At 72.4% G+C, this 56,548-nt stretch carries 49 protein-coding genes and 2 pseudogenes (1 of these 51 cut by a window edge); 23 read left to right on the forward strand and 28 right to left on the reverse strand.

All coding sequences use genetic code 11. The features are described from left to right. Positions 1-196 carry the 5' portion of an SDR family NAD(P)-dependent oxidoreductase gene (locus ACIP67_RS03355; RefSeq protein ID WP_401686579.1) on the reverse strand. Its footprint begins 671 nt before the window's first position, so only the first 196 of its 867 coding nucleotides appear in the window; the start codon lies at positions 194-196; its stop codon lies off the left edge, out of view. A 57-nt stretch (positions 197-253) separates the two neighbouring features. On the opposite strand from ACIP67_RS03355, the gene ACIP67_RS03360 reads away from it, so the two are divergent. The 7 genes from ACIP67_RS03360 (at position 254) to ACIP67_RS03390 (ending at position 5,796) form a co-directional block, all read left to right on the forward strand. After that, positions 254-706 carry a MarR family winged helix-turn-helix transcriptional regulator gene (locus ACIP67_RS03360; protein WP_401686580.1) on the forward strand — a complete coding sequence of 151 codons (453 nt, stop codon included), beginning with the start codon at positions 254-256 and terminating at the stop codon, positions 704-706. A 185-nt stretch (positions 707-891) separates the two neighbouring features. Next, positions 892-1,680 carry an IclR family transcriptional regulator gene (locus ACIP67_RS03365; protein WP_401686798.1) on the forward strand — a complete coding sequence of 263 codons (789 nt, stop codon included), beginning with the start codon at positions 892-894 and terminating at the stop codon, positions 1,678-1,680. An 18-nt stretch (positions 1,681-1,698) separates the two neighbouring features. Continuing rightward, a complete protein-coding gene (locus ACIP67_RS03370) occupies positions 1,699-1,902 on the forward strand; it encodes a cytochrome P450 (protein WP_401686583.1) in 204 nt (67 codons plus the stop codon). 269 nt (positions 1,903-2,171) lie between these two features. Then, positions 2,172-2,768: a TetR/AcrR family transcriptional regulator gene (locus tag ACIP67_RS03375; protein WP_401686800.1), complete on the forward strand. Its 597-nt coding sequence runs from the start codon at positions 2,172-2,174 to the stop codon at positions 2,766-2,768. A gap of 167 nt (positions 2,769-2,935) precedes the next feature. Beyond that, a complete protein-coding gene (locus ACIP67_RS03380) occupies positions 2,936-3,136 on the forward strand; it encodes a ferredoxin (RefSeq protein WP_401686586.1) in 201 nt (66 codons plus the stop codon). Beyond that, the gene (locus ACIP67_RS03385; protein WP_401686588.1) at positions 3,133-4,326 is read left to right on the forward strand and encodes an NAD(P)/FAD-dependent oxidoreductase; all 1,194 of its coding nucleotides are present in this window, start codon (positions 3,133-3,135) and stop codon (positions 4,324-4,326) included. The genes ACIP67_RS03380 and ACIP67_RS03385 overlap by 4 nt, the downstream gene beginning before the upstream one ends. A 201-nt stretch (positions 4,327-4,527) precedes the next feature. After that, complete coding sequence (locus ACIP67_RS03390; RefSeq protein WP_401686591.1) at positions 4,528-5,796, forward strand: cytochrome P450; 1,269 nt, start codon at positions 4,528-4,530, stop codon at positions 5,794-5,796. A gap of 84 nt (positions 5,797-5,880) precedes the next feature. On the opposite strand, the gene ACIP67_RS03395 is transcribed toward ACIP67_RS03390, so the two are convergent. The 5 genes and pseudogenes from ACIP67_RS03395 to ACIP67_RS03415 form a co-directional block, all read right to left on the reverse strand. Continuing rightward, positions 5,881-7,059: a 4-hydroxybenzoate 3-monooxygenase gene (locus tag ACIP67_RS03395; RefSeq protein ID WP_401686594.1), complete on the reverse strand. Its 1,179-nt coding sequence runs from the start codon at positions 7,057-7,059 to the stop codon at positions 5,881-5,883. Positions 7,060-7,204: 145 nt separating this feature from the next. Further along, a complete protein-coding gene (locus ACIP67_RS03400; protein WP_401686597.1) occupies positions 7,205-7,960 on the reverse strand; it encodes an IclR family transcriptional regulator in 756 nt (251 codons plus the stop codon). A gap of 175 nt (positions 7,961-8,135) precedes the next feature. Further along, a pseudogene (locus tag ACIP67_RS03405) lies at positions 8,136-8,450 on the reverse strand (transcriptional regulator); the annotation flags it as partial. Positions 8,451-8,674: 224 nt separating this feature from the next. Beyond that, positions 8,675-9,232 carry a tellurite resistance TerB family protein gene (locus ACIP67_RS03410; RefSeq protein WP_401686599.1) on the reverse strand — a complete coding sequence of 186 codons (558 nt, stop codon included), beginning with the start codon at positions 9,230-9,232 and terminating at the stop codon, positions 8,675-8,677. Positions 9,233-9,579: 347 nt separating this feature from the next. Further along, positions 9,580-9,768, reverse strand: coding sequence for a hypothetical protein (locus tag ACIP67_RS03415; RefSeq protein ID WP_401686601.1), 189 nt, complete (start codon positions 9,766-9,768; stop codon positions 9,580-9,582). 213 nt (positions 9,769-9,981) lie between these two features. Here ACIP67_RS03415 and ACIP67_RS03420 point away from each other — a divergent pair, with 213 nt between their 5' ends. Together ACIP67_RS03420 and ACIP67_RS03425 are read left to right on the forward strand one after the other, a co-directional pair. Further along, the gene (locus ACIP67_RS03420; RefSeq protein WP_401686605.1) at positions 9,982-11,121 is read left to right on the forward strand and encodes a glutathione-independent formaldehyde dehydrogenase; all 1,140 of its coding nucleotides are present in this window, start codon (positions 9,982-9,984) and stop codon (positions 11,119-11,121) included. A 277-nt stretch (positions 11,122-11,398) separates the two neighbouring features. Then, positions 11,399-12,073, forward strand: coding sequence for a lytic polysaccharide monooxygenase (locus ACIP67_RS03425; RefSeq protein WP_401686802.1), 675 nt, complete (start codon positions 11,399-11,401; stop codon positions 12,071-12,073). A 136-nt stretch (positions 12,074-12,209) separates the two neighbouring features. On the opposite strand, the gene ACIP67_RS03430 is transcribed toward ACIP67_RS03425, so the two are convergent. Together ACIP67_RS03430 and ACIP67_RS03435 are read right to left on the reverse strand one after the other, a co-directional pair. After that, positions 12,210-12,749, reverse strand: coding sequence for a hypothetical protein (locus ACIP67_RS03430; RefSeq protein ID WP_401686607.1), 540 nt, complete (start codon positions 12,747-12,749; stop codon positions 12,210-12,212). Continuing rightward, positions 12,728-13,015, reverse strand: a complete 288-nt coding sequence (locus ACIP67_RS03435) for a hypothetical protein (RefSeq protein ID WP_401686610.1) — start codon at positions 13,013-13,015, stop codon at positions 12,728-12,730. The genes ACIP67_RS03430 and ACIP67_RS03435 overlap by 22 nt, the downstream gene beginning before the upstream one ends. Before the next feature lie 79 nt (positions 13,016-13,094). On the opposite strand from ACIP67_RS03435, the gene ACIP67_RS03440 reads away from it, so the two are divergent. The 4 genes from ACIP67_RS03440 (at position 13,095) to ACIP67_RS03455 (ending at position 20,728) form a co-directional block, all read left to right on the forward strand. Beyond that, entirely contained in the window at positions 13,095-16,058 is a 2,964-nt protein-coding gene (locus ACIP67_RS03440; protein WP_401686613.1) for an AAA family ATPase, read from the forward strand. Positions 16,059-16,170: 112 nt separating this feature from the next. Beyond that, positions 16,171-16,548, forward strand: coding sequence for a hypothetical protein (locus ACIP67_RS03445; RefSeq protein ID WP_401686616.1), 378 nt, complete (start codon positions 16,171-16,173; stop codon positions 16,546-16,548). Next, the gene (locus ACIP67_RS03450) at positions 16,545-19,196 is read left to right on the forward strand and encodes a tyrosinase family protein (RefSeq protein ID WP_401686619.1); all 2,652 of its coding nucleotides are present in this window, start codon (positions 16,545-16,547) and stop codon (positions 19,194-19,196) included. Before ACIP67_RS03445 ends, ACIP67_RS03450 begins: the two co-directional genes overlap by 4 nt. A 308-nt stretch (positions 19,197-19,504) precedes the next feature. Further along, positions 19,505-20,728 (forward strand): glycosyltransferase, encoded by a 1,224-nt coding sequence (locus ACIP67_RS03455; protein ID WP_401686622.1) that lies wholly within the window; start codon positions 19,505-19,507, stop codon positions 20,726-20,728. A 44-nt stretch (positions 20,729-20,772) separates the two neighbouring features. Here the strand turns inward: ACIP67_RS03455 and ACIP67_RS03460 are convergent, their stop codons facing one another. The 3 genes and pseudogenes from ACIP67_RS03460 to ACIP67_RS03470 all read right to left on the reverse strand — a co-directional run bounded on the left by ACIP67_RS03460 (position 20,773) and on the right by ACIP67_RS03470 (position 22,316). Continuing rightward, positions 20,773-21,177, reverse strand: coding sequence for a hypothetical protein (locus tag ACIP67_RS03460; protein WP_401686625.1), 405 nt, complete (start codon positions 21,175-21,177; stop codon positions 20,773-20,775). 290 nt (positions 21,178-21,467) lie between these two features. Next, positions 21,468-22,101, reverse strand: a pseudogene (locus ACIP67_RS03465) (LysE family translocator). Further along, positions 22,095-22,316, reverse strand: a complete 222-nt coding sequence (locus ACIP67_RS03470) for a hypothetical protein (protein ID WP_401686627.1) — start codon at positions 22,314-22,316, stop codon at positions 22,095-22,097. The pseudogene ACIP67_RS03465 and the gene ACIP67_RS03470 overlap by 7 nt, the downstream one beginning before the upstream one ends. Positions 22,317-22,452: 136 nt before the next feature. On the opposite strand from ACIP67_RS03470, the gene ACIP67_RS03475 reads away from it, so the two are divergent. The 5 genes from ACIP67_RS03475 (at position 22,453) to ACIP67_RS03495 (ending at position 27,902) form a co-directional block, all read left to right on the forward strand. Further along, positions 22,453-23,373: a LysR substrate-binding domain-containing protein gene (locus tag ACIP67_RS03475; RefSeq protein WP_401686629.1), complete on the forward strand. Its 921-nt coding sequence runs from the start codon at positions 22,453-22,455 to the stop codon at positions 23,371-23,373. A gap of 774 nt (positions 23,374-24,147) precedes the next feature. After that, positions 24,148-25,017: an ABC transporter permease gene (locus ACIP67_RS03480; RefSeq protein WP_401686632.1), complete on the forward strand. Its 870-nt coding sequence runs from the start codon at positions 24,148-24,150 to the stop codon at positions 25,015-25,017. A 44-nt stretch (positions 25,018-25,061) separates the two neighbouring features. Then, the gene (locus ACIP67_RS03485; RefSeq protein WP_401686635.1) at positions 25,062-26,114 is read left to right on the forward strand and encodes an ABC transporter substrate-binding protein; all 1,053 of its coding nucleotides are present in this window, start codon (positions 25,062-25,064) and stop codon (positions 26,112-26,114) included. Beyond that, positions 26,101-26,919 carry an ABC transporter ATP-binding protein gene (locus tag ACIP67_RS03490; RefSeq protein WP_401686638.1) on the forward strand — a complete coding sequence of 273 codons (819 nt, stop codon included), beginning with the start codon at positions 26,101-26,103 and terminating at the stop codon, positions 26,917-26,919. Before ACIP67_RS03485 ends, ACIP67_RS03490 begins: the two co-directional genes overlap by 14 nt. 92 nt (positions 26,920-27,011) lie before the next feature. Then, complete coding sequence (locus tag ACIP67_RS03495) at positions 27,012-27,902, forward strand: TauD/TfdA dioxygenase family protein (protein ID WP_401686641.1); 891 nt, start codon at positions 27,012-27,014, stop codon at positions 27,900-27,902. 241 nt (positions 27,903-28,143) lie between these two features. On the opposite strand, the gene ACIP67_RS03500 is transcribed toward ACIP67_RS03495, so the two are convergent. From ACIP67_RS03500 to ACIP67_RS03510, 3 genes are all read right to left on the reverse strand, one after another. After that, positions 28,144-30,315, reverse strand: coding sequence for a hypothetical protein (locus ACIP67_RS03500; RefSeq protein WP_401686643.1), 2,172 nt, complete (start codon positions 30,313-30,315; stop codon positions 28,144-28,146). A gap of 91 nt (positions 30,316-30,406) precedes the next feature. Continuing rightward, on the reverse strand, positions 30,407-31,333 hold the full coding sequence (gene kdgD, locus ACIP67_RS03505) for a 5-dehydro-4-deoxyglucarate dehydratase (RefSeq protein WP_401686646.1): 927 nt from the start codon (positions 31,331-31,333) through the stop codon (positions 30,407-30,409). 190 nt (positions 31,334-31,523) lie between these two features. Beyond that, entirely contained in the window at positions 31,524-32,705 is a 1,182-nt protein-coding gene (locus tag ACIP67_RS03510; RefSeq protein ID WP_401686648.1) for a mandelate racemase/muconate lactonizing enzyme family protein, read from the reverse strand. 343 nt (positions 32,706-33,048) lie between these two features. Between ACIP67_RS03510 and ACIP67_RS03515 the strand changes: the two genes are divergently transcribed. The 4 genes from ACIP67_RS03515 (at position 33,049) to ACIP67_RS03530 (ending at position 38,925) form a co-directional block, all read left to right on the forward strand. Beyond that, complete coding sequence (locus tag ACIP67_RS03515; protein ID WP_401686651.1) at positions 33,049-33,924, forward strand: LysR substrate-binding domain-containing protein; 876 nt, start codon at positions 33,049-33,051, stop codon at positions 33,922-33,924. An 840-nt stretch (positions 33,925-34,764) separates the two neighbouring features. Next, the gene (locus ACIP67_RS03520; protein WP_401686653.1) at positions 34,765-36,102 is read left to right on the forward strand and encodes a gluconate:H+ symporter; all 1,338 of its coding nucleotides are present in this window, start codon (positions 34,765-34,767) and stop codon (positions 36,100-36,102) included. Positions 36,103-36,179: 77 nt separating this feature from the next. Beyond that, complete coding sequence (locus ACIP67_RS03525; protein WP_401686656.1) at positions 36,180-37,514, forward strand: enolase C-terminal domain-like protein; 1,335 nt, start codon at positions 36,180-36,182, stop codon at positions 37,512-37,514. Between the two features lie 127 nt (positions 37,515-37,641). Further along, positions 37,642-38,925, forward strand: a complete 1,284-nt coding sequence (locus ACIP67_RS03530) for a hypothetical protein (RefSeq protein ID WP_401686659.1) — start codon at positions 37,642-37,644, stop codon at positions 38,923-38,925. A gap of 321 nt (positions 38,926-39,246) precedes the next feature. Here the strand turns inward: ACIP67_RS03530 and ACIP67_RS03535 are convergent, their stop codons facing one another. The 8 genes from ACIP67_RS03535 to ACIP67_RS03570 all read right to left on the reverse strand — a co-directional run bounded on the left by ACIP67_RS03535 (position 39,247) and on the right by ACIP67_RS03570 (position 48,265). Then, positions 39,247-40,629: an MFS transporter gene (locus ACIP67_RS03535; RefSeq protein ID WP_401686805.1), complete on the reverse strand. Its 1,383-nt coding sequence runs from the start codon at positions 40,627-40,629 to the stop codon at positions 39,247-39,249. A 284-nt stretch (positions 40,630-40,913) separates the two neighbouring features. Beyond that, a complete protein-coding gene (locus tag ACIP67_RS03540) occupies positions 40,914-42,179 on the reverse strand; it encodes an APC family permease (protein WP_401686808.1) in 1,266 nt (421 codons plus the stop codon). A 330-nt stretch (positions 42,180-42,509) separates the two neighbouring features. Next, the gene (locus tag ACIP67_RS03545) at positions 42,510-43,649 is read right to left on the reverse strand and encodes an LLM class flavin-dependent oxidoreductase (RefSeq protein ID WP_401686662.1); all 1,140 of its coding nucleotides are present in this window, start codon (positions 43,647-43,649) and stop codon (positions 42,510-42,512) included. 25 nt (positions 43,650-43,674) lie between these two features. Further along, positions 43,675-44,859 (reverse strand): SfnB family sulfur acquisition oxidoreductase, encoded by a 1,185-nt coding sequence (locus ACIP67_RS03550; RefSeq protein WP_401686665.1) that lies wholly within the window; start codon positions 44,857-44,859, stop codon positions 43,675-43,677. Between the two features lie 5 nt (positions 44,860-44,864). Then, positions 44,865-45,419: an NADPH-dependent FMN reductase gene (ssuE, locus tag ACIP67_RS03555; RefSeq protein ID WP_401686668.1), complete on the reverse strand. Its 555-nt coding sequence runs from the start codon at positions 45,417-45,419 to the stop codon at positions 44,865-44,867. 59 nt (positions 45,420-45,478) lie between these two features. Next, on the reverse strand, positions 45,479-46,699 hold the full coding sequence (locus ACIP67_RS03560; RefSeq protein ID WP_401686670.1) for an acyl-CoA dehydrogenase family protein: 1,221 nt from the start codon (positions 46,697-46,699) through the stop codon (positions 45,479-45,481). A 49-nt stretch (positions 46,700-46,748) separates the two neighbouring features. Continuing rightward, positions 46,749-47,909, reverse strand: a complete 1,161-nt coding sequence (gene sfnG, locus ACIP67_RS03565) for a dimethylsulfone monooxygenase SfnG (RefSeq protein ID WP_401686673.1) — start codon at positions 47,907-47,909, stop codon at positions 46,749-46,751. Between the two features lie 272 nt (positions 47,910-48,181). Further along, positions 48,182-48,265 (reverse strand): putative leader peptide, encoded by an 84-nt coding sequence (locus ACIP67_RS03570; RefSeq protein ID WP_350760414.1) that lies wholly within the window; start codon positions 48,263-48,265, stop codon positions 48,182-48,184. A gap of 137 nt (positions 48,266-48,402) precedes the next feature. On the opposite strand from ACIP67_RS03570, the gene ACIP67_RS03575 reads away from it, so the two are divergent. Then, entirely contained in the window at positions 48,403-49,314 is a 912-nt protein-coding gene (locus tag ACIP67_RS03575) for a LysR family transcriptional regulator (protein WP_401686676.1), read from the forward strand. A gap of 300 nt (positions 49,315-49,614) precedes the next feature. Here the strand turns inward: ACIP67_RS03575 and ACIP67_RS03580 are convergent, their stop codons facing one another. The 6 genes from ACIP67_RS03580 to ACIP67_RS03605 all read right to left on the reverse strand — a co-directional run bounded on the left by ACIP67_RS03580 (position 49,615) and on the right by ACIP67_RS03605 (position 56,526). Beyond that, a complete protein-coding gene (locus tag ACIP67_RS03580) occupies positions 49,615-50,706 on the reverse strand; it encodes a response regulator (RefSeq protein ID WP_401686679.1) in 1,092 nt (363 codons plus the stop codon). Continuing rightward, positions 50,699-50,917: a hypothetical protein gene (locus ACIP67_RS03585; RefSeq protein WP_401686682.1), complete on the reverse strand. Its 219-nt coding sequence runs from the start codon at positions 50,915-50,917 to the stop codon at positions 50,699-50,701. Before ACIP67_RS03585 ends, ACIP67_RS03580 begins: the two co-directional genes overlap by 8 nt. A gap of 295 nt (positions 50,918-51,212) precedes the next feature. Next, positions 51,213-52,379, reverse strand: coding sequence for an XdhC family protein (locus ACIP67_RS03590; RefSeq protein WP_401686685.1), 1,167 nt, complete (start codon positions 52,377-52,379; stop codon positions 51,213-51,215). Between the two features lie 162 nt (positions 52,380-52,541). Further along, positions 52,542-53,018 carry a (2Fe-2S)-binding protein gene (locus tag ACIP67_RS03595; protein WP_401686687.1) on the reverse strand — a complete coding sequence of 159 codons (477 nt, stop codon included), beginning with the start codon at positions 53,016-53,018 and terminating at the stop codon, positions 52,542-52,544. Between the two features lie 15 nt (positions 53,019-53,033). Beyond that, on the reverse strand, positions 53,034-55,337 hold the full coding sequence (locus tag ACIP67_RS03600; protein ID WP_401686690.1) for a molybdopterin cofactor-binding domain-containing protein: 2,304 nt from the start codon (positions 55,335-55,337) through the stop codon (positions 53,034-53,036). A 124-nt stretch (positions 55,338-55,461) separates the two neighbouring features. Further along, positions 55,462-56,526, reverse strand: coding sequence for an oxygenase MpaB family protein (locus ACIP67_RS03605; protein ID WP_401686693.1), 1,065 nt, complete (start codon positions 56,524-56,526; stop codon positions 55,462-55,464). Positions 56,527-56,548: the final 22 nt, after the last annotated feature.

Raw genomic sequence — 56,548 nt, forward strand, 5'->3', positions numbered from 1 at the left:
AGAGCAGTCCGAGGTCGGCGTGGAAGACGTCGACGGGAGCGTCGGTCACCGCGGCGAGGTCGTCGACGAGGGCCTCGGCTCTGTCGCGGGAGCGGGCCACCGCGGCGATGCGGTAGCCCTGGCGGGCCAGCTCGAAGGCGGCGGCACGGCCCAGTCCGGAGGTGGCTCCGGTGATCACGGCAACAGGGCGGTCCATCACACGCTCCCATTCATGAGGTACCTCACGATCATGGTGTGGGAGGATACCCGAACCATGAGCGAGCACGACAAGACAGCCGTCGACGGCGCCCCGGAGCAGGTGGGACTGTCCTTCCTCACCCTCGCCCACGGCGTGCGCGAGCAGGTCGACCAGCGCATGGTGTCGGCCGCGGGACTGTCCCTGTCCCGCACCAAGGTCCTTCAGGTCCTGGCCGGCCGCGGCGCACTGCACCAGGCCGAACTCGCCGACGCCCTCGGCCAGGCACCGCGTTCCGTCACCCAGATCGTGGAAGGCCTGGAACGCCTCGGCCTGGTCGCCCGGACCGGCGACCCTCAGGACCGCCGCCGCAAGACCGTCACCCTGACGGAGGCCGGCCGGACGACACTGGCGGCGGCAGAGCGAGCGGGAACGAGTGTCCTCCGTCAACTCTTCGGATCGCTCGAACCGCAGCAGTTGACCAGCCTGGAAACGCTGCTCGCCCGCCTCGACACAGTCCTCGCGCGCTGACGCCGCCTTCAGCGGTACCCGACCGTCCGGAGCGGCCCACCGCCGGCTGCCGAGGACGGCCGCGCGCCAGGGCACGACGGCCCTTGACCCGGAGGAAGGAAACCACCGGGGACGGTGTCCCGGGCCTGTTCCCGGGGGTGACGTGATGTCATCCTGGGGCCGGGCAGGGGGCGCCCGCCCGCTCGATCACCCGAACGGCACCCGATGAAGACACCCACCACGAGTCGGTCCTCTCCCGTGCCGCTCGCATCCTGGAGGCGTTCAGCCAGGACGAGCCGGCGCTGACCGTCTCCGAGATCGCGCGCCGTACCGGGCTGCATGTGGCCACGGCCTCCCGGCTGGTCGCCGAACTGGTCGTCCACGGCTTCCTGAGCCGGGACGACGACCGCCGGGTGCGCATCGGGGTCCGGCTCTGGGAACTCGTCATGAGGGCCTCGCCGACGCTGTCGCTGCGCGATGCGGCCATGCCGTTCATGGAGGGCGTGCACGACGTGGTGGGCCACCATGTGCAACTGGGGGTACGCCAAGGGGACGACGTGCTGTTCCTCGAACGTCTCTCCGCCCCGAACGCGGTGATCAACTACTCCCGTATCGCCGGGCGACTGCCCCTGTACGCATCGTCCAGCGGCCTGGTGCTCCTGGCGCACGGCCCCGCCGACGTCAGGGAACGCGTGCTGGCCGGCCCGCTGACCGCCTACACCGCGGCCACTGCGGCCACACCCGCACGACTGCGCACCCTCCTGGCCGGGGCGCGTCAGCAGGGGTACGCCTTCTGCCCCGGTCACGTCCACGAGGAGGCCCTCGGTGTGGCCGCCCCGGTGCGCGGCGCGGACGGCACCGTGGTGGCGGCCCTGTCGGTCATCGTCCCCAACGACGCGGGCGCCCAGGCGGTCGTGCCCGTCGTACGGATGGCCGCCCGAGGCGTGTCCCGCGCGTTGGGGGCGCCCACCGCGCGCGAGGTACCCGCTGTGTGACGGCAGTGCGGCGGCGGCGTGACATCCGGCCACGTCGGCTTCGGTATGGGCATCCACCAGTGCGTCGGACAGCACGTCGCCCGTCTGGAGGCCGAGGCCCTGCTGACCGCCCTCGCCCGCCGCGTACAGCGCCTGGAGCTCGCCGGCGACCCGCGGCGGCACCTCAACAACACCCTTCGTTCCTGGGCCTCCCTGCCCGTGCGCATCCGGCCGGCGGACTGACAGCGGGTGTTTTCGGCCTACCTCCCCGCGTGTTTAAGTCAGTCGGTTGATTGAGAACGAGGGGCTGGGCTTGAGTGGGCGAGCGAGGTGCTCGGCCTGCTGCTGAGCCGCTTCCCCGGGCTGGAGCCGCCTACCGAGTGCAGGGCACCGCGGCGCCAGGAGGGCATGGCGACCACCCCGCGGCGAGAGGAGCTGACGACAGGGTGAACCACACCGCCGACCGGACGGAACGCAGACCCGGACGCGGAGCCGGGACACGAGAGGCGATCATGGCGGCGGCCGAGCGCCTGTACGCCGAGCACGGTCTGTCCACCGTCTCCAACCGGCAGATCGGCGAGGCGGCCGGGCAGGGCAACACCACCGTCGTCAGTTACCACTTCGGCAGCAGGACGGCCCTGGTGCACACCATCATGACCAAGCACGGAACGGCGGTCGACGCCATCCGCCGACGGCACGTGGAAGCCGTCGGCGAGAGCGATGACATCAGGGACTGGGTGCGGTGCCTGGTACGTCCCGTGACCGAGCACCTGGACGCGCTCGGGGTGCCGTCCTGGCAGGCGCGGTTCACCGTGCAGGTGCTGACCGACCCCCTGATGCGGGCTCTGGTCACCGACGAGTCCCTCACCCGGGAGAGCCTGTGGCACACGCTGCGGGAGCTGGGAAGGTGCCTCGGGCCGACCGTCCCCGCCGACGTCCGCCGTGAGCGTGGCGATATGGCCCGCGACCTGATCCTCCACACGTGCGCCGAGCACGAGCGGGCCGCGGCCGCGGGGACGGCCGAACCCGGTGCCTCGTGGCAGCGCACCGCCCACGCCCTGGAGGACGCGCTGGTGGGGCTGCTGACCGCGCCCGTCACTCACCGCTGAGACTCCCCTCGACACGCCGTCGACAGGCCGCGCTACGCCGTCGGTGCGGCCGTCGGTCGCCACAGCCCGGCCGGCCGGCCCCGGTGCATCGCCCATCGGGCCCCGGGGGCGGTCCCCGGCCATGCCACACCCCGATGTCCCCCCACCACCGGAAGACGAGGACAACCGTGAAGATCACCGTCGAGGAAGAGAAGTGCTGCGGCGCCGGCCAGTGTGTGCTGATCGCCCCGGAGGTCTTCGATCAGCGCGATGACGACGGCATCGTCGTCCTGCTCGACGCCACCCCCTCGGAAGACCGGCACGAGCAGGCCCGCGAGGCCGCCGCCGTCTGCCCCGCCGCGTGCATCCTCCTGGAAGACAACGCATGAACGAGGTGAAGAGCGTCCTGGTCGTCGGCGCCTCGGTCGCGGGCCTGGCGACAGCCGAGGCACTGCGCCGCAAGGGCTACACCGGAACCCTGACCCTGCTCGGCGCGGAACGTGAACCCCCCTACGACCGGCCCCCGTTGTCGAAGCAGGTGCTGAGCGGGGCCTGGGAGCCACAACGTGCCCGGCTGCGCTCCACCGAGGCATTGGCGGCCCTGAACGCCGAGTGGATGCTCGGCGATCCCGCGATCGGCTTCGACGCCCGCCGACGCGAGGCCACCACCGCGGCCGGGCGTACCCTCACCGCGGACGCGGTCGTCATCGCGACCGGCATCACCGCCCGGACCCCGCCGGACCAGTGCGGCACACGCGGCACGCACGTGGTCCGCACCCTCGAGGACGCCACCGCGCTGCGCGCCGATCTGCTCTCCGCCCGCCGCGTCGTGGTGATCGGCGACGGCGTGCTGGGCGCGGAGACGGCGGCCACCGCACGGCGGATGGGCCTGGACGTGACCCTGGCCGGCCCACAGCCGGCCCCGATGACCGAGCAGCTCGGTCCGCTGGTCGCCGCGCACCTCGCCGACCTGCACCGACGCAACGGCGTGGTGGTGCGCGGCGGGGTGCTGGTGGACGCCCTGGACACACACCGGGACCGGGTGACCGGGGTACGGCTCAGTGACGGCACGGACCTGGACGCGGACGTCGTGGTCACCGCGGTCGGCTGTGCCCCGGCCACCGGCTGGCTGAGAAACAGCGGCCTGCACCTGGACGACGGTGTCGTCTGCGACGCCTTCTGCCGGGCCGCCGAGGGGGTGTGGGCGGTGGGGGACGTGGCGCGCTGGCACCACGAAGGACTGGGCCGTCTCCTGCGTCTGGAGAACAGGACCAACGCTGCCGAGCAGGCCCTCGCCGTCGCTTCGGACATCCTCGGCACCGGCCGGCCCTACACGCCCGTGCCGTACTTCTGGACCGACCAGTTCGACGCCAAGCTCCAGATCCACGGCATCGCCTCCGCCGACGCCCGGGCCGAGATCGTCGAGGGCGATCCGCACGACGGGCGCTTCCTGGTCCGCTACACGGGCCTCCGGGGCCCCGAAGGCGTTCTGGGGTGGAACTTGCCCAAGCAGACGCGCCTCCAGCGCGCGCTTCTCACCGACCACTTCACACGCCCTCAGCAGCCCGCCACCCCGTGAAACCGGCTGGACGGGATCCCAGCGGCCCGGCGCGCGCCGTCCGCGACCCGCCATCGGGCACGACCCGCTGCCACCACCACGAGCAGCCGCATCCCGCCCGGCCGCCGCATGCTGCCCGGCAGCCCGGCAGCCCACCGCGCCGTCCGGTCCGCCGGGCGCGGTGAACACAGTCCGCCGCTTCCCCACACCGGGAGTTGAACGATGACTTCTCCAAGCGACATCGACGAGACTCGAAGTGACACCGAGGAGACTCGAAGCGACATCGACGAGACCGTTCCGCAGTTCCCCCCGCCACGCTCCGCCGCGTGCCCCTTCGATCCTTCGCCGGAGCTGCGAGCCCTCGCCGACCACGGGCCGGTCACGCGGGTGCGTTCCTGGGGCGGGTCGACACCGTGGGCCGTGACCGGTCACGCCGAGCAGAAGGAACTGCTGACCGACCCACGCCTCAGCGTCGACTTCGCCGCCCCCAACTTCCCCAGCCCCATCGATCCCCGGCACAGCCGCGGTGGCGCCACCGACCTCAGCTTCGTCGGCATGGACGACCCCGAGCACGCCCGGTTGCGCCGTATGATCAGCGGCACGTTCACCATCAAGCGGGTCGAGGCGATGCGCCCCACGGTGCAACGGATGACCGACGAGATCATCGACCGCATGCTGGCCGGTCCCAGGCCCGTCGACCTCGTCCAGGCACTGGCCCTGCCCCTGCCTTCGCTGGTGATCTCCCAGATGCTCGGGGTGCCCTACGACGACCACGAGTTCTTCCAGGCGAACAGCAAGGTACTGGTCTCCGCCACCGCCAGTGGAGCCGACCGGGGCTCGGCGCACACGGCGCTCACCGACTATCTGGACGCCCTGGTCTCCCAGAAGATCGCCGATCCGGGTGACGACCTGATCTCCAAGCTGGGCGCGCAGGTGCGGGCCGGGAAACTGACGGCTCGCGAAGCCGCCGCCATGGGCGTTCTGCTGCTGCTCGGCGGCCACGAGACCACCGCCAACATGATCAGCCTGGGCACGCTGGCCCTCCTGCGCCACCCTGAGCAGCTGGCGATGATCCGCGACGCCGACGACCCGCAGATCGTCGTGAACGCGGTGGAGGAGCTCCTGCGGTACCTGTCGATCGTGCACCTGGGCCGCCGGCGCACCGCACTGGAGGACATCGACATCGCCGGGCACACCATCCCGGCCGGTGACGGCGTCATCCTGCTGGGCGAGCTGGCCAACCGCGACCCGGCGGTGTTCACCGCTCCGGACCGGCTCGACATCACCCGCAACGCGCGCCGGCACCAGGCGTTCGGCGGCGGCACCCACCACTGCCTGGGCCAGCCACTGGCACGCCTGGAACTACAGGTGATCTACCCGACCCTGTTCCGCCGCATCCCCACACTCCGCGCGGCGATACCGCTGCAAGAGGTGAAGTTCAAGTACGACGCGGTGATCTACGGCCTGCACGAGCTGCCGGTCACCTGGTGACGGCCCACTGCCCCCGGCCGTCCGCACTCCGGCGCCGGGGGCAGTGGCGGCGTCGAGAAGGACTTCGCGGGGGCAGGCGGAGGATCAGCGGCGGCCCGGGAGCGGCCAGCCGGTGTAGGCCTCGGCGAGGTAGGCGCGGCCGGCGTCCGACTCGACGACCGTGCGCAGTTCGCCGATCTGGCGCATCCGGTCGAAGTCGCTCGCCTCGGGCTGGAGGTGCAGCATGTTCGTCATCCACCAGGAGAAGTGCTGTGCCTTCCAGATGCGCTGCCGGGCGGTCTCGGGGAAGGCGTCGAGCAGGGTCTCGTCCCGGTCGAGCAGCAGGGCGCGCAGCGCGTCGGTGAGCAGGACGACGTCGGCGACGGCGAGGTTCATGCCCTTGGCGCCGGTGGGCGGCACGGTGTGCGCCGCGTCGCCGACAAGTACGACCCGGCCCTTGCGCATCTCGTGGGCGACGAAGCTGCGGAAGCGCAGCACGTCCCGCTGGAAGATGCGGCCCTCGTTGAGGGTGGTGCCGGGGACGCGCGACTGCAGGATCTCCCACAGCTGCTCCTCGGTGTACGCCTCGGTGTCGGTCTCCGGGTCGCACTGGAAGTACATGCGCTGCACGCCGGGGCTGCGCTGGCTGATGAGCGCGAACCCGTCCGGCGAGTTGCTGTAGATCAGCTCCTCGGCGCTGGGCGGCGCCTCGCACAGGATGCCGAACCAGGCGAACGGGTACTCCCGGAAGTAACCGCCGTACGTGCCGGTGACGGCCTCGCGGGCGACGCTGCGCGAGCCGTCCGCGCCGACCACGACGTCGGCCTCGATCACGACCGGGTTGCCCTCGGCGTCCTTGGCGACGACGCGCGGGCGGTCCGTCTCGGCGTCCTCCACGCGCTGGGCGGTCACGCCGAAGCGGATGTCCTGGCCGGCGGCGAGGCGCGCGGCGACGAGGTCCTTGAGCACCTCGTGCTGCGGGTACAGCCACACCGCCCGGCCGACGGTGTCGGTGAAGTCGATGCGGTGGCCCTCGCCGCCGAAGCGCAGCTCGATGCCCTCGTGCTTCTGCCCGACCGTGAGGACCCGGTCCGACGCTCCCGTCTCGTGCAGGATCTCGACGGTGCCCTGTTCGAGGATGCCGGCCCGGATGGTGGTCTCGATCTGCTCGCGGGTACGGGAGTCGAGGACCACCGACTCGATGCCGTGTCGGTCGAGCAGGTGGGACAGCAGCAGGCCTGCGGGGCCTGCGCCGATGATGGCGACGCGGGTGCGTTCGGGCATGTCGTCTCCTTCGACGGCTGGCGCGGGGAACGCAGGGAGTCTGACGCGAGTCGGGCCTCGCGGACGACGGTCATTGCCATTGAACGGGAATCCAGTTTTCGCCCGACGTGCCGCCCGACCAGGAAAGAAGACGATCGGCGCACATCTAGGGGCGGTTTGCTCCGATTGCGGCCGAGATGCCCGACGCGGCGGCACGCAGTTCCTCGGCCGCGGGGCCGGTCGGCGCGTCGCGGGGGAGGACGACCGACAGCGCGGCGATCACCTGTCCGCGTCCCTCGCGTACCGGTACGGCGATGCCCGTGGACACGGTCTCGACCGACCCCGGCGCCACGACGACGCCGTCGCGGCGGATGCCGGCGAGGACGCGGTGCAGCCGCGCCGGGTCCGTCAGGGTCTCCGGCGACACCGCTTCGAGTGGCCCGGCGAGGATGCGTTCCCGCAGTTCCTGCGGGCCGTGGGCGAGCAGGACCAGCCCCGACGACGAGGCGTGCAGGGGCAGCCGGCCCGCGATCCGGGTGATGTTCGCGCCCGCGTGCGGATGGGACAGGCGCTCGATGAAGAGCGTTTCGTCGTTCTCCAGCACCGCGAGCTGGGTGTGCTCCCGGACACGGGCCTGCACGCGCTCCATGAACGGCAGCGCCGCCTGCCGCAGGCGGAGCGCCCGGGAGCCGCGGAGCGCCAGCTCCCACAGCCGCATGCCCAGGTGCACCCGCTGCTCGTCGTCCCGTTCCAGCAGCCCGCACTCCACGAGTTCGGCCACCATCCGGTGGGCGGTGGACGACGGCAGCCTCGCGCGCCGGCCGATCTCCGCCGCCGTCTGCACCGTGCGGTCCGTGTCGAACGTCTCGAGGACGCGGACGATCCGCTCTGTGACCGACTCCCCGGACCGTGAGTTCGCCATGGTGCGTCCCTGCTCCTGTTCTGCGCCGAGGCACGGGTGACGCCGGCGGCAGGCACCACGCCGCGCGGCCGTGGCGCGGAAATCTGCCGACCGTACCTGCGCGCCCGCCCCGTTCTCCCAGTATGCGCGGCTCACGAGGACGGACCTGCCGCGTGGCCACGGCTCGGCGGTCAGGTCACCGTGGGCGGGGTTCGAGGAGACTGTCCGGTTCAGCCGGTCGTGATCCGACGTGCGTCGGGGTGGGGGGCTGGGCCGTGGAGGCGAGGAGGCGCAGCTTCTCGTCGCTCTCGCTGCCCTGATCGGCGTAGTAGGGGACCAGGAGCAGACCGTCCACGGGCAGCTTGTCCCGGTGCAGGCGCAGCTCGCCGACGACGGGACGGTCCACGGTGGTGGTGCCGCCGTCGAGGCCGCGGAGGTCCTGGCGCGCCCAGAGGGTCCCGAACCGCTCGCTCGACAGGGCGAGTTCGCCCACCGGTTCCACGCAGCGCGGCCGAGCGCGACGGTACCTACGACGAGTTGGCCGCCCAGCGGTCGAAGGCGCTCGCGATGCTCCCGAGCATTCGGTGAGCACGACGGCCGCGGACACCGCTTCCGCCGGTGCCCGGGAGCGGAACCGGCGGAAGCGGCCGTGGTGGGACGGATCCGGCGGGCAGCGGTTCCCGTCGGCCGGTCCGACCCGCTGCACCCTCCGGTCGTTGAAGGCGGTGCACGGCGTCAGAGGCCGAACTCCTGCGGAGACAGGCCGAGGACCGAGCACACCTCGCGCAGGACCTGCTCCTCGGCCGGCGCGACGTATCCGTCCGCACCCGCGACGACGAAGCCGGTCTGTACGACCGCCCTGGCCTCCGTCGGCTTCTTCGCGGCCTTGGCGATCTCCTGAAGGGCTTCGGTCCTGCCCTGCTGGAAGTTGAACGCCAACTGGTCGACGTGGCGGTTGAAGCGCTGCCGCAGCTGATCGGGCGGGAAGTTCTGCAGAACGTCATTGTGCAGCAGCAGCGACTCCACATGCTGCCGCTCGGCCGGGTCGACATGCCCGTCGGCGGCGGCGACCAGGGCACACACGGCCATGCTGGCGTCGCGGTAGGCGCCGCTCTTCAGCTCCGTCTTGAGAGAACTGAGCTGCGACTTGAGCACGCTCACCAGCTGGGCCTTCGACCCCCCGGCGGACCCTGCCCCGGGCCTTCCGTGTCCGTGGCCCCCGGAGCCCCGGGCCCCCTGCGCCTGCTGCTGCAGACCCTTGGCCTGGTCCTTGATCCGATCCCACATCGCCATCCGTGCCACCTCGGCTTCGCCCCGTGTCGTTCCGGTCGTCCGCGTGTGATCCGCGGTCCTCCTGCCAACTCCCGCGGGCTCTTCGAAGTTCCGTCGTCGCGCAGTGCGCGGAACCGGCGCCGATGGAGGACAGCGGGCGCTCGCGCCCCGCGTGCCGGGGCGCCCAGTGGGACGTCGGGCCCTCGCGCCCGCCGCCGATGGGGCAGGTCAGGCGGGGGCCGCGTCAGTGTTCACCCGGCTGATGCCGTAGCCGAGGCGGGCCGGCCCGCTCGGGCCACCGGCGCACCACGGCTCACGGGCGCACCACGGCTCACGGGCGCACCGCGGCTCACGGCGGGCATCGCAGGTCACGGGCGGGGAGTGTCGTCCGGCCGGCGGTCGGCGAACTCCCACCAGGCGAGCGGCAGCCAGTCGCCGTCGACGAAGCCGTCGACGGAGCCGCCGGTGCCCCGTATGGCCACCTCGGTCCCCACCGGATAACTGGTGCCCGACAGCCCGGACACCGGAACGAGCAACACGCCGAGACGTCGCTTCAAGGTTCTTGATCCTTCCAAAGGGTGCACAACAGGACTTCACGGTCCCTGGATGCAAATCATCTCATCGTGCACCAGTCTGGACAGTGAGGTAATGCACAGAAACCCGGTCGAGCTGGCTGAATCGAGGCCCATCTCCTCGACTGACGCCCAGCTCCCCCGAATCGGTGTTTCCGTGTGTGATCGAGCAAGCACGCTTAGTGGAGGTGCTCGACGATGAGGGCTGTCGTGTACAAGGGGCCGTTCGAGGTGGCGGTCGAGCAAGTGGAAGATCCCCGGATCCAACACCCGAACGATGTGATCGTGCGCGTCACGTCGACCGCCATCTGCGGTTCCGACCTGCACATGTACGAGGGCCGCACCGCTGCCGAGCCGGGAATCGTCTTCGGCCACGAGAATCTGGGGGTCATCGAGCAGGCCGGTGACGGGGTGACGACGCTCAGCCGTGGGGACCGGGTCGTCATGCCGTTCAACGTGGCCTGCGGTTTCTGCAAGAACTGTACGGCGGGTTTCACCGGCTTCTGCCTGACCGTGAACCCCGGCTTCGCCGGCGGTGCCTACGGCTACGTGGCGATGGGACCCTATGTGGGAGGTCAGGCGGAGTACGTGCGTGTGCCCTACGCCGACTTCAACTGTCTGAAGCTCCCCGAGGGCACCGAGAAGGAGACCGACTACATCCTGCTCGCCGACATCTTCCCCACCGGCTACCACGGCAACGAGCTGGCCGACGTGCGCCCCGGCGAGAGCGTCGCCGTCTACGGCGGCGGTCCGGTCGGGCTGATGGCCGCCTACTCGGCGATGCTACGCGGGGCGAGCAAGGTGTTCGTGGTCGACCGGGTGACCGAGCGGTTGCAGAAGGCCGAGGAGATCGGTGCCATACCGGTCGACTTCAGCCAGGGCAATCCGGTGGAGCAGATCCGGGAGCAGACCGCTGGGCAGGGCACGGACAAGGGCATCGACGCCGTCGGCTACCAGGCCCAGGCGCGCGGTGAGGACCGCGAGGAGCCGGCGACCGTGCTGAACTCGCTGGTGGAGACGGTCAGGCCGACGGGTGCCCTGGGTGTGCCCGGTCTGTACGTTCCGCGGGACCCGGGCGGACCGGACGAGCAGGCCAAGCAGGGCATGCTGATGGTCGCCATCGGGCGCCTGTTCGAAAAGGGGCTGCGCATGGGCACCGGTCAGTGCAACGTCAAGCGGTACAACCGTCAGCTGCGTGATCTGATCGCCGAGGGCCGCGCCCAGCCCAGCTTCGTGGTGTCCCACGAGCTGCCCCTCGACCAGGCCCCGACGGCGTACGAGAAGTTCGACAAGCGGATCGAGGGCTACACCAAGGTCGTTCTCCATCCGCATGAGTGAGGCGGCAGCGGAAACCCCCGGGTTCCTCACCCGGGGGTTTCGTGCGGGGTGAGCCGCCCTGCCCGCGCCGCGGTCGGTGCCGGTGGGATGGGAGAGTGGCTCGATCCGGCCTTGTGGTCATGTGGGGTGGAGTGCACCCTGTGCGGTGTGGGAGCGCTCCCAGGCCATCGCACCCCCATCGCACCCCCATCGCACCCCACAGCACCCCCATGGCCGAATCCTCCACGCCCGCAGCTCCCACACCCCCACACCGAAGAGGGAGACTGCGTTGCACCGTATAAGTTGTCATGATCGCGACACACTTCGCACCCGGTTCCGTCCGGCCCTTCTGCTCAGTGTGCTCGCCGCACTGCTGATCAGCCTCGTCCCCGGGAGCGGCACCGCCGTGGCCCACGGCTCGGTCGTCGACCCGGCGTCCCGCAACTACGGCTGCTGGCTGCGCTGGGGAAGCGACTTCCAGAACCCGGCCATGGCGCAGGAAGACCCCATGTGCTGGCAGGCGTGGCAGGACGACCCCAACGCCATGTGGAACTGGAACGGCCTGTACCGCAACGGCTCCGCGGGCGACTTCCAGGCGGTCGTCCCCGACGGCCAGCTGTGCAGCGGCGGCCAGACCGAGGGAGGCCGCTACAACTCCCTGGACGCCGTGGGTCCGTGGCAGACCACCGACCTGTCGAGCGACTTCACCGTCCGGCTGTACGACCAGGCCAGCCATGGCGCGGACTACTTCCTGGTGTACGTCACCCGCCAGGGCTTCGACCCCACCACCCAGCCGCTGCGGTGGAGCGACCTGCAACTGGTCGCCAGTACCGGCAGCTACGCGCCCAGCCAGAACTACCTGATCGACGTGAGCACGTCGGGCCTGAGCGGCCGGCACGTCGTCTACACGATCTGGCAGGCGTCGCACATGGACCAGACGTACTTCCTGTGCAGTGACGTGAACTTCACCTGAACCCCCACCTCCGCCGCCACCGGGCGCGTCGCCGAGATGGCGCGCCCGGTCGCAGCGACTGCCGGCAGCCCGGAGACCATCCGCACCGTGCCGTCGCCCGCGTGCGCGATCCCGCCGACGGCACCGCCGGCGCCCGTCAGTCGTCCCTCGGACCCCCCGCGGCACGCACCGCCCGCACGGCACCCGCGACGAGGGCGGCGATCAGCGACCCACCGATCACGGCTGCCGCCGCCAGCCCTGTGCGCCAGATCCACAGATGCTCGCCCCGGTCGAGGTCGGCCACGGTGAGGGCGTCGCCCGACGAGTAGCGCACCCCTTCCGCCACGGCGGCGTCGTCGCGGCTGTCGAGGGTGACCCGGACGTCCGCGTCGTCCGGGCAGCGCAGCCGGTAGTGCCAGCGTCCGTCGCCACCGTCGTTCCGTACGGACAGCACGTCGCAGTGCGCCGTCCGGCCGACGAACCGCAGGCCGGTGCCCGGTGCCGTCGCGATGAAGCAGAGCAACGTGGCGAACAGCACCGAGAACAGGGCGTACCCGAGGGCCTTCGGGCCCTGGAGGAGGGTCAGGGTGAGCGACAGCCAGAGCAGGCCCGCCACGGTGGCGAGTCCGAAGCAGCACAGCCACAGCAGACCCAGCAGGACGCCGGCGGTCCGGCTCAGGTCGTACAGCCAGTGCACTCGCGGCGGATCACCTCGAGCGCGACGGCCCGACTCCCCCGGGTGTGCGAGAGGTGGACGGCACCCATGGCGCCCTCGCCGATCCAGGCGGGCAGGTGGGGACCGGCCACCTCCCGGGGGTCCTCGGGGCCCAGCGGCTCCGAGTGGCCGCCGTCCAGGTCCCCGTGGTCCGTCGTGTCGATGGGATCGTCCCTCCTCGCGCGGGCCGGCTGTGGCCGGCCCGACTCCGCCCGGTCACCCTGGCCGAGACCGGCGACGGGAGACATCCGTGAACTCACCCAATCGGTTACGTAAGATCGTCACAGTGGCCGTCCCCAACGGCCCTCGCGCCGAGGGGAGACGGGCGTGCACACGACGCCGCTGGTGGGCCGTGGAGCCGAGCTGCAACGTCTGGAGCAGGTGCTCGACCGCGGACTCGACGGAGCCGGCGGGCCGGCCGTCGTCGACATCGCCGGAGCGGCGGGCATCGGCAAGAGCCGGCTGCTGGCGGAGTTCTGCCGACGCGCGGAGCGCCGGGGGATGCGGGTGCTGCGCGGCCGGGCCGCCGAATACGAACAGCACCTTCCCTACCGGCCGTTCAGCGACGCTCTCGCCGATCACGGCCCGGAGCTGAGGGACCCGGCCGCCGGGCAGGGGCGCCGTGGCGACCGGTTCGGGCTGCACCGGTCGGTCGCCCGAGTGCTCGGGCGGGCCGCCGAATCCGGTCTCGTCGTGGCGCTGGACGACCTGCACTGGGCCGACCCGGCGTCGCTGGAACTCCTCGACCACCTCGTACGCCATCCCCCGCGCGCACCGGTCGTGATCGTCGTGGCCCGGCGCGACCGCCAGACCTCCGCCTCCCTCGCCGCCGCCCTGACCCGGGGCATCGACCTGGGCACGGTGGTCCGCCTCGACCTCGGCCCGCTCGACGGGGCGGCCTGCGTCGACGTCCTGGCACCGGCCCTGGCCCCCGGACTGCCGCCCGGCCGGGCCCACGAGCTGTACGCGGCCAGCGACGGCAATCCGCTGTACTTCCTCGCCCTTCTCCAGGCCGGGCAGAGCGAAGACGCCGGGGAGACCGGCCGGCCCCTCAGCTCCGGCAGACCCTCGCCGGCCCGCTCCGCCGGTCTCGGCTCCGTCCTCCTGGACGAACTGACCCCGCTACCCCCTGCCCAGCGCCGGACCGCCGAGGCGGTGGCCGTGCTCGGCGACCGCGGCACCCCCGCTCTGCTGGCCCGGGTGACCGGCCGCGACGAGCCCGGTGTCGACGCGGACCTGGTGGCCCTGGCCGCCCGGGACCTGGTCCGCGCGGGACCCGGCGGACGGTGGACCCTGCGCCATCCGGTACTGCGGACGCTCGTCCACGAGAGCACCGATCCCCCCACCCGTGCCCGTATGCACCGCCTCGCCGCGGAGGCCCTGGCCGAGACCGGCGCCCCCGTCACCGAGCGCGCCCACCACGTCGAGCGGTCGCTCACCGGGTGGGACCCGCAGGCCCTCGCCGTCCTGTCCGAGGCCGCCGAACGCTCCGCCTCCACCGCACCCGCGAGCAGCGCCCACTGGCTGGGCGTCGCCCTCGCGCATCTGCCGGACCAGCCGCACCACCTCGTCCTGCGCCGCGACCTGATGCTGCGACGGGCCCGCGCCCTGGGCGTCTCGGGCGGCCTGGGGGAGAGCCGGGACCTGCTGCACGAGGTCATCGCCATGTCGCCGCCGGGCGAGCCGGACACGGCGGCGGTGCGGGCCTCGGCCGTGACGCTGTGCGCGGTGATGGAGCGTCACCGCGGCCGCTACCCCGAGTCGGTCGCGCTGCTGCGCCGTGAGCTCTCCCGCACCCCCGGCCCGTCGCCCGCCGACGCCGTCGCGTTCGGCCTGGAACTCGGCTCGTCCGCGCCGCTCGCCACCGCGTACCCGCAGGTGCGTGCCGACATGGCCCGCACGCTGGACCTGGCCCGGCACCTGGGCGACGAGGTCGCCGAGGCGGCCGTGCTCGCCATCGCCGCCCTGGGGGAGACGTACGAGGGCGAGATGCCGGCCGCCCGGGAGACCACCGGCCGCGCGGCCGCGCTCGTCGACGCCCTGACCGACCACGACCTCGCGGGTCTGTGCGAGCCGCTGGCCCGCCTCTGCTGGGCGGAGGCGTTCCTCGAGCGCTACGCCGACGCCGAACGGCACGCCGACCGCGGCCTGGCCGTCGCCCGGCGCGGCGGCCGCCTCTACGTCGTCCCGCACCTGCTGCTCTGCAAGGCGCACCTCCACCTGACGACCCTGCGGATCGACTCGGCCGTGGAACTCGCCGACGAGGCCGAGACCATCGCCCGCGGCATCGGAAGCGACGAACTGCTGGCCTTCGTCCTCGCCAACAAGGCACACGCCCTGCTGTACGCCCTGCCGCCCGGCGACCCGACCGCCCTGGCGGTGGCCGAGGAGGCCGTCGCCGCGGCCGGTACCGGCATGAACTGGTGGGCGTCGATCGCCTGGTGCGTGCTCGGCCAGGCCGCGCTGCTCGGCGGGGACGCGGGGCGCGCCCGTACCGCCGTCCTGCGCGCGGGCGGCGACGACCTCCGCCGCCTCCACCCGTCCATGCGGCCGCTCATCCTGGAGGTCCTGGTCACCTCCGCCCTCGTCACCGGCGACTCCGACTCCGCGCGGACCTGGGCGGAGCGGGCCCGTACGGAGGCGGAACAGCTGGGGCTGCCCTCGCAGCGGGCCTCGGCGCTGCGCAGCGCCGCCCAGCTCCTGCTCGCCGACGGCGACACGGCAGCGGCCGCCACGCTGTTCGAGGAGGCCGCGGAGGCGGCGGGGGGCGCCGGAGCGGCCCTGTGGGAGGCGGTCAGCCTGCTGTTCGGCGCGACCCCGGCCGCCTCCGCGGGGCACCCGCAGCGCGCCCTGGCCCTGTGCGACCGTGCCCGCCACCTCGCCGCGGCCGGCGGAGCCCACCAGCTGACCGGGCTGGCGGACATGATCCGACCCATGGTGTCAGGGCCCAGCGCGAGCACCGACCCGCCCGATCCGGTCCCCGGTCCGGTCCCCGATCCGGTCCTCGGTCCGGTCCCCGATCCGGTCCCCGCGTCGCTCACCCCGCGCGAACGGGAGATCGCCGCACTGGTCGCCGCCGGCCTGACCACCCCCGCCATAGCGGCCCGTCTCTTCCTCAGCCCCCGCACGGTCGAGTCCCACCTGAGCCGCATCTACCGCAAGACCGGCGTCACCACGCGTGCCGCGCTCGCCGCGCTCCAGACCCGTTCCACGCTACGCAACGGCACACCCCGCCCCTTCGGACCCGGGGCAGGGGCCGCGCCCGGTGATCGCGGCGCGCCGCCCGCATGAGCCGGTGATCAAGGCGAACGGCTCGTCGGCGCTGAGCGCATCCGGGTGAATCGCGGCCACCCGGCGCTGCGCCACGACCGGAACGGCACTGCTTATCACACATGATGACGGTATGTCCTCGAACCATGGGCCAGGGCGGCCGGAGAGCCGCCACTACGTGAGCCGGGGGGTGGACGTCCGGATCGTGGAGGGGGAAGGCGGCGGCGTAGATCTCCGGCTGGACGGCATGCCCGTCCACGTCACGTACACGGACGGCGAGTACCACAGCCAGCTCGCCGGCATGTTCACCGGGTTCCCCACCGTCGACGACCTCGTGGAGTCACTCCTGCGGACACAGGGCAAGACGTGGGTCCTGCGGGGCGGACACACCGGCGGCGGCCACGGCGGCCACGGTGGCGGCGGCCACGGTGGCGGCGGCCACGGTGGCGGAGGCCATGGTGGTGGCGGGCACGGTGGTGGAGGCCATGGTGGGGGAGGCGGCGTCCGGTGAACATCCGCAAGAACATCTACCGCCTGACCCCGCAGGAGCTCGCCGACTTCCAGGACGCGCTCAACGCGATCAAGGCCGACGGAAGCTACGACGACTTCATCGCGCGCCACCACCACGCCATGATGGACGCGACCCCGATGCCGGGCGAGGAGGCGGACACCAACGTCCGCAACGCCGCCCACCGCGGCCCGGCGTTCCTGCCCTGGCACCGGTACCTCTGCCGGGAACTGGAGCTGCTGCTCCAGACCAAGAGGAAGAACGTCACCCTGCCCTACTGGGACTGGTCGGCCGACGCGGCCGCGCCCCTGGCGGCGCCGCTGTGGAACACCGACCCGGCCGCCGGTCCGGTGTACGTCGGCGGCGACGGCGACGGCCCGAACGGCGAGGTGACCACCGGGCCGTTCCGGCACTGGACCGCCCTGATCGAGGATCTGGAGTCCGGCGGTCTCGTCCCCCGGCCGGGCATCGTCCGGGCGCTCGGCTCCACGATCGGCCCACCCGACCGGAACGTGCCCGTGTTCCCCACGGCCGCCCAGGTGGAGGACATGGTCCTCACCTGGGACACGTACGACGAGGAGCCCTGGGCGCGGCCGAGCCGGCGCAGCTTCCGCAACCGGCTGGAGGGCTGGCGGCAGACCGACCTGGAAGCCGGCTCCCAGCTGCACAACCGCGTCCACATCTGGGTCGGCGGCGACATGGGACCGGGCACCTCCCCCAACGACCCCGTCTTCTTCCTGCACCACTGCAACGTCGACCGCCTGTGGGCCCGCTGGCAGCACGCGCACCCGAGTGCGCCGTACCTCCCGGCGAGCGGCGGCCCCGCCGGGCACAACCTCCACGACACGATGGCCCACCTCGTCACCACCGACGCGACACCCGCCCGCTCCCTCGACCACCGCCGGACCCTCGGCTTCGTCTACGACACCGACCCGCCGCTGGTGGAGTTGGCGACGCCCACCGTGAACTTCCGTAACGTCCCCTCGACAGCGACCCGTTGGCGGGCCGCGGAGTTCCGGGTGCGTGCCGCCGCCCCCGTCCACCTGGAGATCGTGCCCGACAGCGGACCGGCCGCGCCGTACGCGCTCACCACGCTCGGCGGGACGGTCACCCACGCCCCGGTGACCGACAACGCGCCGTTCGACGTGGTGCGGTTCTGGTTCGCCTTCACCGGCGAGGCGGCGGCGGGGCCCGCGGCCCGCGGTCCGGTGAGGATCCGCTGTGTGGAGACCGGGCAGGTCTTCGACGTGCTCCTCACGGCCAACACCGTCGCGCGGCAGACCACGGCGGTGGTGTTCGCGCTGGACAAGTCGCTCAGTATGGCCCGGCCCGTGAGCACCGGTGAGAGCCGGATGCGGCTGCTGCGCGAGGCGGTCGCCCAGGGCGTCGAGCTCGTCCGCGACGGCAGCGGCGCCGGAGTGGTGGCGTTCGACGGGGACGCGCACTCCGAGGTGAAGCCGGCGGCCTTCACCCCGGACGGGAGCCAGCGCGGGGACGTCCTGGCGGCGGTCGCCGCCCTGGAGCCGGGCGGTGACACCTCTGTCGGAGACGGCCTGGTCGCCGCCCAGCAGGACGTCGTACCGGTGGCCCGCGACTTCGCGGACCACGCGCTGGTCGTCGTCACCGACGGTCTGGAGAACCAGCCCGAGTTCCTGGACGAGGTCGCCGGGACCATCGGCCTGCGGACCTTCGCCGTCGGCCTCGGCCGCGCCCAGCCGGTCAGCGCCCCCGCACTGACCAGGCTGACCCAGGTGACCGAAGGAAGCCTGCTGATCGCCGACGTCCTCGGCGCCGACGCGGACGACCGCTTCCGCCTCTCCTCGTACGTCCTGCAGGCCCTGGCCCTGGCCGCGGACGACGACGTGGTGAGCAGTGTGACGGGTGTCGTCGCCCCCGCGGCGGAGGTCCGCATCCCGTTCCGGCTCACGGAGGCGGACATCGAGGCCACGGTGATCCTGCTGAGCGACCCGACCTCGGTGCGCCTGACGCTGGAGACTCCGGCGGGGCAGCTGCTGACGGAGTCGGACCTCGCCGCGCTGGGCACACCCGTCCGGCCCGGCCCGGCCATGGCGTACTGCCGCTTCCGCCTGCCGCTGGACACCGGCCCGGGGGCGCACGCCGGCACCTGGCACGCGCGCCTCACGGCCGACGAGGACGCGGTGCGCGAGGAGGCGGGCCGGCTCAGGACCGAGGCGGAGGGAGACCTGGCACGGCTGGTGGACGTGGACGGGCTGGAGGCCCACGGCCCGCGGTACGGCCTCCTCGTCCATGCCTGGAGCGACCTGCGGTTCAACGCCCGGCTCACCCAGCCGAGTCTGGAACCGGGCGCGGCCCTCAGGATCGACGGCTCCCTCACCGAGTTCGGCCGGCCCGTCGAGGGCCGGGCCGAGGTGGCGGCGGACGTGACGCGTCCCGACGGCGTCCTGGTGCGCGTGCCGCTCGACGAGGAACTGCCGGGGGCCTTCCGCGGCGGGTTCGAGGCGGGCATGGCGGGGGTGTGGCGGATCCGGGTCACGGCCACGGGCCATACGCACGGGCGGATGCCGTTCACCAGGGAACAGCGTTTCACCGCCGCGGTGCTGGCGGGCGGGGACGGCCCGCCGGTCCATGTCGTCGCCTCGGACGAGGACGGCGAGCCGGTGACGGGCTGAAACCGCGGAACCGCTTCGCCCCGCGCACCGCGGGGCGAAGCGGGAGTAGGGGTGAGGTGGTGCACCGCGGTGTCCTCCCGCACGCCGAGCTGGCCAGGCCGAAGGCCGCGGGCGATCTCGCGGCGCGCCGCCGTTCCACGAGGCGGCCGTCCGTTCAACCGCGGACGGCACACATGACGAAGGCAAGGGAGGTTGTCCGTCCCTTGCCATGCTCAAGCTATAGCGCATCGGGGGGCTTGCGGCAAGGCCCGGGGTGTGCCGCAGAATTCCCGGCCGAGGCCGGTACCGGCGGACAGGGGAGTGGCGAAATGCGTGTGCTGTTGTCGACGTACGGGTCGCGTGGGGACGTCGAACCGCTGGTGGGACTCGCGGTGCGGTTGCGGGCGCTCGGCGCGGAGGTGCGGGTGTGCGCGCCGCCGGACGAGACCTTCGCCCGACTGCTGGACCGCGTCGGTGTGGAGGTGGTGCCGGTCGGCCTGCCGATGGGGACGATGGCGCCGCCGTCGACGGAATCGGCGGCCTCCCGGCGGGTGAGCGAGCTGGCCGCGCAGTTCGACACCGTCGCCGCGGCGGCTGAGGGGTACGACGTCCTGCTGGCGACCGGGCTCGCGCACTTCGCCTCGCGGTCGGTGGCCGAGAAGCTCGGCATCCCTTACGTGTACGCGACCTTCTGCCCGTTCCTGCTGCGGTCGCCGCACCAGGCGCCCCCCGCGCTGCTGCCGGGCCAGTCGTTCCCACCGGACGTGACGGACAACCGGGTGCTGTGGGACCTGAACGCCCGGACCTTCAACGCGCTGCACGGCGAGGCGCTCAACGCCCACCGGGCCTCGGTCGGTCTGCCCGCGGTGGACGACGTGTACGACTTCATCTTCACCGACCGGCCGTGGCTGGCGTCCGACCCGACCCTGGGCCCCTGGCAGGAGACCCCGGAGCTCGACGTCGTGCACACCGGGGCGTGGATGCTGCCGGACGAGCGCCCGTTGGCGGACGACCTGCTGGCGTTCCTGGACGCGGGCGCACCCCCGGTCTTCGTCGGCTACGGCAGCATGCGCGGTGTCTCGGCGGACATCGCCCGGGTCTCCATCGAGTCGGTCCGTGCGCAGGGCCGCCGCGTGCTCGTCTCCCGCGGCTGGGCCGAACTGGCGCCGATCGACGACCGGGACGACTGCTTCCTCGTCGGTGAGGTCAACCAGCAGGCACTGTTCGGCCGGGTGGCCGCCGTCGTGCACCACGGCGGCGCGGGCACCACGACGACGGCCGCCCGGGCCGGCGCGCCCCAGGTGGTGGTGCCCCAGGGAGCGGACCAGCCGTACTGGTCCGGCCGGGTGGCCGACCTGGGCATCGGCGCGGCCCACGACGGCTCGGCTCCGACCGCGGAGTCCCTGTCGGCCGCGCTCCGCGCGGCGCTGGATCCCGAGACCCGCGTACGAGCGAGGGCCGTGGCCGACACGATCCGCACCGACGGGGCGACAGCGGCCGCGAAGCTGCTGCTCGACGCCGTCAGCCGAGAAAGGCCGCCGGTGCCCGCATGACGGGCCCCACGGCGGAAAGTGACCGTGCCCCGCTCGGCACGGCGTCAAGCCGCGGTCCGGCCGCCGCCCCGTCCCGCCGCCGTGGTCACGGCGGAGACGACGGAGGTCGCGGCGAGGCTCCCCAGCATGACCAGCCCGGCACCGACCGCGAAAAGCCCGCTGGCGTCGTCCGACCAGTCGTAGAAGGCGGCCGCGGCGAGGCCGGCGCTGGTGCCGAACACGGCCCCCGCGACGTGGCGCCGGGACGCCGCCCAGCACACCGGCGCCAGCAGGGTCAGCACCAGCCCGATCACCTGCCATGCCTCGTACGGGCCGGTCGTCGAACCGTCGGGGTGCACATCACGATGCTGGTCCCAGCCCAGCCAGGCCGCCCATGCCGCCGACGCCACCGCAGCCGGCACGAGGATCGACAGAAGTCGGGAAACGGGTCTCTGCTGTCCTTTGTCCATGACTCCACCTTCGCGGCCGGCGCCGGCACCGCACAGCGCGCACGTACTCAGTCGTAGGGGAGTACATGAGGCAGGGGTCGGGGTGGCCGGCCCGAGGGTGGGACGGCAGGGGCGGGGCTGCTGTCCGGGTCGGCCGTCGTCGGCGGGAGGTCGGCGCGCGCCGCGGCCGCGGGGGCCATCGGTGTCGTCGACGCGGGGTTGTGCGAAGCACTCGTAGGCGGGGCGACGGCCCCGAGGCGTGGCCAGGGCCTCGGGGTGGCCAGACCCCTCGGGGGTGCCGTCCGGATGGATCAGACGGAAGTCGTCGCGACGGCCAGGCCGAAGCCGATCAGGACGACGCCCGTCGTCCGTCCGAGGGCACGGCGGGTGCGCGGGGTGTCGAGGACCCGACGGGCTTTGGCCAGCACCAGTACGTAGCCGCCCATAGCCGCCCAGCCAGACGACGGTGAGCGCGGCGTGGAGGAGCACGAGGAGCGCCATGGCCCACGCGGCCGGCAGCTCGGGCGGGGCCAGGGCCGGAAGCAGACCGGTGTAGAAGACGGCGATCTTCGGGTTGAGGAGGTTGGTGACCAGACCGGTACGCCACGGGTTGCCGGCCGGGGTGTCGCCGTCCGTGTCGGATCCGGCCGGCGCCGCGGTCCGGCGGTGCCGCCAGAGGGCCTGCGCCCCCAGGAACACCAGGTAGCAGGCCCCCAGGAGCTTGACGGCCAGGTAGGCGCCGGGCGAGGCGGCCAGCACGGCCGCCAGGCCGGCCACGGTCAGCACGCCCCAGAGCAGCAGTCCGCCGGCGATCCCGGCCACGGTCCGCAGTCCGTCCCGTGGTCCGGCCGCGACGGCGCGCCGGGTCACCACCGCCATGTCCGGGCCGGGCACCACGGTCAGCAGGCCCAGCACTCCGAGCGCGGCCGTGCCGTGGGTCAGCACGGCCGGTGACCGCCGTCGGCGTGACGGGTGGCGGCCCTCCCCTCGGTGCGCGGCGGCACGACCGCCGACGTCGCGACGAGCGCCGGCGTGTTCCGGTGCCCGGCGGTGCCGACGCCGGTGAGCGCGGCGCGCGGACCGGTCGCCGCGGTCCGTTCGGCGGAGGTGCGGTGGACCGCACGGGGCGGTGAGGGGCGGGAGGAGGCGTTGATGAACACCCGGTCAGGGTGCGGTGACCGCGTCGCTTCGGTCCAGCGAATGTTTCCGACCTATAGTCATCGGAAAATCCGAAGGTGCGCTTGATGCGGCTGCGCGAGACAGGGCCACGGCAACGGCGAGGGACGCGATCCGGCGATGTACGACCTGCACCGACTGCGCCTGCTGCGCGAACTCAAGCACCGCGGCACGCTCGCGGCCGTCGCGACCGCCCTGTCCTACGCCCCTTCCTCCGTCTCCCAGCAGTTGTCGCAACTGGAGTCCGAGGTCGGCGTCCCGTTGCTGGAACCGGTGGGCAGGCGGGTGCGGCTCACCGAACAGGCCGAGATCCTCGTCGCCCACACCGAGGCGGTCCTCGAACGACTGGAGCGCGCGGAGGCCGACATCGCCGCCTCCCTGACCGACCTGACCGGAACCTTGCGCGTCGCCTCGTTCCAGACGGCCGCCCTCACCCTCGTCCCGGCCGCGCTCGGCCTGCTGCGCGAGCGGCACCCGCGCCTGCGCGTCCACGTCACGCAGCGGGAGCCGGAGAGGGCCCTTCCCGCTCTGTCGGCCCGCGACTTCGACCTGGTCCTCGCCGAGGAGTATCCGGGCGACCCCAACGCGCGGCCCGCCGGGCTCGAACAGGAGGACCTGCTCGACGACCCGCTGCGCCTGGCCCTGCCGCGTCCGTCCGACGGCCCCGACACCGTCGGCCCCACGGCCGTGCTGCGCTCGCTCGCGAAGCACCCCTGGGTGATGGAGCCCGACGGTACGGCCGCCCGGCACTGGGCCATGACGCTGTGCCGCAACGCCGGTTTCGAACCCGACGTGCGGTTCGAGAGCACCGACGTCCTGCTCCACCTCCGCCTCGTCGAGCAGGGTCATGCCGCGGCCGTCCTTCCGGACCTCGTCTGGGGCGGACGGCTCCCGAGCGTCCCCGTGCGGCAGTTGCCCCGCGGCCAGCGCAGCCGTCGTGTCTTCACCGTCGTGCGCCGGGGCGGCAGCCGGCACCCCGCCGTCCTCGCCTGCCGGGACGCCCTCCGCCGCGCCGTCGTCCTCGGCGCCGACCGGGTCTAGCCCCGCGTCCAGCCGGCGCGGCCGGACCTACCGGCGCGGCCGGACCTACTGGCCCGGCTTCGGCCCGGCTTCGGCCCGGCTTCGGCCCGGGTCCGGCTCGGGTCCGGCCCGGCTTCGGCCCGGCTTCGGCCCGGCTTCGGCCCGGGTCCGGCCCGGCTTCGGCCCGGGTCCGGCCCGGGTCCGGCCCGGCTCCGGTTCGGCTTCGACCCGGCTCCGGTTCGGGTCCGGCCCGGCTCCGGTGCGGCTTCGGCTCGGCTTCGGTCCGGCAACGGTTGGGATCCGGCCGGGGTCCAGGAAGTGGACGGGTCTTGGTGCGGCGCTGCGGCTGCTGTAGAAATGGGCCCCATGATTCAGAAGCCCTTGGTGCGACGCCTGGTCATCGACCTGTGCCGACGCCCGGCTTCGTGTTGTCGCTGACGTCGCGTCCCTGACGTCTCCCCGCCGGCCGGTGGTGTCACCCGGACCGGTGCGGTTCGGCCACCGTGCCTCTCCGCGTGGCTGATGCCTATGCCTCCGCCCTGGCCCACTGCCGTCCGTCCCGGGCTGTCCGACGCTTCGGCCCCTTCGGCTGATGCGGCCGCCCCGATCGGCACATCGACCGGTCTCGGCCCTTCCCGACCTTCCTTGGGTTGACTCGATCCACCTCGATCCACCTCGATCCACCTTGATCGACCTTGGTTGATCCTCGTCGGTCTCGGTCGTCCGTGCTCGTCCGTTCGTGCTCGTCCGTCCGCGCTCCGCCGTCCGTGCTTCGGCGCCCCTGGAGGCCGCCCCATGTCCTTGGCAACACGTCCGCAAGACGCCGATGCCGTCTCCGGCGAAAAGCCGGTGCGGCAGCGCCGGTTGCCGGCCCGGCTCCCGGCCCGGGTGCGCAACGTCGCCCTGCCGTTCGGCTCGCTCCTGCTGTTCCTGGTGCTGTGGCAGGCACTGGCCGCGAGCGGGGCGTGGAGCGAGACGCTGGTTCCGCCGCCCGCCAAGGTGTGGGACGCGTTCGTCGTGGTGTCCACGACGAACGACGGGGTGCGCGGCTACAACGGTACCTACCTCGTCGAACACCTCGGCATCAGCCTGCGGCGCATCGCGCTCGGGGCCGGGGCCGGCATCACCGCCGGGGTGGTCTTCGGGCTGCTGATGGGCACCGTCGGCTGGCTGCGGTCGCTGTTCGAGCCGTGGATCACCTTCCTGCGCACGCTGCCGCCGCTGGCGTACTTCTCCCTGCTCATCATCTGGCTGGGCATCAACGAGGAGCCGAAGATCACGCTGCTGGCGGTGGCGGCGTTCCCGCCGGTGGCCGTGTCCACCACCACCGCCGTGGCCGCCGTGCCGAAGAGCCTGGTCGAGGCGGCCCGCGCGCTCGGCGCCTCCCGCTGGGACGTCGTCCGGGACGTCGTCGTCCCGTCCGCCCTGCCGGAGACGCTCACCGGTGTCCGGCTGGCCGTCGGCGTGGCCTACTCGTCGCTGGTCGCGGCCGAACTGGTCAACGGCCTGCCCGGGATCGGCGGCATGGTCAAGGACGCCGCGAACTACAACAACACGCCGGTCGTGCTCGTCGGCATCATCGCCATCGGCGTCTCCGGTCTGGTCATCGACGGCCTGCTGCTGCGGCTGGAACGCGCCGTCGTGCCCTGGCGCGGTCGCGCGTGACCGCGCCGCCCACCGTCCCTCACCCGCACAGAAACGGCCCCGCCATGTCCCGTACCCCGCACCGCCCGTCCCGCCGACTGCTGCTCGCCGGGGCCCTCGCCGCCGCCTCCGCGGCCGTCACCGGCTGCTCCTCGGACAGCGAGGCGTCGTCGTCCGGCGGGTCCGGGACGCTGCGCATCGGCTACTTCGCCTTTCCCACCGGCGACCTGATCGTGAAGAACAGGAAGCTCCTGGAGAAGGCCCTGCCGGACCACGACATCAGATGGATCAAGTTCGACTCCGGCGCCGGCGTCAACCAGGCCTTCCTCGGCAAGTCCCTCGACATAGCCGCCCTGGGGTCGAGCCCGTTCGCCCGCGGGGTGTCCGGGGCCTCGCCGATCCCGTACAAGGTGGCGTGGATCCTCGACGTGGCGGGCGAGAACGAGGCGCTCGTGGCGCGCAAGGCCGCCGGTGTGTCGGACGTGGCCGGCCTCAAGGGGAGGACCGTCGCCACGCCGTTCGCCTCCACCTCGCACTACAGCCTGCTGGCAGCGCTGGAGAAGGCCGGGCTGAAGGCCTCCGACGTCAAGCTCGTCGACCTCCAGCCGCAGGCGATCCTCGCCGCCTGGCAGCGGGGGGACATCGACGCCGCGTACGTGTGGCTGCCGACCCTGGACGAACTGCGCACGACCGGGACCCAGCTCACCAGCAGCAAGGAGATCGGCGCCGCCGGCAAGCCGACCCTGGACCTGGCCGTCGTCTCGGACGAACTGATCGCCCGGAACCCGCAGGCGATCGCCGCCTGGCGGAAGGTGCAGGCCGAGGCACTCCGGGTGCTCGCATCGGACCGCGACGGCTCGGTGAAGGCCGTCGCGGCGGAGCTCGGCATCAGCGCGGCCGACGCCGAGGCGCAGCTCGCACAGGGGGTGTTCCTCACCCCGGAGCAGGTGACGTCCGCCGACTGGCTGGGCACCGACGCCGGTCCGGGCGAACTGCTGACCTACGTCACCGACACCGGACGCTTCCTGGCCGACCAGAAGCAGATCGACGCCGCACCGTCCGAGGACGCCGTCCGCAAGGCCTTCTACCTCGAGGGGCTGTCCGATGTCCGCCAGTGAGACCACGACGTCCGGCCGGAACGCCCCCACCGGGCGGGCCGGCTCCGTCCGGCTCGACCAGGTCGTCCACCGGTACGTGCGGGGCGGGGAGGCCGTCACCGCCGTGGGGCCGGTCGATCTGACCGTTCCCGCCGGGGAGTTCCTGGTGCTGGTCGGCGCCTCCGGCTGCGGCAAGAGCACGCTGCTGAGGCTGATCGCCGGGTTCGAGCGTCCCACCCACGGATCGGTGCGGGTGGCCGGAGCCGAGCCGCGGCCCGGTGAGGCGGCCGGTGTGGTGTTCCAGACGCCGCGGCTGTTCCCGTGGCGGACCGTGCGCGGCAACATCGACCTGGCGCTGCGGTACGCGGGCGTCGAGCGCGGCCGTCGGCCCGAGCGGCGTGCGGAACTGCTGGCGCGGGTCGGGCTGGAGGGCACCGAGGAGCGGCGCGTCTGGGAGATCTCCGGCGGCCAGCAGCAACGCGTCGCCATCGCGCGGGCCCTGGCCGCGGAGAATCCGCTGTTCCTGCTGGACGAGCCGTTCGCGGCGCTGGACGCGCTGACCCGGGAGCGGCTCCAGGAGGACGTCCGCCGGGTGACCGCGCAGACCGGGCGGACGACGGTGTTCGTGACGCACTCGGCCGACGAGGCGGTGTTCCTCGGCTCGCGCATCGTCGTGCTGACCAAGGGGCCGGGCACCGTGGCCCTGGACCTGCCGATCCCGCTGCCGCGCGGTGACGTCGACGCCGAGGAACTGCGCGAGTCACCGGAGTTCACCGAGCTGCGGGCGCGGGTCGCCCACGCCGTGAAGGCCGCCGCGGCGGCCTGACCACCCGAACGCCGGGCCCTTCGAACCCACCGGCCCCGGCACGGAAGAACCACGGAAGAGCCAGGAAGAACCAAGGAAGGGACACACGTCACGTGAGCATCCTCAGCGTCCGGCCCGCGGCGGCGCGGCTGCCGATCACCGAACTCGGCCCGCACTTCGGCGCCGAGCTCCACGGCGTCGACCTCGGGCGCCTCGACGACGACCAGGTCCTCGCGCTCCGCGAGGCGCTCGTACGGTACAAGGTGCTCTTCGTCCGCGGACAGGACGGCCTCGACGACGCCGCGCAGATCGAGTTCGGCCGGCGCCTGGGCGAGGTCACGACCGGGCACCCGGTGCACGACTCCGGGGATGTGGCCCCCGAGGTGTACTCCCTCGACAGCACGGACAACGGCTTCGCCGACGTGTGGCACACGGACGTGACGTTCGTGCGGCGGCCGCCCGCGATCTCCGTGCTGCGGGCCGTGGTGCTGCCGCCCAACGGGGGCGACACCAACTGGGCCGACAGCCAGCTCGCCTACGAGTCGCTGTCGCCGGGCCTGCGGGCGTACGTCGACACGCTCACCGCCGTCCACGACGGCACCCGCGAGTTCGGCTACTACCTCGCCCGGCGCCGGCAGGGGAAGGGCAACGTGTGGGAGGGGGAAGTGTTCACCGACCTGACACCCGTCGAGCACCCGGTGGTGCGGGTGCACCCCGAGAGCGGCCGCAAGGGCCTGTTCGTGAACCCGGGCTTCACCTCGCACATCGTCGGCGTCTCCGAGCACGAGAGCCGGGGCGTCCTCGACATCCTCTACGCCCATCTCACCAAGCCCGAGCACATCGTGCGCCACCGCTGGCAGCCGGGTGACGTCGCCCTGTGGGACAACCGCAGCACGGCCCACTACGCCAACCGCGACTACGGCGACCGGCACCGCGTCATGCACCGCATCACCCTCCGCGGCGACCTGCCTGTGGGCCCCGTCGCCCCCCGCCCCGAGGAGTGACGGTCGGGCGCGGGCGCCCTCCGGGGACGGTCCCCCGCCCCTGACGGCGGCGGGGGACCGTCCCGGCTACCGCTGGACGCCCCCGGGACACACGCCCGGCTACGCGAAAGGCCTCCGGCCGTCCCGCTTGCGGCGGGACGGCCGGAGGCCACGAGTCGACGGCGAGGAGAGCGAAGGGGCTGGAATCAAGGAGTGATGAGAAGGAAGCCCCTTCATGGCCTCGCCACGGCTACGTTAACAGTCAGGCGGGGATCAGGTCGCGCAGATTTTCGGGTGTGACGATCCGCGACTCCGGGTGCAGGCCGTCGGGCCGTTCCAGGCCGATGTAGGTGACGGGACCCGCCGGGATCGTCTCGCCGTCCCACAGGGTCACGGTCGTCGCGCTGTCGGTCATCAGGCCGGTGAGATGGCGGACCGTGAGCTGCTCGCGCTCGACGATGCCGCGCAGCAGCGTCGCGACCGTCACCCGGTTGCCCTCGACCTGGTTGGACGTCGGGGTCCCCTTCAGGTACAGGTGCAGCCACTTGGCGCGCCATCTGCCGTCGGAGCCGCGCAGGAACGCCAGCGGCAACGCGACCCGGCCCGGACCGCGCAGCTCCGACTTCATGCGCACCGTGCGCGGCTCGAACGGGCGCCCCTTCTGCTCCGTCCCGCGCAGCATGAACCCGAAGAACGACTCCTCGACCTCCTCGAAGCCCTCCCCGGAGAAGATGTTGACCTGCGGGACGACGCAGGTGCCCCGCACGGCGCCCAGCCGCAGGTCGATGAACTCCGAGGCTCCGTCGGGCGCGTCCGTGATGTCGCCGGAGTGCTTCCCCTCGACGTCGAGGAGGTTGGTGTACGACACCCAGGAGACGGTCGCGTAGTCGGCGTTCAGCAGCAGCGCCGACAGGTCGTAGTCGGTGGTGCGCTCGCTCTGCTTCCAGTACACGAAGAAGCGCAGCAGTTCCCCGTCGACCGGGGACAGCGAGCCGCGCGGCAGCACTCCGAGCCCGGAGGCGGTCGCCTTGCCGCTGAGCGGCAGGGCCACGTCCAGGACGTCCGGATCGATCAGCAGGTGGTCCGCGGCGGGCAGCCGGCGGCGCAGCTCCGCGTCCAGGGCGACGATCAGCCGCTCGCGCTGGGACGCGAGCACCGGCGGGCGGCTGTCGTCGGTCACCCACGCGCGGCCGAGTCGGTTGACGAACACCCGGCGCGCGCCGGTCTCCTGCGCACGGTTGTGCAGGTGCTGGCGCACGGACAGCACGACCCGGCCGGACACGTCGGGGACGACCTGTTCGGCGGCGGCCACGACGGCGTCCCGCTCCTCCTGCGTGAGGGCGGCGCGCAGCAGCCGGTCCAGGGAGCGGAACAGCTTGCCGGGGGCGGCCTTCAGCAGCTCGGCCGCGCCGGTGACGTCGCTCGTGGAGAGCAGTTCCTCCACCCGGCTGTCCAAGGAGCGCGCCGCCTTCTCGCCGCGGGCGACGGCGAACACGTCGGCGGCGTGCGGCCACTGCGGGTACTCGTGCGGGTGCAGCCGCTCGCCGAGGCGCTTCCACATCTCGCGGTGCGCGTGCACGTCGGCGAGCTTGGCCGGCGCCGCGGTGACGACCGCGTCCAGGCCCGCGAGCAGCGCCCGGCGCACGGGGCGGGGCAGCGTCCGCAGCCGCGTCGGCTCCCGCAGGGTCACGTCACCGCCCGCGAGCGCGCAGGCCAGCCGGAGCACATCGGTGACCGTGTCCAGCAGCAGGCCCGCACCGGCCGCCAGCCGGGCCCGGTTGACCACCGCCCGGTTCTCCCGCACCGGGATCGCCGCAGGCTGCGGCCCGTCCGCGCAGTGACCCGCGAGGTCCTGAAGATCCCGCAGGCCGTCCTCGCCCAGGGGCGTGCGGCTGCCCGCCAACGCCAGGTACAGCCCGGTGAGTTCGTCGTCCGAAGTGCCGCCCGGGTGCAGGACCGTCAGACGGTCGCCCGCCGCGGCGATCAGCTCGTCGTGGTGGGCGAGCATCTCGGCGTACGTGTGCTGGTAGGTGCCGTACGACGGGAGGGTGAGCAGGTTGACCACACCGGCGCTCAGCTGCTCGAGGGTGCTCGCGCGCGTCCTGTCGTCGGCGAGTGCCCCGGCGATGCACCCCATCCAGAAGTCGAGGGTGTCCGGCACGTCGGCCGGGAAGTCGATGAAGTACACGTTGTGCCGGACGTGGTCGCCGACCATCTCACGGACGGTGCCCAGCGTCCGTACGGCGGTGTCGACGACCGTTCCCTCGGACAGCCCCGACAGACGCTCGAGCAGCTCCGCCGAGAGTTTGAAGCCCACGGACATCAACGCGGCGTCGAACTGCCGCGCCGCGGTACCGCCTTCCCCGACGGGTCCCGTGGGGAGAGGGATGCGGTGGGTGTGCCGGATGACCAGAGCGTCGAGTCGGTGGACCATTCCGGCATGCTCCCAAGGCCGAGCAGGCGGCCGCACCCGGTTTTCACGAGTGCGGTGCCTTCTTCCCGGGGCGGCCGGAGTACGGGGCGGGTCAGGCCGCGGTGGCGGGCAGCTCGGCGATCAGCGCCGACAGCTCGTCGAGTTCCTGCGGGGTCAGGTCGGTGAGCGGAGGCCGGACCGGGCCCGCGCTGTGGCCGGTGGCGGTCATGCCGGCCTTGACGATGCTGACCGCGTAGCCGGCCTGGCGGTTGCGGATCTCGGTGTAGGGGAGCACGAAGTCCGACAGCATCCGGGTGACGTCCGCCTGCCGGCGCTCGCGTACGGCGGTGTAGAAGGTGAGGGCGAACTCGGGCAGGAAGTTGAAGATGGCCGAGGAGTAGGTCGTCACACCGAGCTGGAGGTAGGGCAGGGCGAACGTCTCGGCCGTGGGCAGCCCGCCGATGTAGGTCAGGCGCTCGCCGAGGCGGGCGTGGATACGGGTCATGGTGTCGATGTCGCCGACGCCGTCCTTGTATCCGATCAGGTTGGGGCAGGTGTCGGCGAGGCGGGCGACGGTGTCGGCGGAGTAGACGGCGTTGGCACGGCTGTAGATGACGACGCCGAGGGAGGTGGAGCGGCAGACCGCTTCGACGTGCCGTGCCAGGCCCTCCTGGCCGGCTTCGGTGAGGTAGGGCGGGAAGAGCAGGATGCCGTCGGCGCCGGCGCGTTCGGCGGCGGCGGCGAACTCGATCGCGGTGGCGGTGCCGTAGCCGACCGGGGCCAGGATCGGGGTGCCTTCGGGAGCGCTGTCCGCGGCGGCGGCGACGACGCGTTCGACCTCGGTGGGCGTGAGGGAGAAGAACTCGCCCGTCCCGCCGGCGGCGAAGAGGCCGCCGACGTCGTACTTGGCCAGGCGGACGATGTTCTCGCGGTAGGCGTCCTCGTCGAAGGAGAGGTCGTCGCGGAAGTGGGTCACGGGGAAGGAGAGCAGGCCGGAGCCGATACGGCGGCCGAGTTCGGCCGGGGTGAAGGACGTCATGGGAGTGCTCCTGAAGGTCGGGGTGGTGCGGGTGCGGCCGTGTGGCGGTGCTGTGGCTGTCGGGAGGAGGGGGTCGGGAGGAGGTGGTGTCGGCGCGGGCGGCGCGGCTGTCCGTTGTCGACGCTGCCCGCGCCGGATCCGGGGCGCCGGCCGCGGCGGGTACTGCGCCGGCCGGCGGGAAGGGGGTGTGTCAGGGACGGGTGCCGGCCTCGTGCTCGGCGACGGTCCAGGCGCGGGCCTGGTCGCTGAGGGTGAAGCCGAGGCCGGGCCGGGAGGAGACGTGCATGCGGCCGTCGCGGATCTCCAGGCGCTCGTTGAACAGGGGCTCCAGCCAGTCGAAGTGCTCCACCCAGGGCTCGATCGGGTAGGCGGCGGCCAGGTGGAGGTGGATCTCCATGGCGAAGTGAGGAGCGAGCTGGAGCTGGTGGTGCTCGGCGAGGGCGGCGAGCTTGAGGAACTGGGTGATGCCGCCGATGCGCGGGGCGTCGGGCTGGATGACGTCCGCGGCACCGTGGCGGATCAGCTCGACGTGCTCGGCGACGCTGGCCAGCATCTCGCCCGTGGCGACCGGCGTGTCGAGCGAGGCGGCGAGCGCGGCATGGCCCTGGGCGTCGTAGGCGTCGAGGGGCTCCTCGATCCAGACCAGGCCGAACTCCTCCAGGGCGCGGCCCATGCGCTGGGCGGTGGGCCGGTCCCACTGCTGGTTGGCGTCGACCATGAGCGGCACGTCGTCGCCGATGTGCTCGCGCACGGCGGTGAGGCGGGCCAGGTCGTACTTGCCGTCGGGGTGTCCGACCTTGAGCTTGATGCCGCCGATGCCGCTGGCCAGGGAGGCGGTGGCGTTGTCGAGGACCTGCTCGGTCGGGGTGTGCAGGAAGCCGCCGGAGGTGTTGTAGCAGCGCACCGAGTCGCGGTGCGCGCCCAGCAGCTTGGCCAGCGGCAGTCCGGCCCGCTTGGCCTTGAGGTCCCACAGGGCGACGTCGAAGGCGGCGACTGCCTGGGTGGCCAGGCCGCTGCGGCCGACGGAGGCACCCGCCCACACCAGCTTGGTCCAGATCTTCCCGATGTCGCTGGGGTCCTCGCCGATCAGGTTCTCGGCGATCTCCTTGGCGTGGGCGAACTGGCCGGGACCGCCGGCCCGCTTGGAGTAGCTGAAGCCGACGCCCTCGTGCCCCTGCTCGGTCGCGAGTTCCACGAAGAGGACGGCCACCTCGGTCATCGGCTTCTGCCGGCCGGTGAAGACCTTCGCGTCACTGATCGGGGTGGCCAGCGGGAGTGTCACTGAGGACAGGCGCAGCCAGGCGATCCGGTCGAGCGTGGCCTCGCCGTCGGCGTGTGCGGCCTGCGGCGTCGTGTTCATCGTGGTCACCACTTCGAGTCCCTGGGGTTGAGGCGATCGGTGCGGGGCCCGACCGCGGCCGGGCTCGGCACCGCCTCTCCCGAGGGAGCGTGGGCGGGCTGGGTGCGGCTGCTGTCGAGTCCGGACAGGCGGCGCCTCACGCGGGTGCGGGGGGAGGCGGTCCGGTAGGAGGCACCTCGACGATCTCGATGAGGCTGAGCCACGGGGGGTGTGCTCCACGTGCGGTACGACCTCATCCACGCGGGTGCGGCCGAGGCGCGGGCGGGGGTCGCCGTCTGTCGAGATCAGACGCTACGGTCGCCAATGATTCACGTCCAACATAGATTTTGGATGTCGCGATACCTGGAGAGCATCAATGTTCACCCTTGCCCAGCTGACGAGCTTCGTGGCCGTCGCCGAAGAACTGCACTTCACCCGTGCCGCGGAGCGACTGAACATGACGCAGCCGCCGCTGAGCCGGCAGATCCAGCTCCTGGAGAGCGAGCTGCGCGTGCATCTGCTGGACCGCACCAACCGCACGGTGCGGCTCACCCCCGCCGGCCGGGCCTTCCTGGTCGAGGCCCGCCGCATCCTGCGCCAGTCCGAGCACGCCACCCTCGCCGTGCGCCGGGTCTCCAGCGGTGAGGCGGGCGCGATCGCCGTCGGGTTCACGGCCGCCAGCGCCTACTCCGCCCTCGGCGGTCTTCTGCAGACCGCGCGGGCGGCGTTGCCGGGGGTGGAGATCCTGTTGCAGGAACTCGTCACCCGGGACCAGCTCAAGGCGCTCGGCGAGGGTTCGCTCGACCTCGGGCTGATCCGGCCCTCGGCCACCGGGGCGGACCTGACCTCGCGCACGGCCGTGCGGGAGGGGCTGCTGGCGGCCCTGCCCGCGCAGCATCCGCTGGCCGCGGGGTCCGGGCCGCTGCGGGTCGGGGACCTCGCGGGAGAGGACTTCCTGATGTACTCGCCCATCGAGGCCCGCTACTTCCACGAGCTGCTGGTCAGCATCTTCCGGGCCGCGGACGTCCGGCCCGTCTTCACCCAGTACCTCAGCCAGGTCCACAGCATCCTGGCCCTGGTCAACGGCGGCTGGGGGATCGCCCTCGTCCCCGAGGCCGCGGCGCAGATGCGCTACGGCGGGATCGCCTTCCGGCCCGTGGACCTGCCGGACCCGCGGCCGGTCGAACTGCACTTCGTATGGCGCAAAAACAACGACAATCCGGCTCTGGATGCGCTGCTGTCCCACCTGTGACACCCGCCCGGCACGTTCATGTCACATGACTGTCATATAAGGAAGGTATCGCAAGCAACAAAATTCGACATAGACGTGCATCAGAACCCTCTCTACGGTCAACTCAGCCACCGGTTCGGTGGCTCGGACCGCACGCGGCACCGCTGCCGTATCCCCCGGGTCTAGGAGATTGACCATGACGGTTCTCGGCCGGCAGGACGAGCCGGCGACCGCCGGCCCCGAGCCGCCCCCGGCGCGGCCCGGTTCGGGCAACGGTTTCGGCCAGGTGCTTCGACGCCACGGCGGACCGCACCGGGCGATCGACCCTCCGGTGTCCCCGGCGCGCCACCGAGCGCGGCGTCCGGGGACCGCTTCGGTCACGCCGGTCTCCCGCTCGGCGGCCGACGGCCGGCCCTCGACCCGCTAGCCGTCACCGCGGACCGCGCGGACTCCGCAACCGTTCCGACCGCGCAGACCTGCAACCCGCGCAGACGCGCGATCGTGCCATCCGTGCCGACCGCGCAGACGCACGACCGTGCCACCCGTGCCGACCGCGCGGTGGCGCGGAGGGCGGCCGAGGAGCCGGCTCCTATCCCGAGCCGGTAGGGCCGCGCGGGAGAACGGCCGGCGTCCCGCCCCACTCGGAGCGGCCCGAGCCGCCGTCCGCCCCGCCCGTACCCCTCCGGCGCCGGCCGCCCTGTGGCCCGCCCCGCCGCCGCGCCGCCTGCCACGGCGCGACGCCACCGCCGTGCCGCGTGCGGTCGACCACACCCTGCCCCGCCCCACCCCGCATCCCAGCCGTGCCGCGTTCCGCGCCGTCCCGGCACCGGCTGCTCAACCACAGTTCAAAGGGGAGCTGACATGCCACTTCTCGTAGTCGGAACCAGCGTTCTGGTTCTGCTACTCCTCATGACCCGGCTGAAGCTGAACGGCTTCGCGGCGCTCCTGCTGGTGGCGGTCGGTGTCGCCGTGGTGCAGGGGATACCGGTGACGGACATCCCGGACGTCCTCTCGGACGGCATCGGGGGCCAGATCGGTGACACGATGCTCACCATCGGGCTCGGCGCCATGGTCGGCCGCGTCATGGGGGACTCCGGCGCCGCCCAGCGCATAGCCGGCAAACTCCTCGACGCCTTCGGCCCGCGCTGGGTCCAGGTCGCCATGGTCGTCACCTCCATGCTCATCGGCGTGACCATGTTCTACGAGGTCGCCTTCATCATCATCGTGCCCATCGCGTTCACCCTGGTCCGGGTCACCGGGGCGAACCTGCTGTGGGTCGGGCTCCCGATGTCGATCGCCCTGTCGACCATGCACAGCTTCCTTCCCCCGCACCCCGGCCCCACCGCCGTCGCCGCGACCTTCCACGCCTCCGTCGGACTGACGTTGTTCTACGGTCTGTTCATCGCGGTCCCGGCCGGCGCGCTCATCGCGCTGCTCTGGCCGCGCCTGCCGTTCATCAAGGCCATGTCCCCGGCCATCCCCAAGGGCCTGGTCAGCGAGCGCGAGTTCACCGACGAGGAGATGCCCGGCCTCGGCTGGTCCCTGTTCGTCGCGCTCTTCCCCGTCGTCCTGATCGCCGGCGCCGCGGTGACCGACATGGCCGCCTCCGGCGAGAGCCCGTTGCTGCACACGGTCGAGTTCATCGGCTCGGCGCCGATCGCGCTCCTGCTGACGCTGCTCCTGGCGATCTGGGCGTTCGGGCCGAGGATCGGCCGGAGCCTGTCGGACGTCAGCTCCTCCTGCGGCTCGGCGGCCCAGGCGATGGCGATGATCCTGCTGGTGATCGGCGCCGGCGGCGCCTTCAAGAACGTCCTCGTCGAGGGAGGCATCTCCGACTACATCAAGGACATCACCGAGACCTGGACCATCTCGCCCATCATCCTCGCCTGGCTCATCGCGGTCATTCTGCGGGTGGCCCTCGGCTCGGCGACGGTCGCCGTCGTCACGGCCTCCGGCGTGGTGCTGCCCCTCCTCGCCGGCAGCGGGGTGAGCCCCGAGATGATGGTGCTCGCCGTCTCCTGCGGCTCCATCGCCTTCTCCCACGTCAACGACCCCGGCTTCTGGCTGTTCAAGGAGTACTTCAACCTCTCGGTCATCCAGGCGATCAAGGTGCGCACGACGTACACGACGGTGCTGTCGGTCCTCGGCCTGGGCGGTGTCCTGGCGGCCGAGTACACCATCGGCGTCCTCGGTCTGTGACTCTGTGACTCTGTGACCCCTGGCCTTTTCCTCCCGTCCCGCCCCCACTCCCCGTACCAAAGGAACACGAGACCAGCATGAGCACGAGCCAGCCGACCGTCACCGCCTTCTCCGTCTATCCCGTGGCGGGCCGCGACTGCATGGAACTGAACCTCTCCGGTGCCCACGGCCCCTACTTCACCCGCAACATCGTCGTCCTGACGGACTCCGAGGGGCGCACGGGCCTGGGTGAGGTGCCCGGCGGAGAGAAGATCACGCAGACCCTGCGCGACGCCGAGTCCCTCGTGGTCGGTGCGAAAGTCGGCGACTACAAGCGGGTCCTGCGGGAGATCGGGGACCGTTTCGCCGACCGCGACTCCGGCGGACGCGGCGCGCAGACCTTCGACCTGCGCACCACCGTCCACGCCGTCACCGCCGTCGAGTCCGCGCTGCTGGACCTCCTGGGCCAGCACCTGGACGTGCCGGTCGCCGCGCTCCTCGGGGACGGCCGGCAGCGCGACTCGGTCCGCGTGCTGGGCTACCTCTTCTACGTCGGCGACCCGGGCCGCACGGACCTGGAGTACGTCCGCGAACACGACGCGGACGTCGACTGGTACCGGATCCGGCACGAGGAGGCTCTGACCCCCGAGGCGATCGTCCGCCAGGCCGAGGCCACCTACGACCTGTACGGCTTCCGCGACTTCAAGCTGAAGGGCGGCGTCCTGGACGGCGCCGAGGAGGTCAAGGCCGTCCTGGCGCTGAAGGAACGCTTCCCCGAGGCCCGGATCACCCTCGACCCCAACGGCGCCTGGTCGCTGCGCGAGGCCATCGAGCTCTGCGAGCCGCTGGTCGGGACGCTCGCCTACGCCGAGGACCCCTGCGGGGCCGAGGGCGGCTACTCCGGGCGGGAGGTCCTCGCCGAGTTCCGCCGCGCGACCGGTCTGCCCACCGCGACCAACATGATCGCGACCGACTGGCGGCAGCTGACCCACGCGCTGGCCCTGCAGTCGGTCTCCATCCCGCTGGCCGACCCGCACTTCTGGACCATGCAGGGCTCCGTGCGCGTGGCTCAGCTGTGCAACGCGATGGGCCTGACCTGGGGCTGCCACTCCAACAACCACTTCGACATCTCCCTGGCCATGGTCACGCACTGCGGGGCCGCGGCGCCCGGTGCGTACAACGCCCTGGACACGCACTGGATATGGCAGGAGGGCCTGGAGCGGCTCACCGTCGCCCCGCCCCGCATCGTCGACGGCGAGATCGCCGTGCCCGACGCCCCGGGGCTCGGCGTCCAGCTCGACATGGACCGCCTCCTCGCCGCGCACGAGCTGTACCGCGCCAAGGCCCTGGGCGCCCGGGACGACGCCACCGGCATGCAGTACCTGGTCCCCGGCTGGGAGTTCGACGCCAAGCGGCCCTGCCTGGTGCGCTAGAACCCGTCGTTCGGACCGGTCGCAGGGCGCCGACGGTGTGCCGTCGGCCGGGGGCGGCTGTCCGGGACATGCCCCGGACAGCCCGGACAGGCCCGGGACAGCCGGTCCGCCCCTACCGTCGCTCAGCATGGACACCACACGCAGAGCGTTGTTGAGAGCCATCGCGGCCGTTCCCTTCGCCGTCACGGCCGGCGGACTGTCCGTCCCGTCCGTGGCGCGGGCGGCGGAGCCGGAGTACCGGCTGAGGATGTACGACCGTGACGGCACGCCGACCGGCACCACATGGGCGGCCGCCATCCAGGGGCTGATCACCGGACAGCGGCTCGGCGTGGCCGGCCTCGTCGGGGACGTGCTCGGCAGGGCCGAGCGGCGCGCTTCGCCCCCCGGTGACTGGCGGGACGGCGCCGGGTCCGCGCCCCAACCCGACGGACTGGATTTCGCCTTCGGGTGGGACACGTCAGCCGCGTACCGGCAGGACGCCGGCGGCGATCGGTGGTACCCGCAAGGCATCACCACGAGCTACGACGCCCATGGCGGCTCGGTACCGGGAAGCGGCGGGAGGAAGGTCGCCCTCGTCTCCTGGTACGACAAGCAGGCCGGCGGCAACCAGGGCGCCAGGGTGTCCGTCGTCGACATCACCCGCACCGGCTCGTCGAGCCGCCCGCGGTACGACCACGTCCTGCTCGTCGTACCGACCAAGGAGTCGGGAGAGCCCTACGACTTCCGGGTCACCGAACTGCACGCGGGCGGCATCGCCTGGGCGGGAAGGTGGCTGTACGTGGCGGACAAGGACCACGGCCTGTACGTCTTCGACACCGCCGGCGTGCTCAAGGTGTCGCGGGGGTCGACGGCGGCGGCCCGCAGGCGTGCCCGGGCCTGGTGCGGCTACCACGGCGGTGACGGCACGTACTACGCGCACGGCTACCGGTACGTCATGCCCCTGCACCACGTGTACCGGCCGGCCGGTGGATCGGCGGCGCTGCGCTACTCGCAGGTGTCGCTGGACCGTACCCAGGGAGCCACGCAGTCGCTCGTGGTCAGCGAGTACTTCGAGACGAGCGCCGACGGAGTGGCCGTGCGCTGGGACCTCGACGGCGCCGGATACATCACCGCCGAGCGGTCCACGTCCGTCTGGCCGCTGCGCATCCCCAGGGTGCAGGGCGCGGTCTGCGTCGGCGACCGCACCTACTACTCGGCCAACGCCTCCCTCCCGCCCGACGGCGCGAACGCCGGTGCCGAGCAGGGGGAACTGTGGTTGCAGTACCCGCGAGGCGAGAAGATGACCGCCCCGCGCGGCAAGCTGAGCCTGGGTCCGGAAGACCTCAGCTACCAGCCACGCACCAGGGGCGGTTCCCTCTGGGGCCTCGCCGAGCACCCGGGCAGGAGGCGCGTCTACCGCATCCGCGTCTGAACCGGTGGCCAGAACGTCCGACGGCCGCCTACGACGGGCACCCCCCGAAGCCCCCCACGCGCCGAGCACACCGCGCCGCCGCGGTGCGGTGTGCTCGCCGTGACGCCGTGACGCCGTGACGCCGTGACGCCGTGACGCCGTGACGCCGTGACGCCGTGATGACGTGATGACGTAATGGCGTGACGCCGTGATGACGTAATGGCGTGACGGCGTAAGAGTGCGACGGTGCGTCAGACGGGGGAGGCGGGGGCCTGTCGGTCAGGCGGCGGGTGCACGGAGGCCGGGGCAGGAGCCTGCGGTGGGTCGTCGGCCCGCAGGGCCTCAGGTATCGCGGGGCTTCGCCGGTACGCACAGCCATGCGAGGCCCGCGGCGGCCAGGTAGGCCAGTGCGCCGATGGCCATGCTGGTGCGCAGCCCGGTGCTGTAGTCGGTGGCCGTGGCGAGCAGGCTGCCGCCGAGGGCCACGCCGGTGGCGCTGCCGATCTGGCGGGTGGTGTTGAACAGGGCGGAGGCGGCTCCTGAGGAGGCGGGGGGTGCGGCGCCCATCACGGTGGTGGTCGAGCCGGTGAGGGCGAAGGAGGTACCGAATCCCGCGGCCATCATGGGGGCCACCAGCAGCGGGTAGGCGGGTTCGGCTCCTGCCGCGGCCCAGCCGGCCAGCCCCAGGGAAGCCAGGAGCATGCCGGAGATCACCAGCGGACGGTCGCCGGTGCGCCGGGTCAGCCGCCCGGACAGGACGGAGGCGAACATGGTCATCGCCACCGCCGGGAACAGGGCCAGCCCGGTGCCGAGGGCGCTGAAGCCGCGCTGGTGCTGGAATTCCAGGCTGGCGGTGAAGACCATGCCGTAGAAGCCGAAGTTGAACAGCAGGCCGATGACGGCTCCGCCGCCCAGCGCACGAGAGCGCAGCAGGCTCAGCGGAAGGACCGGAGACCGCGCCATCCGCTCGCGCACCGCGAACGCCGCGGCGGCCAGCGCGGCCAGGCCCGCCCCGATGAGAACGGCCGGATCGGACCAGCCTCGCCGTCCGGCCTCGTTGAGTGCCGAGGTGAGCAGTGCCACCGCCGCCACGACCGCGCACTGCGCCGGCCAGTCCAGGGACCGGCCGGCGCGGCGGGGCGAGCGCGCCACATACCGCAGCGTCAGCACCAGGCAGGCCGCACCGGCGGGCAGATTGATGAGGAACACCCAGCGCCAGCCCACCGTGGAGACGAGCAGACCGCCCAGCAGCGGCCCGGCGGAGGCCGCGATGCCGGCCATCGAACCCCACATCCCGAAGGCCCGGGAGCGTGCGGCCGGCGCCGGATAGGCCTGCTGGAGCAGGGCCAGGGAACCCGGCACGATCAGCGCCGCGCCGAGCCCCTCCACCAGCCGGGCCGCCACCAGGAAGGCGGCGCTCGGCGCGAGCGCGCACGCGGCCGAGGACACGGTGAACACCACCACGCCCGAGCAGAAGACACGACGGTTGCCGAGCCGGTCGCCCAGAGCGCCACCGGTCAGCAGGAACCCGGCGAAGACCAGGGTGTACCCGTCCGTGATCCACTGGATGCCGGTGAGCGAGGCCGACAGTTCCCTGCCGATCACCGGCACGGCGACATTGATGACCGTCACGTCCAGGATCACCATGAAGTATCCGGCGCATACCGCCAGCAGCGGTGCCGCGGACCGTAGCTGGGACTCCGGGGCCGGCCCGGGGGAGCGCATGGACCCACCGCCACCGGCCGACTCCGCGAACGCCACGGCTCCCACTCCATCCCGTCCACGGAGGAACTGCATCAGAATGTAACGATAAGTTCCCTGTGCTCCACATCGCGGGAACGGGGCTGCGCGCACCGTCTCCGGCGAGGGAGCGAACGCGGTGGGCGTCGGCGACTGCCCGGCCTGGCCCGCGCGGGGGAGGGCGGGCGCCGCGCGCGTGGCCGCGGCGGCGGAAGAGACGGCGACGTACAGTTCCGCCTTCGGCTCAGCCTCGCGCGTGGAACGGCCCGTCAGGCGCGGCCGGCGGCCTTGCGCAGGCCGTAGGCGGCGGCGCCGGCCGCGATCACCGCGGCTCCCCACAGCACCGACGCCGGTGGCAGTGCGAAGGCCAGGACCAGGCAGCCCGCCGTGCCGACGACCGGCACGATCCGCGCGGGCCGGCCCTCGGCGGGTGTGAGAGTCCAGGCGGAGGCGTTCGCGATGGCGTAGTAGGCCAGCACGCCGAAGGAGGAGAAGCCGATCGCACCGCGCACGTCCGTGGTGGCGGCCAGGACGGCGACCACCGCGCCGACCGCCGGCTCGGCGCGGCGCGGCACCTTGAACCGGGGGTGGACCGCGGCCAGCGCGTGCGGCAGGTGCCGGTCGCGGGCCATGGCCAGGGCGGTGCGCGACACCCCGAGGACCAGCGTCAGCAGCGCCCCGATCGCCGCGACGGCCGCCCCGGCGCGCACCACCGGCGCCAGTCCCGGGACACCGGCCGCGCGCACGGCCTCGGCGAGCGGGTCCGCGGTGCGGGCCAGCCCGTCCGTGCCGAGCACCGCGAGCACGGCGACGGCGACGGCCGCGTAGACGGCCAGTGTGATGCCGAGCGCGAGAGGGATGGCGCGGGGGATGGTCCGCTCCGGGTCACGGATCTCCTCGCCGAGGGTGGCGATGCGCGCGTACCCGGCGAACGCGAAGAACAGCAGCCCGGCCGCCTGGAGCACGCCGCCGAAGGTGGCGGGCTCCCCGGCGTCCAGCCGCGTGGCCTGTGCCTGACCTCCGGCCAGGCAGACGGTGACCACGGCGGCGAGCACCACCAGGACGACCGCGACGATCCCGCGCGTCACCCACACGGACTTCTGCACACCGAGGTAGTTCACCCCGGTCACCGCCACCGCTGCGGCGACCGCCACGGGGTGGGCCTGGCCCGGCCACACGTACGCGCCCACGGTCAGGGCCATCGCCGCGCAGGAGGCGGTCTTGCCGACCACGAAGGACCAGCCGGCCAGGTAGCCCCAGAAGTCGCCCAGTCGTTCGCGGCCGTAGACGTAGGTGCCTCCTGACTGGGGGTAGCGCGCGGCCAGGCGGGCCGAGGAGGTGGCGTTGCAGTACGCCACCACGGCGGCCGGCGCCAGGCCGATCAGCAGTCCGGAGCCCGCTGCGCGGGCTGCCGGGGCGAGCGCGGCGAAGACACCCGCGCCGATCATCGAACCGAGCCCGATCACCACGGCGTCGGACACGCCCAGGTGCCGCTTCAGCTCTCCCGCTCCGGCAGACGCCGCCGACCCGCCCATCGTTCGCTCCTCGAACTCAGCCACGGACATCACAGACTCCGTTGTCGGCGCACGATAGAGGAACAGGGTGTCGAGCAGGGGAACCGCCCGCTTCCGGCGCCGATCCGCGGCCCCGCGACGATCTGGCGTGGTCGATCGAGGGGATCAGCGCAGCGGTGCCGACGGCGCCCACCGGGGTGCGCCGCGGCCGGTCACGGACCGCGCCGGGGCCGGTCACGGACCGTGCCGGGGCCGGTCACGGACCGCGCCGGGGCCGGTCACGGACCGTGCCGGGGCCGACCGTGCGAGTGCACCGCCCCGGGGCCGGCCGTGCGAGTGGACCGTCCCCTCTCAGCCCGCGAACGGCACCTGCACCGACGACGCCCTCTCCCCGGCCGGGTGCGTCCACAGCCCCTGTCCGGCGAGCCGCGGCAGCACCCCCTCCCCGAACCAGTACGCCTCCTCCAGATGCGGGTACCCGGACAGCACGAACTCCTCGATGCCCAGCGCCGCGTACTCCTTGATCCGCTCGGCCACCTCCTCGTGGCTGCCCACCAGGGCGGTGCCCGCGCCTCCGCGCACCAGGCCGATCCCGGCCCACAGGTTGGGGTGGATCTCCAGCCCGTCCCGGCTCCCGCCGTGCAGCGTGAGCATCCGCCGCTGCCCCTCGGACTCGCTGCGCGCCAGCCCGGCCTGCACGGTCCGGACGGTCTCCGGGTCGAACCCGTCGAGCAGCCGGTGCGCCTCCGCCCATGCCTGCTCGGAGGTGTCCCGGGTGATGACGTGCAGCCGGATGCCGAACCGCAGCGTGCGTCCCTCCCGCGCGGCGAGCCCCCGGACCCAGGCGATCTTCTCGGCGACCTGGGCCGGCGGCTCGCCCCAGGTGAGGTAGACGTCCGAGTACCGGGCGGCGACCTCGCCGGCGAGCGGTGAGGAGCCCCCGAAGTACACCTCGGGGACGGGATCGGGGACCCGGACGAGCTTCGCGTCCTCGACCCGGAGGTGCTCGCCCTTCAGGCCGACGGTCCCGCCCTTCCAGAGATCGCGGACGATCTGCAGGAACTCGCCGGTACGGCGGTAGCGGTCGTCCTTGTCGAGGAAGTCGCCGTAGGCCCGCTGCTCGTGGCTCTCGCCGCCGGTGACGACGTTCAGCAGCAGGCGGCCGCCGGAGTGCCGCTGGAAGGTGGAGGCCATCTGCGCGGCGAGCGTCGGGGAGACGAAGCCGGGACGGAAGGCCACCAGGAACTTCAGCCGCTCGGTGTGCCGGCTGACCATGGCCGTGGTCAGCCACGCGTCCTCGCACCAGGCGCCGGTGGGGGTGAGCGCGCCCACGAAGCCCAGATCCTCCGCGGCGCGGGCGATCTGGCTGAGGTAGGCGACCGTGGGCGGCCGGTCACGCCCCGAGGCGGTGGCGGGGGTGCCGTGACCGCCGCCGACGACATGGCGGCTGTCTCCGTTCGTGGGCAGGAACCAGTGGAAGGTCAGGGACACGAGGGGTCTCCGTTCGGTGGTGTTGCTAGAGGAGGCCGTGGCGGGGCGGTCTGGTCCCGTCGAGGGCGTACCGGCCGATGTGCTGGATCTTCCAGCGGCTCGGGTCGTGCAACGTGTGGGTGCGGGCGTCGCGCCAGTGGCGGTGCAGGTTCAGGGAGGTGAGCGCGGACCGGGTGCCGGAGACCTCGAACAGCGCGCCGGCCACCTCCACCGCCGTGCGGCCGGCCTCCACCTTGGCCGCGGCGACCGCGACGGACGCCTCGGCGGCCGAGTCGTCGGTGAGGTCGGCCCGCGCCGCGTCCACCGCCCGCGCCGCCTCCCGCAGGAGTGCCTCGGACGCCCGCACCCGCAGGGCGAGCTCACCGAACTGCTGGATCAGCAGCGGATCCTCGGCGGCCGTCTCGACCCCGCTCTCGAACCAGGGCCGGCTCTTGGTGCGGACGAACTCCGCGGCCTCGGCCAGCGCTCCCGCGGCGATGCCGGCGTCGACGGCCGCGTGCAGCAGCTGGGCGACCGCGCCGTGGAGCTGGGGACCCCGGAAGGTGAGGTGGTGGGGCAGGACCCGGTCGGCGGGCACGGACACGCCGTCCAGGCGGACGGTGCCGCTGGCGGTCGTCCGCTGACCGAGGCCGTCCCAGTCGTCGATCACCGTCAGGCCGGGGGCGTCCCGCGGCACGTACGCCACGTGCAGTTCGTCGTCCTCGGCGCGGGCCAGCACCGGGATCCAGTCGGCGAACAGGGCACCGGTGGAGTAGTGCTTGACGCCGGTGAGGAGGTAGGAGCCGTCCGGCGCCGGCTCCAGGCGGGTGCGGATGTCCTGGACGTGCCGGGTGCCCGCCTCCGACTGGGCGTTGCCGAAGCGGCGGCCGGCCAGCAGCTCGGCGAAGAAGAACTTCTGCTGCTCCGGCGTGCCCTGGCGGCGGATCACGTTGACGTAGGCGAAGTGGCTCTGCGGGATCTGGGCGAGACTGCCGTCGGCGGAGCCCAGCAGCCGGAAGATCTCCGCGAGGGTCTCGGCCCGGACGTCCGCGCCGCCGTGTCCGGCGGGCACGGTCACGGCGAGCAGCCCGGAGGCGGAGAGCCGGTCGAGCTCCTCGCGGGGCAGCCTGCGTTCGCTGTCGCGGGCCGAGGCTCCCGCGCGGAACGCGTCGGCCAGGACCGCCGCGACGGCGACGGCCTCGGCGTCGTCGGCGATGACGTGCGCGGTCATGGCCGTCAGCTCGCCGCGGCCAGGACCGGGGCGCCGCCCAGCACGGTCGAGAACCGGTCGACGACCTGGACGAGCGCCTCGCCGGCGGACGGGGCGACCGTGATCGAGCCGTCCTCGTGAGCGGTGATGTCCTTGTCGAGGGTGAACCAGCCCTGCACGATGTGGGCCGCACCCATGGAGTTCAGGACGGGCCGCAGCGCGTAGTCGATGGCCAGGACATGGGCGACGGAACCACCGGTGGCGAGCGGCAGCACGGTCTTCCCGGTGAGCGCGTACTGCGGGAGCAGATCGAGGAGCGCCTTGAGGACACCGGAGTACGACGCCTTGTAGACGGGGGTGCCGACGACGACACCGTCGGCGCGGGCGAACAGGTCGGTGGCCTCGACGATCGCGGGGTGGCGGAAGTCCGCGCCGAGCAGGGCCTCGGCCGGGATGGTGCGCACGTCCAGAGGGATCACCTGGTGGCCGTGGGCGATGAGCCGCTGGTCGAGGTGGCGCAGCAGGCGGCCGGTGCGGGAGGAGGCGGAGGGGCTGCCGGAGACGGACAGGACGGTGGCCATGGGTCCTCTTTCGGGGAGTCCGGGGCGCCCGTGCGGAACGGGCGCCCCGGGGGGTGCGGTCAGGAGTACCAGGTGGGTTCGGGCAGTTCGCCCTCGAGGACCCAGCGGCCGACCTCGCGGCGCTTGTAGGCGACGGGGTCGTGCAGGGTGTGCGTGCGCACGTTGCGCCAGAAGCGGTCCAGGCCTTCGCCGGTGGCGGTGGAGCGGGCGCCGGTGACCTCGAAGATGCGGCTCGAGACCTCCAGGGCGACATCGGTGGCGCGGGCCTTGACCGCCGCCACCCGCACCTCGAAGTCGCCGCGGGCCTGCGCGGTCACCGCGTCGGGGTCGTCGTGCAGCTTCTGCCCCTCCGCGGCGACCGCGTCGGCGAGGGCCTCCACGGCCCAGAGCTTGGCGGTGAGGTCGCCGTAGACGTCGATGACGTACGGCTCGTCGACCGCCCGTTCGTGGCCGCCGTGCAGCCAGGAACGGGACTTGGTGCGGGTGTAGCCGGCCGCCGTCTCCAGCGCTCCGGCCGCGATGCCCAGGTAGAAGTTGACGAAGACGAGCTGGATGGTCGGGACGTTGAGGGTGTTGTAGACGCGCGGCTGGAACACCTTGCCGACGTAGCCGGCCGCGGAGGACCACGGGGTGCGCACGCCGTCGAGGGTGACGCCGCCGCTCTCGGTCAGCCGCTGGCCGATGTTGTCCCAGTCGTCGTGGAAGGTCAGGCCCTCGCTGTCGGAGGGGACGATCGCGAAGATGTGCTGGTCGGTGCCGTCCAGTACGCCTTCGAGGACGGTGACGTCGGAGACCTTGCTGCCGGTGGAGAAGGTTTTGCGTCCGGTGAAGACGAGGTCGTCGCCGTCCTCGGTGACCACGACGTCCTTGTCGCGAGGGTTGACGGCGCCGCCGAAGAACCAGCGGCCCCGGGCGGCCTCGGCCTCGACGTGCTCCCACTGCTCACGGGTGCCGACGAGCCGGGCGGCCCAGTTCCACAGGTAGTGGTAGCCGAGGAGCTGGCCGATGGAGCCGTCGGCCTTGGCGATCTCGCGGACGACGCGGTAGGCGGTGGGCCACGACTGGCCCCCGCCGCCGTGCTCGACCGGGCCGAGCAGGGTGACCAGGCCGGCGTCCTTCAGCAGCCGGACCTCGGCGTACGGGGTGGCGCCGGCGCGGTCGCGTTCGGCGGCGTCGGTGGCGAGGACGGCGGCGACCTCGGCGGCGCGGCCGATCCATTCCTCGGGGGTCTGCGGGGCGGGCTGGGTCTGCCAGTCGGAGGAGTGCGTGGCGGTGCTCATGCTCGTCGACCTCTTTCGCGGTGCGGTGCGGTGCGGAAGGTGGGGGCGGTCAGGCGCGGACCGGGACGGCGTCGGACTCGGCGTCGACGTCGGTCTCGGTGGTCTCGGTCTCGGTCTCGGTCTCAATCTGTTGGGCCTCCAGCTCGCGGACGAGGGGCAGCACGCGCCGGCCGAAGTACTCGACCTCCTCGTGGTAGTGGAGGAAGCCGAGGAGGAAGAGGTCGACGCCGAGCTTCTTGTAGGCGACGATCCGCTCGGCGATCTGCTCCGGTGTGCCGATGAGGCCGGTGCGGAAGCCGTCGTTGTACTGGACGAGGTCCTCGAAGGTGGAGTCCTGCCACATGCCCTTGCCGTCGGCGGTGGACTGTCCCGCCTGCTTCACGGCGGCGCCGAAGCCCTCGACGGCCTCGCTGTCCGCCTTCGCGACGATCTCCCGGAGGGTCTCGCGCGCCTCGCCCTCGGTGTCCCGGGCGATGAGGAAGCCGTTGAGGCCGAACTTCGGCGGCGTACGGCCGGCTTCGGCCGCGGACCGGCGTACGTCGGCGATCTGCTCGGTCACGCCGTCGAAGTCCTTGCCGTTGGAGAAGTACCAGTCGGAGACCCGGCCGGCCATCTGCCGTGCGGCGGTGGAGTTGCCACCCTGGAAGATCTCCGGGTGCGGGCGTTCGGGGGTGTTGAGGGGCTTGGGCTTGAGGGAGAAGTCGCGCAGCCGGTAGAAGTCGCCGGCGAGTTCGGCGTGGTCCTCGGTCCAGATCGAGCGCAGCGCGCGGATGAACTCCTCGGAACGGCGGTAGCGCTCGTCGTGCTCCAGCCAGGGCTCGCCGAGGGCGGTGAACTCGCCCTTGAACCAGCCGGAGACCACGTTGACGGCGAAGCGGCCGCCCGAGAGGTGGTCCGCGGTGGCGCCGAGCTTGGCGAGGACGCCGGGGTGCCACAGCCCCGGATGGACGGCGGCGATGACCTTCAGCCGCTGGGTGGCGAGGAGCAGGGCGAGGCTGAAGCTGGTCGACTCGTGCTGGTACTCGGCGCCGTAGCTGGCCATGTAGCGGACCTGGCTGAGGGCGTAGTCGAAGCCGTTGTTCTCGGCGAGGACGGCGAGTTCCCGGTTGTAGTCGTATCCCCAGTCGGTGCGCTGCTCGATCGTGCTGGTGACGAGTCCCCCGCTCACGTTGGGGACCCAGTAGGCGAATTTCACGGGCGCTGCGGGCATGCGGAACTCCTGGCGCGAAAAGGTGTCGGGCACGCCGAATTCAGGGTGCGGAAACACGCTGTGAATCCATGCGCTGGATTCATGCGGTGCATCCCGTGCGGTGCATCCGTACGATGCGTCGGGCGGTGCATCCGTACGGTGCGTCGGGCGGTGAATTCAGGCGGTGAGGGGAGCCTGCACGGCACACGACCGCACGACCACCGACGCGCCTGCGCGTGCGGGGTGCGGGTACGGGTGCGGTGCGGGAGAGGGGCGGCGGATCGGGGAGGCGATCAGGCCGCGGCGCAACAGGAGGCGCTGGAGACGCGCGCGAGGTCGACATGGCGTCGCCGCGTGAGGTCCAGTCGCATCTTCATGCCGTCGATCGTGGCAGCCGCCGGCCGCAACGGTCAAGGCAAACCCGACCGGTCTCGTATCGCGGACCATTGAATTTCACGAAGGCGTGACAGGGAAACCCTTGAACAGGTGGTGAATGCGGCCGCATTCTTCCGGCGTGCGGACAGAACAGCTGGAATACATAGCGGCGGTCACCCGGCTCGGTTCGCTGCGCCGGGCCGCCGAGGAACTGCGCCTGTCGCAGCCCGCGTTGAGCGAGACCGTGCGGAACCTGGAGCGCGAGCTGGGCGTGGACCTGCTGGAGCGCAAGCGTTCCGGCGCCACGATGAGCACGTCGGGGCGTGAGCTGCTGCCCCACATCATCGGGGTGCTGGACGCGGTGGACCGGCTGCGCGCGGCGGCGGGCGAGCAGCACCGCATCAGCCGTATGGTGCGCGTCGGCACCGTGAACGCGGCGACCGTGCCGCTGCTCATCCCGGCGGTGCGGGAGTTCCGCGCCGCGCATCCCGTCACCCAGGTCGAGGTGGTGGCGGCCCAGCAGACCGACATCCACCGGACGCTGCTGGAGGGGGGCTTCGACCTGGGCCTGGTGAACCACCTGGCGGGCGACGACATGCCCGCCGAGTTCGAGTCCACCGAACTGCTGCGGGGGCGGCCGGTGGTGTGCGTGCGGCCCGACAGCCCACTGGCGGCCGGGCCGTCGGTGTCGGTGGACGACCTGCTCGGCGTGCCCCTGATCGGGATGCGCTCCGGATATGTGATGCACCGTTATGTGCACCGGCTCCTCGACGGCCGCGCACCCTCGTTCGCGTACTCCACCGACGGGGCGGAGATGGGCAAACTCATGGTGGCCGAGGGGCTGGGGGCGACGGTCCTGCCCGACTTCAGCGTGGCCGGCGACCCGCTGGAGCGGCGGGGTGCCCTCACCTACCGGCCGATCAGCGGGGAGACGACCCGGGTACTGCTGATGCTGCGCCGACGCCGGGCGGACTCCGTGCCGCAGGCCGCGCAGGACCTGCACGAGGTGTTCGTGCGGACGGCACGGGAACTGGGCACGGGCGGACGCTGAGGGCACCGGCCCCACCACGGTCCGCCCGTACCGGTCCGCCGGCGGTGGGCACAGGCCGCCGTCCGTGCCACGGGCCGAGAGGACCGGACCACGCGCCGTCCCGGCCCACCGCAACGCTCTGTCAGCCCTCGCCCGAGCCTTCTGTACCTGCGTCCGCCGTGATCGGCACGCTGCGTCCTCTGACGACAGGGCCCAGCGGTCGTACCGCTCCGGCAGCACCGCCGAGCCGATGTCCCGGAGCCGGTAGGCGTCGTGCGCCGGCCACGGCGCCCTCCACCTCGATCGTCGCGCTGGAGGACGTCAACGGACGGGCGTTCTGGGCGTCATGTGTCGCTCGACGTGGATCTGGGTGAAGACCGCGACCTTGGCCCGCAGGGCCCAAGGGTCGAAGGGCTTGGTGATGTAGTCCACGCCACCGACGAGGTACCCCTGACTGGCGTGGACCGGATCCGCGCCCATGGCGGTGAGGAAGATGATGGGAACGTCACGGTTGCGGTGGCGGCGTTTGATCTGGGCGGCCGTCTCGTAGCCGTCCATGTCGGGCATCTGTACGTCCATGATGATGACGGCGAAGTCGTCGTTGTCCAGGAGGGCTTTCAGCGCCTCCCGTCCGGACGAGACCGTGACGAGGTCCTGATCCAGCGTGCCGAGGACAGCGGTGATGGCCAACAGGTTGTCGGGCTGGTCGTCCACGACGAGGATCTTGGGCAGGCCGGCGTCCGGCACGGTCGGGAGCACCGTGGGACGTTCGAGAGCGTCGAGCTGACGCTCCAGCAGCTCGCAGCGCTCTTCGGCGGCGGCCCTCTCCTCCCGCGCGTTCTTCAGTTCCTCACCGAGCCTGGTGACCTGCTGCTGCAGCACGTCACGTTCCTCGAGCAGTTGGGTGACATCGGGGTGAGCGGCCGCCAGTTCGTCCGCACGGCCCCGCTCGGCCTTCCAGTCCGCCTCCAACTGCGAGAGCCGCACCTCCAGGTCGTGGATGCGGTTCGTCCGCTCCAGCAGAGCGTCGCCCAGGACGTCCCCCTGAACGCTGGAACGCCGGGACCGGCGGTCGGCGTCGGCCAGCTGTTCCTCGAGGACCTCCATCGCATGGTGCTGCGAGGAGCCGGCATCGATCGCGGCCCGGTACAGCTCCCGGACGAGCTCGACGGCCTCGGGCGTCACGGCCGTTCCCCGGTGCTCACCGAGATCGGCCATCAGCTCCCGCACGATCTTCCACGGAGGCAGCCGGGTGCCGTTGAGGTACCGGGACAGCGTGCCGGGGTCCCACTGCCGGCGCGTCGCGTACCGGCGCACCGAGACTCCCAGCCCCTCGAACAACTCCCTGAGAGCCTGGGCCAGAGCACGCGTCGCTTCGGGAAGGTCACTGCCGAGCGGCCTCAGCTCACCCACGCCCCTCTCCTTCCGACTCGCGGGACGTGCCACCGCGGGCCCCGTCGCTCACGATCAACCGGTTGAAGAACGAGGCGGCCAGTCCGGCCGCGGCGAGACCGGCGAGCACACTGCGGGAAGGCCCCTCACCCCCCGTCCAGGACAGTGCTGCCGCGACACCCCCGCTGAGCACCGCGAGCAGGAGGACGAGTGCTCCTCTGGTCGTCAACAACGGCTGTTCCATACGGTGTCCGTCCACTCGGCCCCTGGCCGAGTGGCAAGGGGAGCCCATCACCCGCGCGGCGGATTGCCCTCGGGGTGACACACAGAATGGAGTGCCGGGAACCTGTTGCGTACCGCAATCCGCGATGCAACACCCGTACTGAGGTTTCGTACTACGGCGGCATGACCGGGCGACGCGACGTTTCCCGAGGTCACCCGAGTCCTCTCGGACGCGGCGTTGCCAGTGTGTTGCGCGCAACGTGGGCTCCGGCGGGGACCGCCCGGAGGGCTCGCCGGCCAGGTGTTCAGGTCGCCGTCGGGGGCCGGTACCGGTGACCGGGGGCCGGAACCGGGCCCGGCCGGGGCGGCCGGTGGATCGGACCCGTCGTCCGGGACAGGGGCAGGCCCGTGGCGTCGTTCGCGCGGGCGATGATCTCCGCCGTGATGGACACGGCGGTCTCCTGGGGCGTGCGGGCGCCCAGGTCCAGGCCGATGGGGGAGTGCAGCCTGGCCAGTCGTCCCCCGGACAGTCCCGCCTCCCGGAGCAGGCGCAGGCGCTCGTCGTGCGTGCGTCGTGAGGCCATGGCGCCGATGTAGCCGACGGGCAGGTCGAGCGCCAGACGCAGCAGAGGAATGTCGAACTTGGCGTCGTGCGTGAGGACACAGACGGCCGTGCGTCCGTCCACCGCCGTCTGCCGCAAGTAGCGGTGGGTCCAGGCGATCACGATCTCGTCCGCATGGGGGAAGCGGGCCGGGGTGGCGAAGACGGGGCGGGCGTCGCAGACAGTGACCCGGTAGCCGAGGAAGCGGCTGGTCTCGCTGAGGGCGGCGGCGAAGTCGACGGCGCCGAAGATCAGCATGCGGGGGCGGGGTGCGTGGACGTGGACGAACGCGGTGAGCGGCTCGGGGCAGCTCTTTCCGTCCCCTCCGACCGTGGCGCGTCCGCCGCGCCCCGTACGCAGCAGGGCCCGGGCCTCTGCCGCCACCGCCGGCCCCGCCGGCCCCGCAGCCATGGCTGCGGAGGAGACGTGGTCGTCACCGAGAACGCTCAGTGTCGAGCCGAGGAGATGATCGGGTCCTTCCACGAGCTGTGCCACGGTGGCCGGCCGGCCCTCCGTCACCGCGGTCAGGGCGGCTGCCAGGTGGGCGTGGACAGCGGGGTCGACGTACTGGACGAAGACGTCGAGCTCACCGCCGCAGGTCAGGCCGACAGCGAAGGCGTCATCGTCGGAGTGGCCGAACCGGGCCCGCCGCGGGAGGCCGGCCTCTCGCAGGACATGTCGGCACAGTTCGTACACGGCACCCTCGACACAGCCGCCGGAGATGCTGCCGACCGCGTTGCCGTCGCGGTCCACCGCGACCGACGTACCGACCGGCAGGGGTGCGCTTCCGGTGACGTCGACGACCGTGGCCAGGGCGAAGGGGCGTGCGGCCTGGCACCAGCGGCGCAGCGTGTCCGCGATGTTCAGCATGGGGCTTCCTCCAGGAGACGCCGTCCGAGGGACGGGCCGGCCACCGCGACGGGGACGGCGCGCCGTCCGTACGGCGCTCCACCGCCCGCAACGCCCTGCCCGCCGCCGGCCGCGCCCTCCACCACGGCCCGGCCGGCGGGGACTCGGCCGCGGCGGCGGCCTTCACTCGTGCTGGGCGCCGGCTCTGATCGCTTCGCGGATAAGGGGGTAGGTGCCGCAGCGGCAGATGTTGCGGATGCCGTCCAGATCGGCGTCGGTGATCTCGCGTCCTTCTTCCGCCACGCGGCGCACGAGTGCGACGGCGGCCATGATCTGGCCGGGCTGGCAGTAGCCGCACTGGGCGACGTCCTGGTCGATCCAGGCCTGCTGCATCGGGTGCAGATCGGCCCCCACGGTGGCGGGGAGCCCCTCGATCGTGGTGATCTCGTCGGTCGGCCGGAGCGCTTCGACGGGCACCGTGCAGGGAGTGACGGCTCTGCCGTTGAGGTGGCTGGTGCACGCCTTGCAGACGCTGATGCCGCAGCCGTATTTGGGCCCGGTGACGCCGAGGATGTCACGCAGTACCCACAGGAGGCGCACGTCGCCGGCGACGTCCACGGTCACCTGTTCGCCGTTGAGGCGGAAAGTGTGCTCGGGCATGGGTGCTCCAGGTTCTCAGCGGACGTGGTCCAGGCCGTCGGTGGGGGATGCGGGGACGGGCGGGACGGTGGGCTTGGGCTCGAAGGAGAGCGTGCCGTGGTTGATCGGGAAGCTGGTGGGCATGGTTCCCGTGGCGCGGCCGTACGCGCAGGCGACGGCGGCCATCGAGGCGGCGACGCCCAGTTCCCCGGCCCCGCCGGGCTCCCCCGTGGTGGTCGGCATGATGCCGATGTCCAGTTCGGGCGGTGTGTTCCACTGCCGGGTGTAGAAGTAGTTGTCCCAGCTGGCTTCCAGGAAGTACCCGTCGCGCAGGTGCAGGCTGGAGGTCAGGGTCAGGGCGATGCCGTCCATGACGCACCCCATCATCTGCGCCTCCAGACCGCGTGGGTTGACGGCCAGGCCCACGTCCACGGCGAGGACCGCCTTGGTGACGCGGGGGCCGGTCACGCCGTCGCGGACCGGGCGGCCGACGGTCTCCGGGCGGCAGTCGATCTCCACGAGCACGGCGCTGGTGGCGTGGTACTCGGAGTGGAACGCGATCCCCTGCGCCATGCCGGCCGGCAGCGATCGCCCCCAGCGTCCGACCTCCGCGACCTTGTCCAGCACGGCCCGGGACCGCTCGTCCCGCAGGAAGTCGTGCCGGAACCGGAAGGGGTCCCTGCCCGTCTTCTCCGCCAGCCGGTCGACGAGGAGTTCGCGGGCGCAGGTGGCGTCGGGGGAGTAGACGTTGCGCATGCTGCCCGTGTTGAAGCCCTTGGTCTCGCTCAGAAGGCGGCTGTCGACACCGAAGTCGTAGGGCATCGACTGGGAGAGCTGGAAGAACGTCTCCGAGAACCCGATGTCGCCGACGGGCAGCCGCGCGGCCAGGGCGGTGAAGATCTCACCCAGTTCGTGACCGAGGTCGGTGGCCACGCTGGTGTGCCGCTGCTTGTAGCTGAGGACGGTGTCGCCGAGATACGCGATGCGCACGCGGGAGGTGGCCATGGGATGGGTGCGGCCCTGCCGTGAGTCGTCGGCGCGGTGCCGCAGCAGCTTGACCGGTTTGCCGATCTTCCGGGAGATCTCCACGGCTTCGAGCGCGGCGTCGAAGAACAGCTTCCGGCCGAAGGAGCCGCCGCCTTCGGTGACGTGCACCGTGACCGCGTCGAGCGGCAGCCCGAGCCGGGCGGCGATCGCCTCCTGCGCGACGATCGGTGCCTTCAGACTCGACCAGACCTCGGCGCGGCCCTGCCGTACGTCGGCTATCGCGCAGTTCGGTTCGAGTGCGCTGTTGCTGCGGAAGGCGAACGTGAACCTGGCTTCCACGCTCGGTGTCAGGGGTGGCGGGCCGAGGGGGATCTCAGCCGCCGCCAGCTCTTCGAGCACGGACGCGTCGGACTTGCCTTCCGCGCTGCCCGGCTTCCAGGACACGCGCAGGGCACGGACGGCGTCGATGCACTGGCCGAAGGTCTCGGCGCGTACCGCCACGCCGGTGGAGACGGTGGCGACGTCCGTGATGCCGGGCATGCCGCGGACCTCGGCCAGGTTGGCCACCGAGCCCACCGTGCCGTTGATGGTCGGCGGGCGGCACACCATGGTCGGCCGGGCGTCCGGCACGCTCAGGTCCAGGGTGAACCGCTTGCGTCCGGTGACGGCGGCGAGGGCGTCGACGCGGGTGCGCGGTGTGCCGATGACGGTGAAGCGTTCCCGCGGTGTGAGGTCGACGGCCACCTGCTGCGTCCGTACGCTCGCGGCCTTCTCGGACAGGGCACCGATGCCGATGCTCTCGCCGGCCGGGCCGGTGACCACTCCGGCCTTCAGGGTGAGGTCGGCGACGGCCGTGCCGAGCTCGTCCGCCGCGGCCAGCAGCAGCCGCCCGCGGGCGACGGCGGCGGCGACCCGCACCGGGGTGAAGGTGGAGACGGTCGTGTTCGAGGCACCGGTGAGCTGGTTGAACAGCAACTCCGGTCGCGCGTCGGCAAGGGTGACCCGCACCCGTTCCAGGGGGACGTCCAGCTCCTCGGCGATCAGCATGGCTGTCGACGTGGTGATGCCCTGGCCCACCTCGGCGCGTGGCAACGCGAAGGACACGGTGCCGTCCGTGCCGACCTCGACCGTGATCAGGCCGGAGGTCGGCAGGGCGGCCAGGGTCATCACGTCGTTGAGATCGACCAGTTCCGTGATCTCGGGGAAGGGGATGCCGGCTCGGGCCGTCGGCGCGGCAGCCAGTTCGGCGGCGGCCATGAGGGTCGCAGCCGCCAGCACGAACCCGAGAAACCGGCGCCGGCCCACGCTGTCCGTACCGGGCTCCGGCCGGGGTTCACGGTCGGTGTCGCTCATCGACGGTCCCTTCTCATGTCGTCGTTCCGTACTGCTCGTTCTCTTCGGCGTCGAAGATCTGTGCGCCGGAACGCGGGGTTCCGTCAGGGGCGGCGGAACCCCGCGGTGTGGCGTCGGAGGTGCTTCAGCCCGGGCGGTTGGTGTCGGGGATCTCGAGCTGGATGCCCTTGCCCTCGGCCAGGAAGAGCAGGACGAACTTGCGGATGGCCTCCTCCACGGTCCAGGCGGCCTCCGGAACCAGCGGCAGGGGGATCAGGCCTTCGCGGAAGGCGACCAGCAGCGGCCAGGCGGCGCTGATCAGCGGCTGCCAGAACGGCTCCTTGTCCAGTCCGATCAGGTCCCCGGTCCGGTTGCCGACCGTGTACCTGGAGAAGGCGTTGATCAGGGGGCGGGTCAGGCCGGCGTCGAGTTCGGCGACGATGTCGAGGAGCACGTCGGTCAGCTCGTTGCCCTCGGAGGTGGAGGCCAGGATCGGGTCGAGGACCTGCCGGGACTGGGCTTCGGCCTCGTCCCAGGAGGCGGGGATGTACTCGTCCAGGATGCCCATCATGTGCGCGGTCAGCTGCCACACGTGCAGGAAGCCGTCCGACTCGGCGGCGGAGACCGGCACCCTCCAGTCTTTCAGCTTGCGCATGACGAACGTGGGCAGACTGTGCCAGGTGACCATCATGTCCGCCTGGCTGATGGGGACGGTCTGGCCGCCGCTGGTGCGCGACCAGCCCGGGGACTGCGGCAGCAGGTGCCGCACGGCGGCGTGCACCAGCCGGGTCTTGACGGCTTCCACGATGACCTTGCCGTCGGGCCGGTAGGCGTTCAGGTCACCGACGGCGAAGCCCAGCAGGCTCGTCTTGGCGACCCGGTCCTCCATGTCGGCGCCGCCCTTGGAGTAGTACACGGAGCGTGCCTCCCGGGGGATGGCGGTGCTCAGCATCCCGCCGCCCACGCCGTTGAGCAGATTGAGGTAGATGCCCCTGGACTCGTTGAACTCGGCCGCCGTCTCCAGTTTCGCCCGATCCGCCCACGAAGGCAGCTGACGTGCGCCTTCCATCCACTCGCGCAGGTCTGCGGGCAGTCCGGCCGGCAGCGGCTGGTCGTTGCGGGTCCACTGGCGCAGCAGCTCGTTGACCTCGGGCACGTCGCCTCGGTCGATCACGGCGGCGACGAGCCGGTCGACCTGCTCGTCCCACACCCAGTCCGGGTCGAGTCCGAGA

Origin of the sequence: Streptomyces sp. NPDC088812, assembly GCF_044750285.1 — a bacterium.
Lineage (GTDB): Bacteria > Actinomycetota > Actinomycetes > Streptomycetales > Streptomycetaceae > Streptomyces.

Excerpts from the sequence above, each read along its gene's own strand:
- kdgD (WP_401686646.1), bottom strand. The coding sequence starts at position 31,333 with ATGACGTCCTTCACCCCGGCCGAACTCGGCCGCCGTATCGGCTCCGGC.
- ACIP67_RS03540 (WP_401686808.1), bottom strand. The coding sequence starts at position 42,179 with ATGGGCGGGTCGGCGGCGTCTGCCGGAGCGGGAGAGCTGAAGCGGCAC.
- ACIP67_RS03490 (WP_401686638.1), top strand. The coding sequence starts at position 26,101 with ATGTCCGCCAGTGAGACCACGACGTCCGGCCGGAACGCCCCCACCGGG.
- ACIP67_RS03360 (WP_401686580.1), top strand. The coding sequence starts at position 254 with ATGAGCGAGCACGACAAGACAGCCGTCGACGGCGCCCCGGAGCAGGTG.
- ACIP67_RS03485 (WP_401686635.1), top strand. The coding sequence starts at position 25,062 with ATGTCCCGTACCCCGCACCGCCCGTCCCGCCGACTGCTGCTCGCCGGG.
- ACIP67_RS03560 (WP_401686670.1), bottom strand. The coding sequence starts at position 46,699 with ATGAGCACCGCCACGCACTCCTCCGACTGGCAGACCCAGCCCGCCCCG.
- ACIP67_RS03515 (WP_401686651.1), top strand. The coding sequence starts at position 33,049 with ATGTTCACCCTTGCCCAGCTGACGAGCTTCGTGGCCGTCGCCGAAGAA.
- ACIP67_RS03460 (WP_401686625.1), bottom strand. The coding sequence starts at position 21,177 with ATGGACAAAGGACAGCAGAGACCCGTTTCCCGACTTCTGTCGATCCTC.
- ACIP67_RS03550 (WP_401686665.1), bottom strand. The coding sequence starts at position 44,859 with ATGACCGCGCACGTCATCGCCGACGACGCCGAGGCCGTCGCCGTCGCG.
- ACIP67_RS03590 (WP_401686685.1), bottom strand. The coding sequence starts at position 52,379 with ATGCTGAACATCGCGGACACGCTGCGCCGCTGGTGCCAGGCCGCACGC.
- ACIP67_RS03435 (WP_401686610.1), bottom strand. The coding sequence starts at position 13,015 with ATGTCTCCCGTCGCCGGTCTCGGCCAGGGTGACCGGGCGGAGTCGGGC.
- ACIP67_RS03520 (WP_401686653.1), top strand. The coding sequence starts at position 34,765 with ATGCCACTTCTCGTAGTCGGAACCAGCGTTCTGGTTCTGCTACTCCTC.
- ACIP67_RS03530 (WP_401686659.1), top strand. The coding sequence starts at position 37,642 with ATGGACACCACACGCAGAGCGTTGTTGAGAGCCATCGCGGCCGTTCCC.
- ACIP67_RS03570 (WP_350760414.1), bottom strand. The coding sequence starts at position 48,265 with ATGAAGATGCGACTGGACCTCACGCGGCGACGCCATGTCGACCTCGCG.
- ACIP67_RS03535 (WP_401686805.1), bottom strand. The coding sequence starts at position 40,629 with ATGCGCTCCCCCGGGCCGGCCCCGGAGTCCCAGCTACGGTCCGCGGCA.
- ACIP67_RS03375 (WP_401686800.1), top strand. The coding sequence starts at position 2,172 with ATGGCGGCGGCCGAGCGCCTGTACGCCGAGCACGGTCTGTCCACCGTC.
- ACIP67_RS03500 (WP_401686643.1), bottom strand. The coding sequence starts at position 30,315 with ATGGTCCACCGACTCGACGCTCTGGTCATCCGGCACACCCACCGCATC.
- ACIP67_RS03400 (WP_401686597.1), bottom strand. The coding sequence starts at position 7,960 with ATGGCGAACTCACGGTCCGGGGAGTCGGTCACAGAGCGGATCGTCCGC.
- ACIP67_RS03595 (WP_401686687.1), bottom strand. The coding sequence starts at position 53,018 with ATGCCCGAGCACACTTTCCGCCTCAACGGCGAACAGGTGACCGTGGAC.
- ACIP67_RS03385 (WP_401686588.1), top strand. The coding sequence starts at position 3,133 with ATGAACGAGGTGAAGAGCGTCCTGGTCGTCGGCGCCTCGGTCGCGGGC.
- ACIP67_RS03420 (WP_401686605.1), top strand. The coding sequence starts at position 9,982 with ATGAGGGCTGTCGTGTACAAGGGGCCGTTCGAGGTGGCGGTCGAGCAA.
- ACIP67_RS03395 (WP_401686594.1), bottom strand. The coding sequence starts at position 7,059 with ATGCCCGAACGCACCCGCGTCGCCATCATCGGCGCAGGCCCCGCAGGC.
- ACIP67_RS03390 (WP_401686591.1), top strand. The coding sequence starts at position 4,528 with ATGACTTCTCCAAGCGACATCGACGAGACTCGAAGTGACACCGAGGAG.
- ACIP67_RS03410 (WP_401686599.1), bottom strand. The coding sequence starts at position 9,232 with ATGGCGATGTGGGATCGGATCAAGGACCAGGCCAAGGGTCTGCAGCAG.
- ssuE (WP_401686668.1), bottom strand. The coding sequence starts at position 45,419 with ATGGCCACCGTCCTGTCCGTCTCCGGCAGCCCCTCCGCCTCCTCCCGC.
- sfnG (WP_401686673.1), bottom strand. The coding sequence starts at position 47,909 with ATGCCCGCAGCGCCCGTGAAATTCGCCTACTGGGTCCCCAACGTGAGC.
- ACIP67_RS03445 (WP_401686616.1), top strand. The coding sequence starts at position 16,171 with ATGTCCTCGAACCATGGGCCAGGGCGGCCGGAGAGCCGCCACTACGTG.
- ACIP67_RS03480 (WP_401686632.1), top strand. The coding sequence starts at position 24,148 with ATGTCCTTGGCAACACGTCCGCAAGACGCCGATGCCGTCTCCGGCGAA.
- ACIP67_RS03455 (WP_401686622.1), top strand. The coding sequence starts at position 19,505 with ATGCGTGTGCTGTTGTCGACGTACGGGTCGCGTGGGGACGTCGAACCG.
- ACIP67_RS03525 (WP_401686656.1), top strand. The coding sequence starts at position 36,180 with ATGAGCACGAGCCAGCCGACCGTCACCGCCTTCTCCGTCTATCCCGTG.
- ACIP67_RS03475 (WP_401686629.1), top strand. The coding sequence starts at position 22,453 with ATGTACGACCTGCACCGACTGCGCCTGCTGCGCGAACTCAAGCACCGC.
- ACIP67_RS03600 (WP_401686690.1), bottom strand. The coding sequence starts at position 55,337 with ATGAGCGACACCGACCGTGAACCCCGGCCGGAGCCCGGTACGGACAGC.